Here is a 56,474-nt window from a genome sequence, read left to right as displayed (position 1 = left end):
CGTGGAAACCGATGAACAGCGTCCAGAAGGTGATCTTGCCGAGCCGCTCGTCGAGCATCTTCCCGGTGAACTTCGGCCACCAGAAGTGGAAGCCGGCGAACATCGCGAAGACGACCGTGCCGAAGACCACGTAGTGGAAGTGCGCCACCACGAAGTAGCTGTCGGAGACGTGGAAGTCCAGCGGCGGAGAGGCCAGGATGACGCCGGTCAGACCGCCGAAGAGGAAGGTGATCAGGAAGCCGACCGTCCACAGCATCGGCGTCTCGAAGCTCAGCGAGCCCTTCCACATCGTGCCCAGCCAGTTGAAGAACTTCACGCCGGTGGGCACCGCGATCAGGAACGTCATGAAGGCGAAGAACGGCAGCAGCACACCGCCGGTGACGTACATGTGGTGCGCCCACACGGTGATCGACAGACCCGCGATCGCGATCGTCGCGGCCACCAGGCCGATGTAGCCGAAGATCGGCTTGCGGCTGAAGACCGGGATGATCTCGGAGACGATGCCGAAGAACGGCAGCGCGATGATGTAGACCTCGGGGTGGCCGAAGAACCAGAACAGGTGCTGCCACAGCAGCGCCCCGCCGTTGGACGGGTCGAAGATGTGCGAGCCGAACTTGCGGTCGGCCTCCAGCGCGAAGAGCGCGGCGGCCAGCACCGGGAAGGCGAGCAGGACCAGGACACCGGTCAGCAGCACGTTCCAGGTGAAGATCGGCATCCGGAACATCGTCATGCCCGGGGCGCGCATGCAGATGATCGTGGTGATGAAGTTGACCGCGCCCAGGATCGTGCCGAAGCCGGAGAGGGTCAGACCCATGATCCACATGTCGCCGCCGACACCGGGGCTGTGGACGGCGTTGCTCAGCGGGGTGTAGGCGAACCAGCCGAAGCTGGCGGCACCGTTCGGGGTGAGGAAGCCGCCGACCGCGATGAGCGAGCCGAAGGAGTACAGCCAGTAGGCGAACATGTTCAGCCGCGGGAACGCCACGTCGGGCGCGCCGATCTGCAGCGGCATGATCCAGTTCGCGAAGCCGGCGAACAGCGGGGTGGCGAACATCAGCAGCATGATCGTGCCATGCATGGTGAACGCCTGGTTGAACTGCTCGTTCGACATGACCTGCAGGCCCGGACGGGCCAGCTCGGCACGCATCACCAGCGCCAGCACGCCGCCGACGCAGAAGAAGAAGAACGAGGTGACCAGATAGAGCGTGCCGATCGTCTTGTGGTCGGTGGTGGTCAGCCACTGGATCACACGGTTGCCGCGCCGGCTGCGGCGCAGGGGCGCGGGGGTCGCCGCCGGCTGATCCGACGTTGCGGCGGCACCCTGGGATTCGTTGAGGATGCTCACGGGTTACTGGCCTTCTCGTTCTTGGCGGGCTCCGCCCGCCGGGATGTAGCCGGTCTGGCCCTTCTCCGCCAGTTCCTCCAGGTGCTGCTGGTAGCGCTCCGGGGAGACGACCTTCACGTTGAACAGCATCCGGGCGTGGTCGACGCCGCACAGTTCGGCGCACTTGCCCAGGAAGGTGCCCTCCTTCTCGGGGGTCACCTCGAACTGGTTGGTGTGACCGGGGATGACGTCCTGCTTGAACAGGAACGGCACGACCCAGAAGGAGTGGATGACGTCGCGCGAGGTCAGGATGAACCGGACCTTCTCGCCCTTGGGCAGCCACAGCGTCGGGCCGGGGTTGCCGGTCTGCGGGTTCCGGTCGCCCGGCGTGCCCACCGTGTAGACGCCCTCGGCGCCCTCCGGGACGGCCTTGAGCATGTCGGCGGGGATGCCGGCGAGCTCGTCGGCGTCCGTGTTGGACGTGGAGGTGTCGCCGTCCACGTCCTCCAGGTAGTTGAAGCCCCAGCTCCACTGGTAGCCGACCACGTTGATCACGTGGTCCGGCTTCTCGGAAAGCTCCAGGAGCTTGGTCTCGTCACGGGCCGTGAAGTAGAAGAGCACCGAGATGATGATGAGCGGAACCACCGTGTACAACGCCTCGATGGGCATGTTGTACCGGGTCTGCGGAGGTACCTCGACCTTGGTCCTGGTGCGCCGGTAGACGATGACGCACCACAGGATCAGGCCCCACACCAGGACGCCCACCGCGAGCGCTGCCGCCCACGAGCCCTGCCACAGGGAGAGGATCCGCGGCGCCTCCTCCGTGACCGGGGTGGGCATACCGAGGCGGGGGAAGTCCTTGTATGTGCAACCGGTGGCGGTCGCCAGGACCAGGCCCGCAGCAAGCGCCTGCGGCAGCTTCCGCCGCACCGGGCGCCGCGCCATGGGGGTACCGCCCACGCCCGCAGGGCGGTGGGGGAGGTCGGAGCCGTTGGGACTCACGTAGCGCCTTCCCGAGAGTCTCGCCCGCTCGGCCCGGGCTCGGCCGTGTGTGGTCGGGCGCCGGCCCTGGCGCGGGCAGGGGTTTGGATGTTTATGCGGACCAAACCCTACTGGACGCTATTTGGGGTCGCGCGGGGAGGGTGCCCAACGCGCCGCGCGGCCCTCCGATGGGGTGGAATCGGGGCCGGGACCGGGCCGGGACAGCGGCCGGTGCCGGGACGGGGCGGAGCAGGAAGCAGAGAGGGACGGAGGAAGGACAGGGGGCGGAACGACCGCCTCCGCGGCCCGTGCTGCCCCGGGGGCACTCGGTGCGGCGGTCGCGCTAGCGTGCCGGTGTGCCCTACTTCGACGCAGCCTCCTCACTCCCCCTCCACCCCGTCGCCCGCCAGGCGCTGCTCGCCGCGCTCGACGAGGGCTGGGCCGATCCCGCCCGGCTGCACCGGGAGGGCCGGCGGGCCCGGCTGCTGCTGGACGCGGCGCGCGAGGCGGCGGCCGAGGCGGTGGGATGCCGCCCGGACGAACTGGTCTTCACCCCGTCGGGCACCCGCTCCCTGCACATCGGCGTCGCGGGCGTGCTCGCCGGGAGGCGGCGGGCCGGCCGTGCCCTGGTGGTCTCCGCGGTGGAGCACTCGGCCGTGCTCCACGCCGCCGAGGCCCATGAGGCGGGCGGCGGGACGGTGGTGCGGGTGCCGGTGGACCGCACGGGGCGGGCGGACGCGGCGGTCTTCGGCGCGGCGCTGCGGGCGAGCGGCTCCCCGGAGGGAGGGACCGCACTGGCCTGCCTGCAGTCCGCCAACCACGAAGTGGGCACCGAGCAGCCGGTGGAGGAGGTGGCCGAAGCCTGCGCCGGGGCCGGGGTGCCGCTGCTGGTGGACGCCGCCCAGTCTCTGGCGTGGGGCCCGGTGCCCGGGCGGTGGTCCCTGCTGGCGGCCAGCGCGCACAAGTGGGGCGGCCCGGGCGGAGTCGGTCTGCTGGCGGTGCGCAAGGGGGTGCGGTTCGCCCCGCCGGCCCCGGCGGACGAGCGGGAGTCGGGCCGCTCCCCCGGCTTCGCCGACCTTCCCGCGATCGTCGCGGCGGCGGCCTCGCTGCGGGCGGTGCGGGCGGAGGCGGACGCCGAGGCGGCGCGGCTGCGCGCCCTGGTGGACCGCGTACGCGCCGAGGTGCCCGCGCTGGTGCCGGACGTGGAGGTGGTGGGCGATCCGGTGCGCCGGCTGCCGCACGTGGTGACGTTCTCCTGCCTGTACGTGGACGGCGAGGCGCTGCTCCACGCCCTGGACCGGGCGGGGTTCTCGGTCTCCTCCGGCTCCTCGTGCACCTCCAGCACGCTGACGCCCAGTCATGTGCTGCGCGCGATGGGGGTGCTCTCGGAGGGGAACGTCCGGGTGTCGCTGCCGCCGGGCACGGCCGGGGCGGACGTCGACGCCTTCCTGGCGGTGCTGCCGGAGGCGGTACGGGAGGTGCGCGACCGGCTCCGGGTGCCGTCCGCCGCCGTGTCCGCCGCCCCGCACGCCGGGGAGGGCGGGGAGACCGGCGGACTCGGGGAGGCGGACTCCGGCCGGGATGCGGACCTCACCGTCGACTCCCGGGGCAAGCGGTGCCCGATCCCGGTGATCGAGCTGGCGAAGGTGATCGGCCGGGTGCCGGTGGGCGGCACGGTCCTGCTGCTGGCCGACGACGAGGCGGCCCGGCTGGACGTCCCGGCCTGGTGCGAGATGCGCGGTCACGAGTACCTGGGCGTCAGCGGCCACGCCCACCGGGTGCGCCGCACCGCCTGAGCGCCCGCCCCCGCCGCCGGGGGCGGGCCCGCACCGGGACGCGTGCGGGCGCGGGCTCAGGACAGGCAGGCCCGCACCTCGGCCGTGGCGTCCTCGCCGTAGGCCTTGGTGAAGCGCTCCAGGAAGTGGGAGCGCTTCAGCTCGTACTCCTGGGTGCCCAGCGTCTCGATCACCAGCGTGGCGAGCATGCAGCCCAGCTGTGCGGCGCGCTCCAGTCCGAGGTCCCAGGCCAGGCCCGACAGGAAACCGGCGCGGAAGGCGTCTCCGACGCCCGTCGGGTCGACCTTGGCCTCCTCCTCGGGGCAGGGGACGGTGAGGGTCTCGTGGCCCGCCCGCTCGATGCGGACCCCCTTGGAGCCCAGCGTGGTGACACGGGCGCCGACCCGGTCGAGGATGTCCTGCGCGCTCCAGCCGGTCTTGGACTCCACCAGGCCGGCCTCGTACTCGTTGGTGAACAGGTAGGCCGCGCCCTCGGTGAGTCCGCGGATCTCCTCCCCCTCCATCCGGGCGAGCTGCTGGGAGTAGTCGGCGGAGAAGGGGATGGAGCGGGTACGGCACTCCTCCGTGTGGCGCATCATCGCCTCGGGGTCGTCCGCCCCGATGTGGACCAGGTCCAGCCCGCCGACCCGGTCGGCGACCGTCTTGAGCTCGATCAGCCGGGCCTCGCTCATGGCGCCGGTGTAGAAGGTGCCGATCTGGTTGTGGTCGGTGTCGGTGGTGCACACGAAGCGCGCGGTGTGCAGGATCTCGGAGATGCGCACCGACGCGGTGTCCACGCCGTGCCGCTCCAGCCAGGCGCGGTACTCCTCGAAGTCGGCGCCCGCCGCCCCCACCAGGACCGGGCGCACCCCGAGCTGGCCCATGCCGAAGCAGATGTTCGCACCGACGCCGCCGCGCCGGATGTTGAGGGCGTCGGCCAGGAAGGACAGCGACACCGTGTGGAGCCGGTCGCCGACGAGCTGGTCGGCGAAGCGGCCGGGGAAGGTCATCAGATGGTCGGTGGCGATGGAGCCGGTGACAGCGATACGCACGGCGGGCTGCTCCTGGGGAGGCGGGACTGCGGACACACCACGCTACTTCCTCGCCTCCTCCCTCCCGCCCGGAGCCCGCTGCTCCCGCTGCGTACGCGCACCGGTGGAACCGTCCGCGGCCCGCTCCCGTCCCATCGGCGCACGGCTGGGAAGACAGGCACCGAGGACGCGCGACACGCGGACGCGCGGTGCACGGAACCGAAGGAGCGATGCGGTGAGCGCCGACCACACCCCGGAACCCACCCGAACCCGGCGACGCGGGCTGACGACCGTCTCGGTGGCCCTCGCCGTCCTGCTGGCCGGAGGCGGCGGCGCGTACTGGGCCTCGACCGCCGGGAGCGGCGGGGCCTCGGACGCGGCCGGGCAGGGCGGCCGGGACAGGCCCGCGCCGCTGGTCCTGGACGGCTACGGGCAGGCCCGCGCCGCCTCGCCGGAGCGCGGCGTCGCGCCCGGCGAGCCGGCCCCGGGCGGCCCGGTCTACAAGGCGTCCGGCCCGCTGCCCGACGGCCCGGCCTCGGCCCCGGTGTACCGGCCCGCCGGGAAGGTCGGCGAGGAGGAGGTGGCCGAGCTGGCGAAGGCCCTGGAGGTGCCCGGCGAGGTCCGCGGGAAGGACGGATCCTGGACGGTCGGCGGCGAGGACAGGAGCCTCACCGTGGACGCCGCCTCGGGCGCCTGGTCGTTCACCGGCGCGGTGCCGCTGAAGGCCGGGGAGATCTCCGAGAAGGAGGCGAAGGAGGCGGCCCGGCCCGTCGTGGAGGCCCTCGGGCTGGAGGGCGCCGAGGTGGACGCCGGGCAGGAGCGGGGCGGGCTGCGGATCGTCCGCGTCGAGCCCCGGCAGGACGGGCTGCCCGTCCACGGCTGGACGACCGAGATCGGTGTCGCCCACGGGGGCGCGCCGGCGAGCGGGAACGGACGGGCGGTCGGGCTGGAGAAGGCCGGCGGGGGCGCCGAGTACCCGGTCATGGACGCCGGGGAGGCCCTGGCCGCGCTCAACGAGCGTGGCGGCCGGGTGGATCTGGGTCTGAAGTGCTCCGGGCCGCCGCGGAAGGACGTGCCGGAGCCGGAGCCGGGGAAGGCCGGTCCGGGGGCCGGGGAGCCGGGAGACGTCCCGCCCGCCGACGGCGATCCGGAGCGGCCGGGGGGCGCGGGCGGTCCCGAGCCCTGCGGCCCGGCCGTGGACGGTGAACCGGTGAAGGTGACGGGGGCGGAGTTCGGGCTGGCGCCGTACTCCTCGCGGGGCCGCGAACTGCTCGTTCCCTCATGGCTGTTCGAGGTGGCTCCGGAGGGCGGGGGGACGCACACGGTGACCCACCCGGCGGTGGAGCCGGAGTTCCTGGCGCCGCCCTCCGCCGGGGACGGGGACGAGTCCACGTCCGCGCCGGGCGCTCCGGGCCCGCGTCCCGGGGAGCGGGTCGAGACCGCCACCTACGTCGAGGAGTACGGGCCCGGGGACCGCAGGCTCACGGTCCACTTCTGGGGCGGGGTGTGCGACGAGTACCGCGCGAGCGCCGAGGAGAGCGCCGGGAAGGTGACGGTGCGGATCACCGGCGAGCCCCGGGAGCCGGGCAGGGCCTGTGTGATGGTCGCCAAGGACATGACCGTGGAGGTGGAGCTCGACGAGCCGGTCGGCGACCGCGACATCGTGGACGGAAAGGGCGAGCGGCTGCCCGAGGGCGCTCCGGAGGAGTGAGGGGGCGCGGGCCGGGTCCGCGCCCTCCCACTCCCCGGTGCGGCGTGTGAGGCGCGGTGCGCGGCGTGCCGCGGCGGCATGCCGAAGGCGGCGGCCCCGGTCGGGGCCGCCGCCTTCGGTGTGTCGTGCGCGCCGGTACCGGGCGGGCTGCCCGGACCGGCTGGAGCGGCTCGGCCGAAGCGGCTCAGCTGAAGGAGTCGCCGCAGGCGCAGGAGCCCGTGGCGTTCGGGTTGTCGATGGTGAAGCCCTGCTTCTCGATGGTGTCGACGAAGTCGATGGAGGCGCCGCCCAGGTACGGGGCGCTCATCCGGTCGGTCACGACGCGGACACCGTCGAACTCCTTGACGACGTCGCCGTCCAGCGACCGCTCGTCGAAGAAGAGCTGGTACCGCAGGCCGGAGCAGCCGCCGGGCTGAACGGCGACGCGCAGGGCCAGGTCCTCGCGGCCCTCCTGTTCGAGCAGGCTCTTGACCTTCGCCGCGGCGGCGTCGGACAGGATGATTCCGTCAGTCGTCACAGCGGTCTCGTCCGATACGGACATCTGCTTCTCTCCCGGGTTGTACGGACTGCTCTGCCGCCTGCTCAACAGGCGGCTTCCCGGTTTCATTCCAGGCCGGGCGCGTCTTGCGTCTTTCATGCTCGCACACCCGGCGCCCGGCGGTCACTCCCGCGCGTGCGGGCGGGGATTGCGTCACACTGACGCGATCAGCATCGTCAATATGACGTGAAGAGGTTATGATAGATAACGTCAATCCGACGAAAAGACCCGCTGAGCCGATGAAAGGGTGCGTGCCGTGAACACCGCCCCGCCTTCCGCCCCCGCCACCCCCGGGGGCGCCCTGGACGTCCAGCCGACCCCGCTGGCCCTGCTCCTCCTCGGCCGCGACGCCGACCCGAGGAGCGAGCGCGGAGTGGAGTGCCCCGGCGACCTGCCCTCCCCGTCGGACCCCGGCCTGATCGAGCGCGCCCGCGCGGCGAAGGAGCGGCTGGGCGAGAGGGTCTTCGTGCTCGGCCACCACTACCAGCGCGACGAGGTCATCCAGTTCGCCGACGTCACCGGCGACTCCTTCAAGCTCGCCCGGGACGCAGCCGCCCGACCGGAAGCGGAGTACATCGTCTTCTGCGGCGTGCACTTCATGGCCGAGTCCGCCGACATCCTCACCTCCGACCGGCAGCAGGTCGTCCTGCCCGACCTGGCCGCGGGGTGCTCGATGGCGGACATGGCCACCGCCGAGCAGGTCGCCGAGTGCTGGGACGTGCTGACCGAGGCGGGCGTCGCCGGCACCACCGTTCCGGTCTCGTACATGAACTCCTCGGCCGACATCAAGGCCTTCACCGGACGGCACGGCGGCACCATCTGCACCTCCTCCAACGCCAGGCGGGCACTGGACTGGGCCTTCGGGCAGGGGGAGAAGGTGCTGTTCCTGCCCGACCAGCACCTGGGCCGCAACACCGCCGTGCGGGACATGGGGATGTCCCTGGAGGACTGCGTCGTCTACAACCCGCACAAGCCGGGCGGCGGCCTGACCGCCGAGGAGCTGCGGGCGGCGAAGATGATCCTGTGGCGCGGCCACTGCTCGGTGCACGGGCGCTTCACGCTGGAATCGGTGAACGACGTGCGCGAGCGCGTCCCCGGCATCAATGTCCTGGTGCACCCCGAGTGCCGTCACGAGGTCGTCGCGGCGGCCGATCACGTGGGCTCCACCGAGTACATCATCAAGACCCTGGAAGCGGCCCCGGCCGGCTCCAAGTGGGCGATCGGCACCGAGCTGAACCTGGTGCGCCGGCTGGCGAACCGCTTCGCCCCCGAGGGCAAGGAGGTCGTCTTCCTGGACCGGACGGTCTGCTTCTGCTCGACCATGAACCGGATCGACCTGCCTCATCTGGTGTGGGCCCTGGAGTCGCTGGCCGACGGCAAGGTCGTCAACCGCATCCAGGTCGACCCGGAGACCGAGAAGTTCGCCAAGCTGGCCCTGGAGCGGATGCTCGCCCTGCCGTGAGCCCCGCCCCGGACCCCGCCCCGAGCCCCGGCAAGCCCGTGCGAGGCGCGTGAGACGTGCGAGGCGCGTGACCGGGCGCGGCGCGGTCGGCCAGGATGGCCGTCATGCTGCTGCGCCCGGTACGCGACCGTGAGGACGACGCCCGGGCCGTGCGGTTCGTCGCGGACGCCGCCCTCCTGGCCCCGCCGTCCCCCCGCGACCCGCCGCCCGGCCGCGCGCCGCTGCCCGCGGCGGCCGTCCGCCGCCCGTACCACGCCCGCCATCTGGCCCGCACCGACCCCGGCGGCTGCTGGCTGGCGGAGGACGCCGCCGGACGCCCCGTCGGGGTCGTGCTGTCCGCCCGCCGGGAGGGCACCTGGGGGCTGTCGCTGCTCGCGGTGCTGCCCGAGGCGCGGGGCCGGGGCGTGGGCGGGGCCCTGATGGGGCGTGCGCTGGAGTACGGCCGCGGCTGCCTGCGCGGGATCGCCCTGGTGCCGCCGCACCCGGTCGCGGCCCGCGTCTGCCGCCGGGCGGGTCTGGAACTGCACCCGGCCACCCGGCTGACGGGGACGGTCTCGACCGCCTCGCTCCCCGCTCCCGACGGCGCGGTGGCCGCGGGCGGCCCCAAGGACCGCGACCTGATGGACTCGGTGGACCGCCGGCTGCGCGGCGGCGCCCGCGGGCCGGACCACGAGGAGCTGCCGCGCCATGCCGGGCTGCTGGTCACCGACGACTTCGCCGGCAGCGGCTACTGCTACCTCTCCGGCGCCCCCGGGGGTCCCGGGGGCGCCGGCTCCGAGATCCGGGTGGAGCTGCTGGGCGCGACCTCGCGGCGGCTGGCCACCCGGCTGCTGACCGCCGCCCTGGGGGCTGCGGGCGAGGGCGGCCGGGTGCGGATCGAGGGTCTGACCGCCGAGCAGCAGTGGGCGCTGGACGTCGGACTGGCCGCCGGGCTGGAGCCGGACACCGCGGGCTGGGTGGGGCTGCGCGGGATGCGGCCGCCGTCGCCGTACATCCCCTCCGCCGCCTTCCCGTGACGCCCGCCCGCCGGTGCGGGCGGCTCCCGGCTCCTCAGGCGGGTGCGTCGGCGGGGAACAGCCCGTTCTCGCCCAGCATGGCGCGCACCTCTTCCAGCGTGGCGCCGGGCTGGGGCAGGATCAGGTCCGAGGGCTCCAGGGCATCGTCCGGCAGGGGCGCGCCCAGCGAGCGAACGGCGTCCAGCAGGGCGTTGAGGGTGCGGCGGAAGCCCGCCTCGTCACCGTGCTCCATCTCGTGGAGCAGCTCGTCGTCCAGTGCGTTCAGGCCGGGCAGATGGCTGTCGTCCAGCCTGACCTGCCCCTCCCCCATGATCCGTACGATCACGGCGATCTCCTTCCGGGCTTCCCGGAGGACGGGTGCCCGGCGCGCCGGGGGTGATGCCTCCCCGGCGCGCCGCTGCTGCTACTGCTTGTCGAAGCGGGGGGCGTCCTGGGACCGCGGCGCCTGCTGGGACTGCTGCTGCGCGGCCTGGTCCTGCCCGCCCTCGATGGCCTGCCGGTCGCCGCCGGTGCCGCCGGCCAGCTCGGCCTTCATGCGCTGGAGCTCCAGCTCCACGTCGGAGCCGCCGGAGATGCGGTCCAGCTCGGCCGCGATGTCGTCCTTGGCCAGCCCGCTGGAGTCGTCCAGGGCACCGGAGGCGAGCAGCTCGTCGATGGCCCCGGCCCGGGCCTGGAGCTGCGCGGTCTTGTCCTCGGCCCGCTGCACCGCCAGGCCGACGTCGCCCATCTCCTCGGAGATGCCGGAGAAGGCCTCGCCGATGCGGGTCTGGGCCTGGGCGGCGGTGTAGGTGGCCTTGATGGTCTCCTTCTTGGTGCGGAAGGCGTCCACCTTGGCCTGGAGGCGCTGGGCGGCGAGGGTGAGCTTCTCCTCCTCGCCCTGGAGCGTCTGGTGCTGCTGCTCCAGATCGGTCACCTGCTGCTGGAGGGCGGCGCGGCGGGAGAGCGCCTCGCGCGCCAGGTCCTCGCGGCCGAGGGCGAGTGCCTTGCGGCCCTGGTCCTCCAGCTTGGAGGACTGGCCCTGGAGCTGATTGAGCTGGAGTTCCAGCCGCTTGCGGGAGGTCGCCACGTCGGCGACCCCGCGGCGCACCTTCTGCAGCAGTTCGAGCTGCTTCTGGTACGAGTAGTCGAGCGTCTCGCGCGGATCCTCGGCCCGGTCCAGGGCCTTGTTGGCCTTCGCGCGGAAGATCATCCCCATACGCTTCATGACACCGCTCATGGGCTTCGCGCGCCCCCTTCGAAGACGGACTGAACCTCGCACACCGACAGGTCCCACCCTACGGGCCCTGCTTCCATTACCGCACTGTTCGGACCCGGAAGTGCTCCTCCTCCAGGACGATCGGCGAACGGTGTCTCTCCCGCCCAGGAAGTAGCAGGGGGTACGGCGACCCGCCGTTGCCGGATCGTTCCCCGTGGGGGTGGGGGTCACACCTGGTCGCCCCGTACTCTTGGCACTGTGTTCCGAAGCCGTTCTCGTGATGAGCAGACCGCGTCCCCCCGGGAGAGCGCGGAGCTGACCAAGCAGCGCCGTGACCCGCAGGCCCCCAAGGGCCGCCCCACGCCCAAGCGCAGCGAGGCCGAGGCGCTGCGCCGTGCCGTGGCCAAGCCGCCGGCCGACCGCAAGGAGGCCGCCCGCCGCGCCCGCGAGGCCCGCCGCGCCGAGCTGGCGCGGCAGCGCGAGGCCCTGGCCGGCGGCGACGAGCGCTATCTGCCGGCCCGCGACCGCGGCCCGGTGCGGCGCTACGCCCGCGACTTCGTCGACGCCAAGTGGCACGTCGCGGAGTTCTTCCTGCCGCTGGCCGTGGTCATCCTGATCCTGAGCATGGTGCCGTCGATGCAGGTGAAGAACGCCTCCCTGCTGCTGTGGCTGGGCGTCATCGTGATGATCGTCGTCGACTCCTTCCTCACCGGCTTCCGGCTGAAGAAGGCCCTGGCCGAGCGCTTCCCCGACGAGAACCGGCGGGGTGCGGTGGCCTACGCGCTGATGCGCACCCTCCAGATGCGCCGTATGCGGCTGCCCAAGCCGCAGATCGCCCGCGGCGAGGCCCCGCGCCGCTGACGGTGCGCGAAGTGGAGCCCCTGTCCCGGCGGAGCAGCGACGGACCAACGGCGGACCCATCGATGGACACGGCCGTACGACACGACGAGGACCACGCGGACGCACCGCGCGACGCTCTGCCCCACGACGACGCCGTGGGGCAGGCGCTGGTCGCCCGGCAGCTGGAGGAGCAGATCACCTCGCGCTTCCCAGTGGGGCGGCGGCTGCGCGTCCTGGACGTGGCGCTGCGCCACGGGCTGCAGGCCCTGGCGCTGGCCCGCGCCGGGCACGAGGTGACCGGGCTGGAGTCCGACCCCGCCCTGGCGGACGCCGTGCGCCGGAGCCTCGAAGGGGAGCCGGCGGGCATACGGGAGCGGATGCGCGTCGTCCCGGGCGACAGCCGCAGCACCGGCGCGCACTTCCTGCCCGGCTCCTTCGACGTGGTGCTCTGCCACGGGGTGCTGGCCCCCGGCGACGAGGCGGGCCCGCTGCTGGCCGGGCTGGGCCGGGTGCTGGCCCCCGGCGGGCTGCTGTCGCTGCTGGTGCCCAACACCGAGGCGGCGGCCATGCGGCCGGGGCTGGCCGGCGACTGGGCCGGCGCCCTGGCCCGCCTCGTCCCGCCCGGCCCGGCCGAGCGCGCACTGCGCCGCGAGGCGCTGACCGCCACCCTGGCCGGGATGAGCACCCCGGTGCACCGGTGGTACGGGGTGCGGGTCTTCACCGGTGAGGACCGCCCCCTGCCCGGCGGCGAGGCCGGTGAGCGGCTGCTGGCCGCCGAGGAGCGGGCCGGGCGCACCGATCCGTACCGCGCGGTGGCGGCACTGCTGCACCTGTGCGCCGCACGCGGCTGAGCGTCCCGGCCCCGCGCGGCCGGCGGTCCCCGCACGCGCCGCGTTTCCGGCCGCTCCCCCGTGGGGACCCGGGCACCCCGCGGTCCGGTCGTGCCGGCCGCGCGGACCAGTGGAGGACCCGCGGAAGACCAGCAAGGGGGCGTTCGTTCCCATGACCCGTTCCCCATCGCGCGGCGGGCGCCGCGCGGGCGCCGCCGCCCTGTGCACGGCCGCCGTGCTGTTCGCCGGCTGCACCGGCTCGGACTCCTCCGGCACCCCCGGCGCCTCGCCCTCCCCCAGCGCCACCGTCCCCGTGCCGACCGCGGCGGGCGACCTGCAGGAGTCCTTCCAGGAGGTGGTGGACCAGGTCCTGCCGTCCGTCGTCCAGATCACCACCGGGGAGGGGCTGGGCTCGGGCGTGGTCTACGACGGCGAGGGCCACATCGTCACCAACGCCCATGTGGTGGGGGACGCCGAACGTTTCCGGATCACCATGGCCACCGGGCGGGACGAGCTGGACGCGGAGCTGGTCGCCAGCTATCCGGAGGAGGACCTGGCGGTGGTGAGGCTCACCGATCCGCCCCGCAACCTGCGTCCGGCGACCTTCGGGGAGTCCGGTGAGGTGGACGTCGGCCAGATCGTGCTGGCCATGGGCAACCCGCTGGGGCTCTCCTCCAGCGTCACCGAGGGGATCGTCTCGGCCACCGGCCGCGCCGTCGGCGACGGCGCCGAGGTCACCATCGGCGACCTGATCCAGACCTCGGCCCCCATCAACCCGGGCAACAGCGGCGGTGCGCTGGTCGACCTCTCCGGCCGCGTCATCGGCGTGCCCACCCTGGCCGCCCGCGCCCCGGACGGGGACGGCGGCGCGGCGCCGGGCCTGGGTTTCGCCATCCCCTCCGACACCGTCCGGCACCTGGCCGACCAGATGATCGAGCACGGCGAGGTGGTCGACTCCGACGAGGCGGCGATCGAGGCGACGGTGCGCACCGTCCTGGGCGAGGACTACCGGCCCGCCGGGGTCGCGATCGTGGAGACCGAGGAGGGCGGCGCGGCGGACGAGGCCGGGCTCCGGGCGGGCGACGTGATCACCGGGCTCGGCGGCGAGGAGATCCCGGACACCACCGCGCTGGCGGAGGCGCTGGCCTCCCGTGAGCCGGGCGACAGGGTCGAGGTCGTCCACCGGCGCGACGGCGGGGAGCGGACCGTCACGGTCACCCTGGGCGAGCGCTGACGGTAAGGGCGGCCCCGGGCGCCGGGACCACGGGCCCCGAACGCACACGCCCGGGCCGGCGGGGGCCGGCCGCGCAAGGGCCGGCCCCCGCCGGCTCCGCCGCTCCCGGGCCCTCAGGCCTCCTCGGCCGCGCTCAGGCTCATGGGCCCGTAGATCTCGGTGCCGTCCTCCAGCAGCCTCACCTGCTCGACGCCGCCCTCCAGCAGTTCCCTCCAGGTCTCGCCGATCCAGCTCTCCGCGTCCCCCTGGGTGGAGAACTCCTCCGGCCGGACGGCCGGCTCCGTCTCCGTGCCGTCGGCCTTCTCGAACCGCCACGTCCACGCCATGTGCGCCTCCCCTGTCCCTTGTCCGTACCCTGTCCGCGGCCCGTCCCCGTGCCGTACCGCGCCGGCTGCCGCCGTACGCCGCGTTCACGGATCCTGTCCCGCTGTCCGCAGATTAGGCCCTGCCCGGCCGATCCGCGCGGACCGGCCCCGCCCCCCTCGCGCGGCGGCCCGGCGGGCGCGAGACGATCGTGCCGTGGAACTGACTCTGCTCGGTACCGGCGCCCCCGCCGGCCTCCCCAGGCCCGGCTGCCCCTGCGCGGCCTGCGCCACCGCCGCCCGTGCCCAGGCGCGGGCGGCGACCGCGCTGCTCGTGGACGGCGTCCTGCTGCTCGACCTGACCCCCGGCCCCGCCCTGGCGGCCGCCCGCGCGGGCAGTTCGCTGCACGGTGTGCGGCAGGTGCTGCTGTCCCACTCCCCCGAAGGGCCCCGCCAGGGGCCGGCCCCGGAGGTCCCCGCCGGGCTGCCCGCGCCGGTGCGGGTGCCCGACGGACGGGGGCTGACGCTGATCAGCGGCCACCGGGTGCGGGCGGTGGCGCCGGACGCGCCGGGGACCGGGTACGAGATCGGCGGGCCCGACGGCGAGCGTCTGCTGTACCTGCCGCCGGGAGCCGGCCTCGCGGACCCGCCGTCCGACGGCTCCCGTGCGCCGTACGCCCTGGTGCTGATGGACGTCCTGGGCCGTCCCGACGCGCTCGCCCGGCTGCGGGCGGCCGGGGCCGTGGGGCCGACCACGGACGTGCTGGCCGTCCACATCGACCACGACGTGCCGCCCGGACCGGAGCTGCACCGGCGGCTGGCCGCCGCGGGGGCCCGTACCGAGCCGGACGGCGCCACGGTGGTGGTCGGCGACTACCGGGCGGTCCCCGATCTGCCCCGGCGCACGCTGGTCCTGGGCGGCGCGCGCTCGGGCAAGTCCGCCGAGGCCGAGCGGCGGCTGGCGGCCTTCCCGGATGTGCTGTACGTCGCCACGGGCGGCACCCGGGACGGCGACCGGGAGTGGGCGGACCGGGTGGCCGCCCACCGGGAGCGCCGCCCGCCCTCCTGGCGCACGGCCGAGACCTGCGATCTGGTGCCGCTGCTCACCGCCGAGGGCGCCCCGCCGATGCTGGTCGACTGCCTGGCCCTGTGGCTGACCGACGCGATGGACCGCGCCGGCGCCTGGGACGACGACCGCTGGAGAAGCGGCGAGGCCCCCCGCGCGCTGGCCGGGCGGACCGGCGCCCTGGTCGCGGCCTTCCGCGCCGCCTCCCGCACGGTGGTGGCGGTCAGCAACGAGGTCGGCTCGGGCGTGGTGCCCGCCACCGCCGCCGGCCGCCGCTTCCGCGACGAGCTGGGCCGGCTGAACGCGGCGGTGGCGGCCGAGTGCGAACACGTCCTGCTGGTCACGGCGGGCACCGCCCTGCCGCTGCGTGGCTGAGCGCCGGCCGGGGGCCGTGCGGGGAGCGGTAGTGTCGCCCCCATGAGCGACGGCAGTCTGAATCTCGACGACTTCGGCGACCTCATCGAGCGTCCCGACAGCGGTGTCCGCCGGGACGCCGAGGAGCGGCGCGCCCGGACCGGTCTGCCGGCCGGGGCGCTGGGGCGGCTGGACGAGCTGGGCGAGTGGCTGGCGGCGGCGCAGGGCCGCGTCCCCGTGGAGCCCGTCTCGCGGCCGAAGGCCGTGCTGTTCGCCGGGGACCACGGGGTGGCCCGGCTGGGCGTCTCCGCCCGGCCCGCCGGGGGCGCGCACGCCCTGGTGCGCGCCGCCCTGGACGGCACGAGCCCGGCGGCGGTGCTGGCGCGCCGCCTCGACGTGCCGCTGCGGATCGTCGACATGTCGCTGGACTGCGACCCGGGCGAGCTGCCCGCGGAGGTCACCCGCCACCGGGTGCGGCGCTCCGGCGGGCGGCTGGACACCGAGGACGCCCTGACCGCCGAGGAGGCCGAGCGCGCCTTCCGGGCCGGGATGGCCGTCGCCGACGAGGAGGCCGACGCCGGGACCGATCTGGTGGTCCTGGGCGACATCTCCGTCGGCGGCACCACGGCGGCCGGGGTGCTGGTCGCCGCCCTGTGCGGCACCGACGCCTCCGTTGTCACCGGCCGCGGCGGCGGGCGCATCGACGACCTGGCCTGGATGCGCAAGTGCGCGGCGATCCGCGACGGGCTGCGCCGCGCCCGGCCCGTCCTGGGGGACCAGCTGAGGCTGCTGGCGGCCGTCGGCGGGGCGGACCTGACCGCCATCACCGGCTTCCTGCTCCAGTCGGCCGTGCGCCGCACCCCCGTGATCCTCGACGGCGTGGTCTCCGCCGCGTGCGCGCTGGTCGCCCAGCGCGTGGCGTTCCGGGCGCCGGACTGGTGGCTGGCCGGGTCGGCGAGCGGGGAGCCCGCACAGGCCAAGGCGCTGGACCGGATGGCGCTCGACCCGCTGCTGGACCACGGCGTCACCGCGGGCGAGGGCGCCGGCGCACTGCTCGCCCTCCCCCTGGTCCGGGCCGCGGCCGCGCTGGCGGCGGAGCTGCCGGTGCGCCAGGAGCCTCAGGGGCGGGAGGGCGCCGCGCCGGCGGAGCCGGACGCGGACCGGGCCGGCTCCGTACGGACTCTCGACGCCACCTGAGCCGGTCCGCCACCTGAGCCCGTACGCCGGCCGAGCCCGGCCGGCCTCTCGCAGGCAGAACGCAGGAGAGCCCGTGGACACCGCCCCGCAGCCGCCGCAGGACCCGCCGCCGCGGCATCCGCCGCCCGCCCCGCCGCCCGCCGGCGTGCGGGACGGAGTGCGCTTCGCCTTCGGCACGCTCACCGTGCTGCCGGTCTCCGGTGCCCGCTGGGACCGGGCCGCGGCCCGCGCGGGCATGGTCTGCGCCCCGCTGGTGGGTCTGGTGGCCGGGCTGTGCGCGGCCGCCGCCGGGGGTGTCGCGCTGCTGCTGGGCGCCTCACCGCTGCTCGCGGCGGTCGCCACCGTCGCGGTGCCCGCCGTGCTGACGCGCGGTCTGCACCTGGACGGGCTCGCGGACGTCGCCGACGGCCTGGGCAGCGGCCGCCCCGCCGAGGGCGCGCTGGAGGTGATGAAGCGCTCCGACATCGGCCCCTTCGGGGTGGTCACCCTGCTGCTGGTGCTGCTCGCCCAGGTCGCGGCGGTGGCCGGGGCGTACACCGCCGGCTGGGCCTGGGGCGCGGTCGCGGTGACCGTCTCCGCGGTGGCCGCGCGCGCCGCGCTGACGCTCACCGCCCGCGAGGGCGTTCCCGCGGCCCGCCCCGGCGGGCTGGGCGCGGCGGTCGCCGGTGCGGTGCCGCCGCGGGCCGCCGTCCTGACCTGTGTGGCGGTGGTCTCGGCGGCGGCGGGCGCGGGGGCGCTGTGGGGGCCGTTCGGGGCCCTGCGGTGCGCCGCGGCGGTCGTGGTGGCGCTGGGCGCGGCGCATCTGCTGCTGGCCCGCTGCCGTCGCCGGCTGGGCGGGGTGACCGGCGACGTCTTCGGCGCGGTGGGCGAAACCGCGCTGACCGCCTGCCTGGTGGTGCTTGCGCTGGGTTGACCCCCCTCGGAGAATTCCGCGGGACGGTCCGTGCTTCCGTCACACCCCGCCGCCTGTTCCGGGCGGTGCACGGAAACCACCGCCCGGAGCCGACGGCGGGACGTTCCGGACCGCGACGTAGGCTCGGCCCGTGCCCGAAGCCGTGCACATCCACTCGGCTTGCCCATCGGAAGAGGGATTCCCACCACTGTGTCTGCTCTCACTCTCAGTTCCTCGTCCGCCGCGACGCTGCGCGCGGACGCCGTCGTCGTCGGTGTGGCCAAGGGCCCGGACGGGCCCGTGGTCGCTCCGGGCGGCGAGAACCTGGACCAGGCGTTCGGCGGCTCCCTGGCCGGCGTCCTGGAGACCCTCGGCGCGTCGGGCGGCGAGGGGGAGGTCACCAAGCTGCCCGCCCCGGACGGGGTGAAGGCCGACCTGGTGCTGGCGGTCGGGCTCGGTGACGCCCCGGAGGGGGACGGACCGTACGAGCCGGAGACGCTGCGCCGCGCGGCCGGTGCGGCCGCCCGCGCGCTGGCCGGCCGGAAGAAGGCCGGCTTCGCCCTGCCGGCCGGGGACGAGGCGTCCCTGGCCGCCGTCTGCGAGGGCGCGCTGCTGGGCGCCTACTCCTTCACCGAGTACCGCGGCAAGGAGGACAAGAACGCCAAGGGCGGCAAGGGCGCCGCCAAGGGGAAGAAGGGCAAGGACGGCAAGGGCGGGGACGGCGACAGGAGCGCCCCGCTCGCCGAGGTCACCGTGCTCGGCGCCAGGTCCCGCGACAAGGCGCACAAGGCCGCCGCCGAGCGGGCCGAGGTGCTGGCCGCGGAGGTCAACCGCGCCCGCGACCTGATCAACACCCCCTCCAACGACCTGTTCCCGAAGTCCTTCGCCGCCGCCGTGCAGAGCGCGGCCAAGGAGCACGGGCTGACGGTGGAGGTGCTGGACGAGAAGGCGCTGGCCAAGGGCGGTTACGGCGGCATCCTGGGCGTCGGGCAGGGCTCGGCGAACCCGCCGCGCCTGGTGCGCCTGTCCTACACCCACTCCAAGGCGAAGAAGACCCTGGCCCTGGTCGGCAAGGGCATCACCTACGACTCGGGCGGCATCTCGCTCAAGCCGGCCGGCCACAACGAGACCATGAAGTGCGACATGAGCGGCGCCGCCGCCGTCTTCGCCGCCGTGGTCGCCGCCGCCCGCCTGGGCCTGCGGGTGAACGTCACCGGCTGGCTGGCGCTGGCGGAGAACATGCCCTCGGGCACCGCGACCCGGCCGGGCGACGTGCTGACCATGTACAGCGGCAAGACGGTCGAGGTGCTCAACACCGACGCCGAGGGCCGCCTGGTGCTGGCCGACGCCCTGACCCGGGCCTGCGAGGAGAAGCCGGACGCGGTGGTGGACGTGGCGACCCTGACCGGCGCGATGATGCTGGCGCTGGGCAGCCGCACGTTCGGCGTGATGGCCAACGACGACGCCTTCCGCACGGCCGTCCACGACAGCGCGACCGAGGCGGGCGAGCCCTCGTGGCCGATGCCGCTGCCCGGTCATCTGCGCAAGGGCATGGACTCGCCGATCGCCGACATCGCCAACATGGGCGAGCGGATGGGCGGCGGCCTGGTGGCCGGCCTGTTCCTGAAGGAGTTCGTCGCCGAGGGCACCGCCTGGGCGCACCTGGACATCGCCGGTCCGGCCTTCAACGACGCCGGCCCCTTCGGCTACACCCCCAAGGGCGGCACCGGATGCGCGGTGCGCACCCTGGTCCGCCTCGCCGAGCGCGCCGCGGCGGGGGACGTTCTCTGACGGTCGTCCGGCGGCCCCTGTGAGGGCCGCACCGCCGGGGCCCCGGGGGGCTTTCCGCCTCCGGGGCCCCGGCGCGCGTCGCGTCCGGCTCCGGCCCGCTCCCGTCCCGGCGCGTTCGCTGTGAGCGATCCCGGCCGGCCTACCGTCCGGTAGACACGCGTACCCGCTCGCAATCCTCCTGTTCATCTGGGTATGAGGGGCTGGGACACCGGCCCGGCGTCCCACTCTCCGCCGACAAGTGCAAAGATGTTGTCTCGGCAGGACAGGGCCCGCTCAACCCACAGGGCCGAGCAAGAAGCGGCCGAACATACAGCCGCCCGGTCTCCGACGGACCGGCTCCGGCGTACCCATGCATGGAGGACGTGACGTGGCGAACGACGCCAGCACCGTTTTCGACCTAGTGATCCTCGGAGGCGGTAGCGGCGGTTATGCCGCTGCCCTGCGGGCTTCGCAGCTGGGTCTGGACGTCGCCCTGATCGAGAAGGACAAGGTCGGCGGTACCTGTCTGCACTACGGCTGCATCCCGACGAAGGCCCTGCTGCACGCCGGCGAGGTGGCCGACTCCGCGCGCGAGAGCGCCGGCTTCGGCGTCAAGGCCACCTTCGAGGGCATCGACATGCCGGCCGTCCACAAGTACAAGGACGGCGTGATCTCGGGCCTGTACAAGGGCCTGCAGGGGCTGATCGCCTCCCGCAAGATCACCTACGTGGAGGGCGAGGGCCGCCTCTCCTCCCCGACCTCGGTGGACGTGAACGGGCAGCGCTACGAGGGCCGGCACGTCCTGCTGGCCACCGGCTCGGTGCCCAAGTCGATCCCGGGTCTGGAGATCGACGGCAACCGGATCATCAACTCCGACCACGCGCTGAAGCTGGACCGCGTGCCGCAGTCCGTCGTCATCCTGGGCGGCGGCGTCATCGGCTGCGAGTTCGCCTCCGCGTGGAAGTCCTTCGGCACCGACGTCACCATCGTCGAGGGCCTGCCCCATCTGGTGCCGGCCGAGGACGAGAACAGCTCCAAGCTGCTGGAGCGCGCCTTCCGCAAGCGCGGCATCAAGTTCTCGCTCGGCTCCTTCTTCGAGAAGGCGGAGTACACCGACAACGGCGTGAAGGTCTCCCTGGCCAACGGCAAGGAGTACGAGGCCGAGCTGCTGCTCGTCGCCATCGGCCGCGGTCCGGTCTCGCAGGGGCTGGGCTACGAGGAGGCCGGGGTGAACATGGACCGCGGCTACGTCCTGGTGGACGAGTACTGCCGCACCAACGTGCCCACCGTCTCGGCCGTCGGCGACCTCATCCCGACCCTCCAGCTCGCCCACGTCGGCTTCGCCGAGGGCATCCTGGTTGCCGAGCGGCTGGCCGGCATGGACGTCGTGCCGATCGACTACGACGGCGTGCCGCGCGTGACCTACAGCCACCCGGAGGTCGCCTCCGTCGGTCTGACCGAGGCCAAGGCCAAGGAGATCCACGGCGCGGACAAGGTCGTGACGCTGAAGTACAACCTCGGCGGCAACGGCAAGAGCAAGATCCTCAAGACGCAGGGCGAGATCAAGCTCGTCCAGGTCCGCGACGGTGCCGTGGTCGGCGTCCACATGGTCGGTGACCGGATGGGCGAGCAGGTCGGCGAGGCCCAGCTCATCTACAACTGGGAGGCTCTGCCCGCCGAGGTCGCGCAGCTCGTCCACGCGCACCCGACGCAGAACGAGGCCCTCGGCGAGGCCCACCTGGCCCTGGCCGGCAAGCCGCTGCACTCCCACGACTGATCCTCCCGGGCGCGAGAGCACCACGCCATTCGCACTTTTCGTTAGGAGCAACCGAAACCATGGCGGTTTCCGTAACCCTGCCGGCGCTCGGCGAGAGCGTCACCGAGGGCACCGTCACCCGCTGGCTGAAGGCCGAGGGTGAACACGTCGAGGCCGACGAACCCCTGCTGGAGGTGTCGACCGACAAGGTCGACACCGAGATCCCCTCCCCCGCCTCCGGCACCCTGTCCTCCATCAGGGTCGCCGAGGACGAGACGGTCGAGGTCGGCGCCGAGCTGGCCGTGATCGACGACGGCAGCGGCGCTCCGGCCGAGGCCCCCGCCCAGGCCGAGGCCCCGGCTCCCGAGCCGAAGCCCGAGCCGCAGGCCGCACCCGCGCAGCCGCAGGCCCGGCCCGAGCCCCAGGCGGAGCCCGAGCCCGCCCAGGCCCAGGCTCCGCAGCAGGCGGCCCCGTCCGGCGGTGCGGCGGAGGGCACCGATGTGGTGCTGCCGGCGCTCGGCGAGTCCGTCACCGAGGGCACCGTCACCCGCTGGCTGAAGTCGGTCGGCGAGGAGGTCGAGGCCGACGAGCCGCTGCTGGAGGTGTCGACCGACAAGGTCGACACCGAGATCCCGGCCCCCGCCTCCGGCACCCTGCTGGAGATCGTGGTGGGCGAGGACGAGACGGCGGAGGTCGGCGCGAAGCTGGCCGTGATCGGCGCCGCCGGTGCCGCTCCGGCCCAGGCCCCCGCCCCGGCGCAGCCGGAGCCGCAGGCCCAGCCCGAGCCGAAGCCCGAGCCGCAGGCCGAGGCCCCGGCTCCGGCGCCCGCCCCGGCTCCCGAGCCGAAGCCCGAGCCGCAGGCCGCACCCGCGCAGCCGCAGGCCCGGCCCGAGCCCGCTCCGGCGCAGCCCGCTCCCGCGCCCGCCCAGGCACCGGCGCCGGCGGCCCCGGCCGGTGGCGAGGGCGCCTATGTGACCCCGCTGGTGCGCAAGCTCGCCGCCGAGAACGGCGTCGACCTGTCCACCGTCAAGGGCACCGGCGTCGGCGGCCGTATCCGCAAGCAGGACGTCGTGGCCGCGGCCGAGGCGGCCAGGGCACAGGCCGCCCAGGCGCCGGCCGCCGCACCGGCGGGCCGCGGCCCGGCCAAGGCCGAGCCTTCGCCGCTGCGCGGTCAGACGGTGCCGATGACCCGCATCCGCAAGGTCATCGCCGAGAACATGATGAAGGCGCTGCACAACCAGGCGCAGCTGTCCACCGTGGTCGAGGTGGACGTCACGCGGATCATGCGGCTGCGGGCCCGGGCCAAGGAGGACTTCCTGGCCCGCGAGGGCGTCAAGCTCTCCCCGATGCCGTTCTTCGTCAAGGCCGCCGCCGAGGCCCTGAAGGCCCACCCGTCGATCAACGCCAAGATCAACGACGACGGGACCGTGACCTACCACGACGTCGAGAACATCGGCATCGCGGTGGACTCGGAGAAGGGCCTGATGGTCCCGGTCATCAAGGGCGCGGGCGACCTGAGCCTGGCCGGCATCGCCAAGAAGACCGCGGAGCTGGCGGGCAGGGTCCGCACCGGCAAGCTCAGCCCGGACGACATGTCCGGCGGCACGTTCACGATCAGCAACACCGGCTCGCGCGGTGCGCTGTTCGACACGATCATCGTGAACTACCCGCAGGTGGCCGAGCTGGGCATCGGCGCCACCGTGCGCCGCCCGGTCGTGGTGGACCACCCGGAGCTGGGCGAGACCATCGCCGTCCGGGACATGGTCTACCTGACCCTGTCCTACGACCACCAGCTGGTCGACGGCGCGGACGCCGCCCGCTACCTGACGGACGTCAAGGCCCGTCTGGAGGCCGGCGAGTTCGAGGGCGAGCTGGGTCTCTGACCGCTCCCGGGCATCGGCGCCCCCGCACCGGATCCGTTCCGGTGCGGGGGCGCCGCCGTGCGGGCGGGGCCGTATCGTCGTTGTCCTCCCCCTCGAAGAAGGCAGACAAGGAGCGCCCATGGCCCCGCCCGTCGTCCACTCCCTGCGCGAGCAGATCCGCGAGCACATCGTGGAGGGCATCGTCCGCGGGCGCTGGAAGCCGGGCGAGCGCATCGTGGAGCGGCGGATCGCCGTGGAGCTGGAGGTCAGCCAGACGCCCGTGCGCGAGGCGCTGCGCGAGCTGGAGGCGCTGCGGCTGATCGAGTCGGCGCCGAACAAGGGCGTGCGGGTGCGGAACCTGACGGCGGCCGATCTGGAGGAGATCTACCCGGTGCGGGCCGGGCTGGAGCAGATCGCCGCCGAGCTGGCCGCCGACCGCCTGGCGGGGGACACCTCGGCGCTGGAGGAGCATGTGGCGCGGCTGTACGAGGCCGACCGGGCCGGGGACGGCGAGGCGCAGGTGCGGCACACGGTCGCCTTCCACCGCGAGCTGGTGCGCGCGTCCGGGAACAGCGTGCTGCTGCACACCTGGGAGTCGCTGGGCATCGGGGTGTGGACCACGCTCGCCATCCGCTGGCTGGGCACCCGGCAGCAGTCCTACGCCGAGGAACACGAGGCGGTCGTGGAGGCGTTCCGCAGGCGGGATCCGCGCATCGGCGAGCTGGTCAAGGAGCACGTCCTGGGGTGTGCACCCCGTGCCTGATTCGCGGCACTGAATGCCAATTTCGTTCTCCCGGCGCTTTTTCGGCTCCAACCCTTTGATCGATCATCGATCGTGGGCGTACAGTCCGGCAGTGGGTGTGACACCCCCCACCCCATGTCCCGTCCTGTCCGGAAGGCGGCCACACCATGACCGACGCCGAACGCACCCCCAGCGAGCTCGACCAGCTCGTCGACCGCGACCCCGAGGAGACCGCCGAGTGGGCCGCGTCCCTGGACGCCGTCGCCCGCGAGGCCGGTCCGCACCGGGCGGCGTACCTGATGCGGCGCACCCTGGAGCACGCCGGCCGCACCGGACTCGGCCTCCCCGCGCTGCCGGAGACGGACTACGTCAACACCGTCCCCACCGCCGCCGAGCCCGCCTTCCCCGGCGACGAGGACATGGAGCGGCGGATCGCCGCCTGGAACCGCTGGAACGCCGCCGCCATGGTCACCCGCGGCTCCCGCTTCGGCGTCGGCGGCCACATAGCCACCTTCGCCTCCGCCGCCTGGCTCTACGAGACCGGCTTCAACCACTTCTTCCGCGGCAAGGACTCCCCCGAGGCGCCCGGCTCCGGCGACCAGCTCTACATCCAGGGCCACGCCTCCCCCGGCATCTACGCCCGCGCCTTCCTCGACGGACGGCTGACCGAGGCGCAGCTGGACAACTTCCGCCGGGAGGCCGGCGGCGGCGGGCTGCCCTCCTACCCGCACCCGCGCCGGCTGCCCTGGCTGTGGGAGTTCCCGACCGTCTCCATGGGCCTGGGCCCGCTCTCGGCGATCTACCAGGCACGCTTCAACCGCTATCTGGCCGGCCGCGGCATCAAGGACACCTCCGGCAGCCGTGTGTGGGCCTTCCTCGGCGACGGCGAGATGGACGAGCCGGAGTCGACCGCCGCCCTCGCCCTCGCCGCGCGCGAGGGGCTGGACAACCTCACCTTCGTGGTGAACTGCAACCTCCAGCGCCTGGACGGCCCGGTCCGCGCCAATTTCAAGATCGTGCAGGAGCTGGAGGCCCAGTTCCGCGCCGCCGGCTGGCACGTCGTCAAGTCGCTGTGGGGGTCGGCCTGGGACGACCTGCTCGCCCTGGACACCACCGGCGCCCTGGTCAGGCGGCTGCGCGAGGTGCCCGACGCCCAGTTCCAGACCTACGCCACCCGCGACGCCGCCTACATCCGCGAGCACTTCTTCGGCGCCGACCCTGCGCTGGCCGAGATGGCGAAGGTGCTGACCGACGCGAGGATCACCGAGTGCTTCCACACCTCGCGCGGCGGCCACGAGCCCCGCAAGGTGTACGCCGCCTACCGGGCCGCGCTCGCCCACGAGGGCGCGCCGACGGTGATCCTGGCGCAGACCGTCAAGGGCCACACCCTCGGCCGGGGCTTCGCGTCCAAGAACGCCAACCACCAGATGAAGAAGCTGACGGCCGACGAGTTCAGGGACATGCGCGACCTGCTCGGCCTGCCCATCCCCGACAGCGCGCTCGGCGAGGGCCCGGTGCCCTACGGCCACCCCGGCCCCGACTCCCCCGAGGTGCGCTACCTCGCCGAGCGCCGCGCCGCCCTCGGCGGTCCCGCCCCGGCCCGCCGCACCCACCCGGTGCCCGCCCTGCCCGAGCCCGGCGACCGGGCCTTCCAGGCCCTGCGGAAAGGGTCCGGCAAGCAGGAGATGGCCACCACCATGGCGTTCGTACGCCTGGTCAAGGACCTGATGCGGGACAAGGAGACCGGCAGGCGCTGGGTGCCGATCGTCCCCGACGAGGCCCGCACCTTCGGCATGGAGTCGCTGTTCCCCTCGGCCGGCATCTACTCGCCCAAGGGGCAGACGTACGAGCCGGTCGACCGCGACCAGCTGATGTACTACAAGGAGGCGGCCGACGGGCAGATCCTCAACGAGGGGATCACCGAGGCCGGCGCCATGGCCGACTTCATCGCCGCCGCCACCTCGTACGCCACGCACGGCGAGCCGATGATCCCGTTCTACATCTTCTACTCGATGTTCGGCTGGCAGCGCACCGGCGACCAGTTCTGGCAGCTCGCCGACCAGCTCGGCCGCGGCTTCGTCGTCGGCGCCACCGCCGGCCGCACCACGCTCACCGGCGAGGGCCTGCAGCACGCCGACGGCCACTCCCACCTGATCGCGGCCACCAACCCGGCCTCGCTCAACTACGACCCGGCGTTCGCCTACGAGATCGCGGTGATCGTGCGCGACGGCCTGCGCCGGATGTACGGGCCGAAGCCGGAGGACGTCTTCTACTACCTGACCGTCTACAACGAGCCGAAGGTCCAGCCGCCCATGCCCGAGGGCGTGGAGGAGGGCATCCTCAAGGGGCTGTACCGCTTCCGCGAGGGTGCCCCCTCCTCCCCCGGCGCGCCCCGGATCCAGCTGCTGGCCTCGGGAACCGCCATCCACTGGGCGCTGGACGCCCAGCGCCTCCTCGCCGACGACTGGGGCGTGACCGCCGACGTGTGGTCCGCCACCTCCTGGAGCGAGCTGCGCCGCGATGCCCTGTCCTGCGACGCGGCGCAGCTCAACGGCGAGGACCGCGTCCCGTACGTCACCCGCGCGCTGTGCGGCGCGCCCGGCCCGGTCCTCGCGGTCAGCGACTGGATGCGGGCGGTGCCGGACCAGATCGCCCCGTGGGTGGAGCAGGACTGGTCCTCGCTGGGCACCGACGGCTTCGGCCTGTCGGACACCCGCGAGGCGGCCCGCCGCCACTTCGGGGTGGACGCCGAGTCGGTCGCGGTGGCGGCCCTGGACCGGCTGGCCCGGCGCGGCGAGGTCAAGCGGGAGACGGTGCGCGAGGCGGCCGGGCGCTACGGCCTGGCCTGACGCCGTCCGGCCGCCGCGGCCGCCCGGCGCCCCTCCCCGCGCCGCCGGGCGGATCCGGCCGGCCGGGCGCGTCTCCTCCCACCTGCCGGGAGGCGCGCCCGGTCCCTCTCCGGGCCGGGGCTCCGGCCGCCCGGGGGCGTCAGTACTCCTCGGTGTGGCCGCGGAGCTTGAGAATGGCCGCGAGCAGCCCTCCCCACATCACGACCATGGCGACGATCATCATCACGACGGCGCCCGCCGACATCAGTGCCTCCCTTCCCCGGGCGTGCCCGGTCGCGTCTCCTCGGGGCCGGCCGACCCCGAGGGCTCCGTACCCGCCGGCTCCGTGCCGCGCGGCCAGGGGAGCAAAGAGGCCAGGACGCCGAAGGCCAGCGCGCCCAGGGCGACCGCCCACCCGGACCAGAACAGGAAGCCGGAGGGGTACCCCCCGTAGTTCTCGTCGAACTCCGCGCGCAGGCTGTCCACCATCATCCAGCCCAGCACCAGCGGGGTGACGACCCCCAGCGCCAGCCGCCACCACACGCCCAGCCGGATGGCCGAGGTGGCGTCCGCGTCCCGCTGGAGCACCGGCAGCCTGCGCAGCACCCAGGCGATGACGATCACCGCGACCAGGGAGGCCAGGGCGATGCCGTAGCGGTTGACGAAGTGGTCGGCGGAGTCCAGCAGGTACAGCCCGCTGTCGGTGGGGAAGAGCAGGACGGACACCAGGGCCGTCAGGCCGCCGGCGCCGAGCACGGCCGGGACGCGCCCGATGCCGGTCTTGTCCTGCACCGAGGCGACCACCACCTCCACGATGGAGAGCAGCGAGGTGAAGCCGGCGATCGCCAGGGAGCCGAAGAACAGCAGGCCGAACAGGGTGCCCAGCGGCATGTTGGAGATGATCGTCGGGAAGGCGATGAACGCCAGGCCGATGCCGTCGGTGACGGTCTCCCCCACCGGTGTGCCGCTGGCGGCGGAGAGAAAGCCGAGAGTGGCGAACACCCCGATGCCCGCCAGGAGTTCGAAGGAGCTGTTGGCGAACCCGGCGACCAGCGCGGAGCCGGTGAGGTCGGCGCGGCGGCGCAGGTAGGAGGCGTAGGTGATCATGATGCCGAAGCCGACCGAGAGGGAGAAGAAGATCTGCCCGTAGGCGGCGACCCAGACACCGCCCTCGGCCAGCGCGCCCCAGTCGGGCGAGAACAGCGCGTCCAGGCCCGTCCCGGCTCCGTCCAGGGTGACCGCGCGGATCACCAGGACGACGAAGAAGACCACCAGCAGCGGGATGAAGATCCGGTTGGCCATCTCGATACCGCGCCGCACCCCCAGGGCCAGGACGGCCAGGACCGCGATCCAGATGACCAGCAGCGGCCAGAACACGCCGCCGACGTAGGAGGAGATCCAGCCGGGCTGCTCGGCGGTGCGCAGGAAGTCGCCGAAGAAGTACGCGTTCGGGTCGTCGCCCCACTGCTCGCCCACCGAGAAGCCCACGTACCGCACGGCCCAGGCCAGGATCACGGCGTAGTAGGCGGCGATGACGAAGGAGACCGCCACCTGCCACCAGCCGATCGCCTGCGCCGGGCCGGACATCCTGCGGAACGCGCCCGGCGGGGACTTCCGGTAGCGGCGGCCGAGCGTGTACTCCAGGATCAGCAGCGGCAGGCCCGCCGTCAGCAGGGCGATCAGGTAGGGCAGCAGGAACGCCCCGCCGCCGTTCTTGTACGCCTCGGAGGGGAAGCGCCAGATGTTGCCGAGCCCGATTGCCGAGCCGATCGCCGCCAGCAGGAAGCCCGTGCGGGTCCCCCACTGGGCGCGGGGCGGCGGGGTCGTCGGAGTGCTGCTGGATTCGGTGGCCATATGCGACGTTCCTCGGCTTTTGTCCCTATGGGTTGACAGCACGTTAACAGCGCCCGCCGCGCCGCGCGCCCCGGCGTGGATGATGGGCGCATGCGTGCTGCCAGGCTGATCGAGATGGTGCTGCTGCTCCAGACGCGGCGGTCGATGACCGCCGCCGAACTGGCCGAGCGGCTGGAGGTCTCCGAGCGGACCGTCGCCCGCGACGCGCTGGCCCTGTCGGAGGCGGGGATCCCCGTCTACGCCGACCGGGGGCGGACCGGCGGCTACCGGCTGGTCGGCGGCTACCGCACCCGGCTGACGGGCCTGGGGCGCGACGAGGCGGAGGCCCTGTTCCTGTCCGGGGTGCCCTCCGCACTGCGGGAGATGGGCCTGGCGGACGCGGCCTCGGCCGCCCGGCTGAAGGTGGCCGCGGCCCTCACCCCCGAGCTGGCGGACGCCCCGCGCAGCGCGGCGCAGCGGTTCCACCTGGACGCCCCGGGATGGTGGCAGCCGACCGAGACGCCGAAAGCGCTGCCGGCGCTGGCCGAGGCCGTGTGGGACGACCGGCCGGTCGCCGCGCGCTACCGCCGCCGGGACGGCTCCCCGGCGCGGCGGACGCTGGAGCCGTACGGCCTGGTGCTCAAGGCCGGCGTGTGGTACCTCGTCGCCCGCGCCGACGGGGATCCGCGCGTCTACCGGGTGGACCGCTTCGACTCCGTCACCCCCCTCGACGGCCGGTTCGGGCGGGAGGCGGACTTCGACCTGGCCGGTTTCTGGGAGGAACGGGCCGCGGCCTTCGCCCGCTCGATTCTGCGCGAGACCGTCGTGGTGCGGCTGACGGAAGCCGGGAGGCGTGTGCTGCGGCACGCCGCCGACCGGGCGGCTGCCGAGGACGCGCTGGCGCGGGGGGAGACCGACGGGGAGGGGCTGACCACTATCACCCTGCCCGTGGAGTCCCTGGACGTCGCCTACGAACAGCTGCTCGTCCTCGGCCCCGAGTGCGAGGTGCTCGGCCCGCCCGCGCTGCGCGAGCGCATGGCACGGGCGGCCGAGCACATGGCCGGGCTCTACCGGTAGTCCTCGGGGCTCGCCTCCTTCCCGCCGTGGACGACCTCGATGAAGTACCGCCAGCCGTCCGGCCGCGAGCCGTCGGTGTCGGTGAAGCCGTACTCGATGGCGAGCTGCCCGCTGGACAGGGACTGCCCGTTCCAGCGGGCCGCGTCCGGGTCGCACGCCAGGGCCGCCACCGCCCGGCCGACGTAGGCGGGCGACTCGGCGATGGCGAAGTGCGGTTCCCGGACGAGAGCGTCGCGCCAGTTCTCCTCGCTCACCCCGAAGATGTCGAGCATCTCCTCCGAGCGCAGGAAGCCCGGGGAGAGGCAGACCGCCGTGCAGCCGTACTCCCTCAGCTCCTCGGCCAGGCCGAAGGCCGCCCGGATGGGTGCGTTCTTCGCCAGGTCGAAGAAGAGGTTGCCGCGGTACCTGGGGCCGTTGTACTCGGCGGTGCCGTCGGTGACCTCCACCACCAGCCCGCCCGGCCGCCGGGTCAGCAGGGGCAGGGCGAAGTGGCTGGTGACCAGGTGGGTCTCCACTCCCAGCCGCAGCATCCGCAGCCCCTTGTCCAGCTCGACCTCCCACACCTTCGTGTCGAAGTCGAGCAGGTGGTTGCCGCCCCAGACGTCGTTGACCAGGACGTCCAGGCGCCCGTGCTCGCGGTCGATCCGCTCCACCAGGGCGCGGACCTCCTCCGGATCCAGGTGATCGACCACCGCCGCGATGCCGGTGCCCCCGGCCGCCGTGACCAGTTCGGCGGTCTCCTCGATCGTCTCGGTGGGGCGGCCCACCTCGCTGACGTGCCCGCGTGTGGTGCGGCCGGTGGCGTACACCGTCGCGCCCGCCCGGCCCAGCTCCACGGCCATGGCCCGGCCCGCGCCCCTGGTGGCCCCCGCCACCAGGGCTACCTTGCCCTCCAGGCTCTTCCCCGACGCCGCTGACACCGCTGCCGTTTTCACGTGTTCGTCCTTCCGTGTGTCCTCAGGCGCCGCCCGGCCGTCATCTGTACCCGTACCTGCCCGGCGCCTTGTGCGCACCGGGCACGCTGCCACCGATACCGGACATCTCCTGTCGGGTTTTCCCGCCCGGCCCGGGCCGGGCGGCGCGCCGGCGGGCGGCCCCGCGTGCGGGCGGCGCCGGCAGGGCGGATCCTTGTCCCGTGACGATGCACGAGACGGAGTTCTGGGAGCTGGTCGACGACACCCGCGAGGCCGCCGGGGGCGACCCGGCCGACCACGCCGAACTGCTGGTGGACCGGCTGACGCGGCTCGACCCGGACACCGTCGTGGACTTCGCCCGCCACTTCGAGGCCCGGGTGAACCGGGCCTGGCGCCGGGACCTGTGGGGAGCGGCCCGGGTGCTGCTGGGCGGAGCGGACGAGGACGCCTTCGACTCCTTCCGCTGCTGGCTGGTCGGCCGGGGCAGGAAGGTGTTCGAGGGCGCGCTGCACGACCCGGACTCACTCGCCGGCCTGCTGGAGGACTTCGACCCGGAGGTGGACGGCGAGGGCGAGGACATCGGCGCCGCCGCGGACGAGGCCTACGAGCGGCTCACCGGTCTGGAGCTGCCCGATCTCGGCCTGTCCGACCCGCCCCCGGAGCCGGAGGGCCCACCGCCCGGTTCAGGGGACGACCGGGCGCTGGCCGCGGCCTTCCCCCGGCTGTGGGAGCGGTTCGGGCCGCCTGAGGGGTGACCCGGGCCGGCGGGCGGCCCGGGGTCGCGGGCCCGGCGGATCGGGAGGATCAGCCGGAGGCCAGCGAGCGCCCCATCAGCACGTCGTCCGCGTACCCGCTCTCCAGCAGGAACTCCCCCGGCAGCACGCCCTCCACCGCGAAGCCCTCCGAGGCGTACAGCGCCCGCGCGGGCGCGTTGTGGCCCAGCACCCGCAGGGTGATCCGCGAGGCGCCCTGCCGCCTCGCCTCGGCCATCGCCGCGCGCAGCAACGCCCTGCCCACACCCCGGCCGCGCGCCGCGCCGTCCACCGCCAGCCCCTGGATCTGACGGACGTGGCCGTTGCTCTCGAGCGGGGTGGGCCGCGCCAGCTTGACGTAGCCCACCGGCCTGCCCTCCAGTTCGGCGACGAGGAACTGGAGGGGCCTGTTGCCGTCGTGGAAGAACGGGCCGTACGGCGGCCGCGGCCTCGGGGTGACCGCGTGCGCCGGCGACCAGGTGCGCCGGTCCAGCTCTCCGAGGGCCTCGCCGTCCCCCTCGGCGGCGGGACGTACCAGGAGGCGCGGGGAGGCCGGGGACGCGGAAGGGACCGGGGACGCCGGGGACGCGGACATGCCGGTCACTGTGCCTCGCCATCGGACCGGCTGTCCATCAGGATTGCCCCCATGCGTATCGCGGTCACCGGCTCCTCCGGCCTCATCGGCCGGGCTCTTGTGGACTCCCTGCACGCCGACGGGCACGAGGTGCTGCGCCTGGTGCGGCGTCCGGCACGGACGGGCGAGGAGGTGGAGTGGGATCCCGGGCGGCAGTACGTGGACGCTGCCGGGCTGGTGGGCTGCGAGGCGGTGGTGCATCTGGCCGGCGCCGGCGTCGGCGACCACCGCTGGACCGAGGCGTACAAGCGGGAGATCCGCGACAGCCGGGTCCTGGGGACGGCCGCCGTCGCCGAGGCCGTGGCCTCGCTCGACACCCCGCCGCGCACCCTGGTGGTCGGCACCGCCGTCGGCTACTACGGCGACACCGGCGACCGCGCCGTGGACGAGGACGCGCCACCCGGTCACGGCTTCCTCGCCGAGGTCTGCCAGGAGTGGGAGGAGGCCGCCGCGCCGGCCGAGGAGGCGGGGATCCGCACCGTGTACGCCCGTACCGGGCTGGTGGTCTCCCGCACCGGAGGGGCGTGGGGGCGGCTGTTCCCGGTCTTCAGGGCAGGGCTGGGCGGTCCGCTGGGCAGCGGCCGGCAGTACTGGAGCCACATCGCGCTGCACGACCACATCGCCGCGCTGCGGCATCTGCTGGATACCGGGGAGCTGTCCGGGCCGGTGAACCTGACCGCGCCCGAACCGGTCACCCAGCGGGAGGTGGCCGCCGCGATGGGCCGGGTGCTGCACCGCCCGGCCGTACTGCCGGTGCCCGCGTTCGCGCTCCGCGCGGTGCTGGGCGAGTTCTCCACGGATGTGCTCGGCAGCCAGCGGGTGCTGCCCCGGCGGCTGCTGGAGTCCGGCTTCGTCTTCGCCTTCCCCGGTATCGAGGACGCCGTCCGGGCGGCGCTGCGCTGATCTCGCGCCCGCGCCTGCGTCCACGGGACGCTTCCGCCGGGCCGTACGGGCGGTCGGCGGCGGGCGAGTGCGGCACGAGCCGGGCCCGAGCGGTGTGCGACCGCCGTACACCCGTGCGCGACCGGTGTGCGACCGTGCCCGGTGCGTGCGCGACTGTCCGTGATCGCGCGCTTCCCTAGGGTCGGCTTGAAAGCGTGCGTCGAACGCGCCTTCGGAGGGCAGGAACCACCCGGACGTCCGTTCGCGCCGCAGCGTCGACCACGGGAGGGCCCATGCCCGGCAGCGCACTCCGTCCCAGCCCCGGCCGAGGCCGGGAGACCACCGACGTCGTCGTCGTCGGCGCGGGCCTGGCCGGCCTGGCCGCCGCGCACCATCTGACCGGCGCCGGGCTGCACGTCACCGTGCTGGAGGCCACGGGCGCCGTCGGAGGCCGGATGGCCACCGAGGAGATCGACGGCTACCGGCTGGACCGCGGCGGCCGGCCGCTGTCGTCCGGCTGGTCGGAACTGCGCCGCTGCCCCGGTCTGGCCGGGCTCGACCTGCGCCCCTTCGCCTCCGGGGTGCTGATCCGCAGCGGCGGCCGCGCACTGCGCGTCGGCGCGCCCCGCGCCACCAGGGCGGCCCGCGGCCCCCGCACCGCCCACATTCCCCGGCAGCCCCGCGGCTCGCGGGGCGCACGCGCCGCGGTGAGTGCCCTGGCCGCCGCCCGGCGCCCCCCGGGCGGCGCCCTCGGCACCACCCTGGGCACCACCCTGGACCAGGCCCGGCTGCGCGCACAGCTCGCCCGGTTCGCCTCGACCTCCGCCGAGCGCCTGACCGCCCGCCCGGAGCTGTCCGCCGCCCAGGCCCTGGCCGTCCGCGCCCTGCCGCCCCGGGCGGCCGACGGCCTGCTGCGCCCCCTGCTCGGCGCGCTGCTGTGCGACCCGGAGCTGACGACCTCCAGCCGGATCGGCGATCTGGCGCTGCGCGACTTCGCCCGCGGCGGGCTGTGCCTGCCCGCGGGCGGCGCGGCCTCGGTGCCCCGGGCCCTGGCGGACGGGCTGCCGCCGGGCACCGTCCGCACCGGGGTGCGTGTGCTGTCCGTGGCCGCCAACGCCGTGGTCACGCGCGACCACGGCACGATCCGCTGCCGCGCGGTGCTCATCGCCACCGGGGCCCGCGACGCGGCCGAGCTGCTGCCGGGCCTGCGGGTGCCGGACTTCCGCCCGGTGACCGTGCTGCACCACGCGGTGGACGGCCCTGCGCCGACGGACGAGCCGCTGCTCGTCCTCGACGCCGACCGGCGCGGCCCGGTGGCGTACACCGCCGTCGCCAGCGCCGTGGACCCCTCGCGCGCCCGGCCGGGGCGCGCGCTGGTCACCTCCGTGGTGCTGGGCCCCGCCGCGTCCGAGCCGGCCGCCGCGCTGGACCGGGCCGCGCGCGCCCAGCTCGCCGGACTGTACGGCGTCCCGACCGGCCGCTGGGAGCTGCTGGCCGTGCACCACGACCCGCTGGCCGTGCCCGCCACCCCCGCGCCGCACGACCCGCGGCGCCCGGTCCGGGTGCTGTACGGCCTGTACGTCTGCGGCGACCACCGCGACACCGCCGACGCCCAGGGCGCGCTGCGCTCGGCACGCCGCGCCGCGGACGCCGTCCGCCGTGACTTCGGCATCCGGCCGCGTGAGCTGGGCCCACTCCTGCCCGCCGCGGCCTGAGGGGACCGGGGACGGCGGGGGCAGGAGCCGGGTCCGGACTTGACCGTGCCGCCGCGTGGCGGCGCGGCGGCACGGTCGGCCTGCGGGCGGCGGAGGGCTCCAGGAGTCAGACCAGGGCGGCGACCCGCTCGCGGTAGGTGCGCACCGGTGTGGCGTCCCGGTACGGCTCCAGGCGGCGCTCGAAGTCCTTGACGTACTCGTGCGCCCGCACCGACCGCATCTCCACCGCCTGCTGCGCCGACTCCGCGGCCAGGGCGCACGCCTGCTCCACGTCGCCCAGCCCCAGCCGGGCCGTGGCCAGCACCATCCGGCAGAACAGCCGGCTGCGCACAAAACCCGGGCCCCGCAGCTGCAGGGAGCGCTCGGCGTGCTGGGCCGCCGCCCGGTACTGCTGGAGGTCCCGGTGGCAGTGCCCGAACTCGTCGGCGAGCTGCGCCTCGTCGAAGAACCGCGCCCAGTGCGGCACCTCGTCGCCCGCCCGCGCCTGCTCCAGCGCCCGCTCGGCGCGGGCCAGCGACGCCGTGCACGCCCGTACCTCCCCCAGCACCCCGTGCCCGCGCGCCTCCACGGCGTGCAGCAGCGCCTGGACGACCGGCGGCACCGAGGAGCCGACGCCCTGCTGGGCGACCCGCGCGAGCTGCACCGCCTCGCGGCCGTGCCCGAGGTACACCGCCTGCCTGCTCATCGTCACCAGCACATAGCTGCCGTACGCCCGGTCCCCGGCGGCCTGGGCCAGCCGCAGTGCCTGGACGAAGTAGCGCTGCGCCAGCCCGTGCGCGGCGATGTCGTACGCCGTCCAGCCCGCCAGGCGGGTCAGGTCGGCCACCGCGGCGAACAGCCGGCGCCCGGTCTGCTCCCCGTAGGAGCCGCGCAGCATCGGCTCGGCCTCGTGCTCCAGGTAGCGCACCAGCGCCTGCCGGGCGTGGCCGCCGCCGTAGGCGTGGTCGAGGGCGCGGAACAGCTCGCCGACCGAGCGCAGGGCGGCGACGTCCCCGGCGGTGACCCGCTGCCCCGGGCCCCGCTCCACCCGTTCGATCCGGGCCGCCTGCCCCACCCGGGGCGGCGGTACGGCCGCCGGCGACAGGGGCCCGCGGCCCTGGGCGGGCACCCGCGCGCCCTCCGGCGCGGGCTCGCCGCGCGCCACGCGCTCGTCGGGGCGGCCGATCAGCCAGTCCCGGCTGGGCACCACCAGCCCGGCCGGGGTGAAGGCGATCTTGCGCAGCTCGGCGTGGTTGCCGGTGTCCTTGCGCCACAGGCCGCCGACGATGTCCACCGCCTCGCCCGGTGTGGCCGCGAACTCCAGCCCGGCGTAGACCGGGGCGCACGCGTCCAGTCCCAGGTCCTGGGCGGTGAGCCTGCGGCCCAGGCGGCGGGTGAAGACCTCGGCGATCAGCGCCGGCGTCGTGCCGCGCGGCTGCTGTCCGCGCAGCCAGCGCGTCACCGAGGTCTTGTCGTACCGGAGGTCCAGTCCGTGCTCCAGCCCGAGCTGGTCGACCCGCCGGGCGAGCCCGGCGTTGGAGAACCCGGCCTCGGCGATGAGCGCGGCGAGCTGGCGGTTGGGGGTGCGCTGGGAGGATTTCCCAGGTCGTTCCGTCGACATCGGCTTTGCGGTCTCCTGCCTCACGGCTTGGGGTACGACAGACGCCGGGGCGCCCTGCTGGAACGGCGCGAATGTAGCCTTCCCCTCCGCCCCTCCGGGGGTCTGAGCGCGGGTTTCATCCATACGTGTGAGTGGGTGCGGGAGGCGGAACCGTTCGGCGACCCTGCGTCGCGTCCCCTTCACCGGTCCGTCACCGGGCGGCCGCCGGCCGCCACCGGCCCGCCGCCGCCCGGCCCCGGAGCCGTACAGTTGGCTGCCGGGACGCGCGACGAGGTGTGCCGCGACCCTGGGACGACCGGAGGAGGAGCCGCCGTGAGCGAGCTGCGCTTTGTCCATCTGGGCTTCGGCGAGGACGCCGTGGAGTATCTGGAGGCGTGGCGCAGGCAGCGCGAGGTCCACTCGGCCCGCTTCGCCGACGAGATCCCCGACACCTGCCTGCTGCTGGAGCACCGGCCGGTGTACACGGCCGGCCGGCGCACCGAGGACAGCGAGCGCCCCCTGGACGGCACCCCCGTGGTGGACGTGGACCGCGGCGGCAAGATCACCTGGCACGGCCCGGGCCAGCTCGTCGGCTACCCGATCCTGAAGCTGCCCCGCCCGGTGGACGTCGTCGCCCATGTGCGGCGGCTGGAGGAGGCGCTGATCCGCACCTGCGCGGAGTTCGGCCTGGCCACCACCCGGGTCGAGGGACGCAGCGGGGTGTGGGTGCTGGGCGAGGCCGGGAAGCGGTCGGAGGGGACCGCGCCGGGCGGTCTGGAGCTGGACTTCGATCCCGGTCTCCACGACGACGAGTACGACCCGAGGCTGCGCGGGCCCGAGTACGCGCCCTCCAACGCCGGCCAGCGCGGCGACGACCGCAAGCTCGCCGCCATCGGGATCCGGGTGGCCAAGGGCGTGACCATGCACGGCTTCGCGCTGAACTGCGACTCGGACAACACCGGGTACGACCGCATCGTGCCGTGCGGCATCCGGGACGCCGGGGTCACCTCGCTCACCCAGGAGCTGGGCAGACCGGTGACCGTCGCCGAGGTGCTGCCCGTGGTGGAGAAGCATCTGCGCGCGGTGCTGGAGTCCACGGAACCGCTGCCCCGCGCCGTCTGACCCGAACAAGCCAAGGCGTACCCTGGTGTGCGCCGAAGATTCAAAGGCCACCAACACAAAGGGGAGTGCCGGACGTGTCCGCTGTCGCACCCGACGGTAGGAAGCTGCTGCGCCTGGAGGTCCGGAACAGCCAGACCCCCATCGAGCGCAAGCCCGAGTGGATCAAGACCCGGGCGAAGATGGGCCCCGAGTACAACGCACTGCAGTCCCTGGTCAAGCGCGAGGGCCTGCACACGGTGTGCCAGGAGGCCGGCTGTCCCAACATCTTCGAGTGCTGGGAGGACCGCGAGGCCACCTTCCTCATCGGAGGCGAGCAGTGCACCCGGCGCTGCGACTTCTGCCAGATCGACACCGGCAAGCCCGCCGAGTTCGACCGCGACGAGCCGCGCCGGGTGGCCGAGTCCGTCCAGCAGATGGAGCTGCGCTACGCCACGATCACCGGCGTCGCGCGCGACGACCTGCCCGACGGCGGCGCCTGGCTGTACGCCGAGACCGTCCGCCAGATCCACGCCCTGATGCCGGACACCGGCGTCGAGCTGCTGATCCCGGACTTCAACGCGGTGCCCGAGCAGCTCGCCGAGGTCTTCTCCTCGCGCCCGGAGGTACTGGCGCACAACGTCGAGACGGTCCCGCGGATCTTCAAGCGCATCCGTCCCGCCTTCCGTTACGAGCGGTCGCTGGAGGTGATCACCCGGGCCCGCGCGGAGGGGCTGGTCACCAAGTCCAACCTGATCCTGGGGATGGGCGAGACCCGCGAGGAGGTCAGCCAGGCCCTGCGCGACCTGCACGAGGCCGGCTGCGAGCTGATCACCATCACCCAGTACCTGCGCCCCTCGCCGCGGCACCACCCGGTGGAGCGCTGGGTCAAGCCCCAGGAGTTCGTGGAGCTGAAGGACGAGGCGGACGAGATCGGCTTCGCCGGTGTCATGTCCGGCCCGCTGGTCCGCTCCTCCTACCGTGCCGGGCGCCTGTACCGGCAGGCGGTCGAGCGCCGGGGCGCCACCGCGGCCTGACGACCGCCGCCCGGTGCCAGGCCGGCCGCCGGTGCGGCACCGGCGGCCGGCCTGGCACCGGGCGGCGGTCCTTAGGGGGCCGCCGCCGGGCGCGGGCGGGAGGGCCGCGGCGGTCCCGGAGGCCGCGGCGCCCCGGCGCGGGCGGGCGACGTAGACTTCGCTGTATGGCGAGGAAGGAAACATCCGAGAATCCGGGGCGGCTCAAGCAGATCGCCCTGACGTACAAGATGACGCGGCGCGTCGACAAGTCGATCGGCTTCGTCCTCGCGGGCGTGGGGCTCGTCACCTTCGGTGTTCTCCTCGCGATCGGCTTCTGGGTCGGCCACCCCGTCTACCTGGGCATCCTGGGCTTCCTGCTGGCCTTCCTCGCGATGGCGATCATCTTCGGCCGCCGGGCCGAGCGGGCGGCGTTCAGCCAGATGGAGGGCCAGCCGGGCGCGGCGGCCGCCGTCCTGGACAACATCGGCCGCGGCTGGACGGTCACCCCGGCCGTCGCCATGAACCGGCAGCAGGACGTCGTCCACCGGGCCGTGGGCAAGGCGGGCATCGTGCTCGTCGGCGAGGGGAACCCGAACCGGGTGCGCTCCCTGATCGCCTCCGAGAAGAAGCGCATGGCGCGCATCGTCAGCGGCGTCCCGGTCCATGACGTGATCGTGGGCACCGGCGAGGGCCAGACGGAGCTGAAGAAGCTCCGCACCAAGCTGCTGAAGTTCCCCCGGGTGCTCCAGGGTCCGCAGGTGACGGAGACCAACGACCGGCTGCGGGCCATGGGCGACCTGATGAACAACCTGCCGATGCCCAAGGGGCCGATGCCCCGCGGCATGCGGATGCCGAAGGGCCCGACCCGCCGCTGAGGCGCGTGTGCCCGGTACGCCGGGCGGAACGGATGTGGGCGGGGCCCGGAACTCCTCGGAGTTCCGGGCCCCGCCCACATCCGTTCGGCGTCCGTCGCGGAGCTTCGGCTCCTGGCTCAGACACGCACCTGCACGGCGCCGGAGAGCCGGTCGTGCAGGCCGCGCGAGTCGCGGTCCCACACCAGCGCCGGCACGGCGAGCACCAGCAGCGCCGTGCGCACCACCGCGCGGGGCAGTGTCAGCCGCCCGCCGCGCGCGGAGACCACCCGCAGGCCCAGCAGCCGCTTGCCCGGGGTGAAGCCGACCGTGCCGACGGTGAGGACGCCGAGCACCGCGAAGACCAGCAGGGCCCAGTTCCCCGCCGAGCCGAGGTCGCCGCCCGTGAGCAGACCGTATGCGATCAGCACGCACAGGCCCCAGTCGATGAAGATCGCGCCGAACCGGCGGCCCAGCGGGGCGATCGACCCCGGACCGTCCTGGGGCAGCCCCAGCCTCTCGCCCCGGTAGCCGAAGTCCGCGCCCATCTGCTCGGCCGCGGCCCTGGGGCCGGAGAGCCAGGATCCGATTGCTTGCCTGTTGTCCACCCGTCAACGGTAGCGCGCGGCCTTCCCGGGTACCCGGCCGGGCCGCGGGGGCCGCATACGGCCGCGAGGGCGGCGCCGGGGACGGCGGCGGAGGGCACGGAGCGGCACCGGGAGGGCACCGGGAGCGACCGTCCGCACACTCGTCCGGTTAACATCACCGAAACAAATGGGTCATGCTTGAGAAATCCCGCAAATCTAAGGTCGGGCGACAGCAGGACATCGCACTGGACTGCCACTCGAGCTGCCACCCCGTCCCCTCGCGGCGGGACTAGGAGGACTTGGATGTTCCAGAACGCCGACGAGGCAAAGAAGTACATCGCGGACAACGACGTGAAGTTCGTCGACGTCCGCTTCTGCGACCTGCCGGGCATCATGCAGCACTTCACGATCCCGGCCTCGACGTTCGACCCGTCCGAGATGCAGGCCTTCGACGGGTCCTCGATCCGCGGCTTCCAGGCGATCCACGAGTCCGACATGGCGCTGCTGCCGGACCTGTCCACCGCCCGCCTGGACCCGTTCCGCCGCGACAAGACGCTCAACATCAACTTCTTCATCCACGACCCGATCACCGGCGAGCAGTACAGCCGGGACCCGCGCAACGTGGCGAAGAAGGCCGAGGCGTACCTCGCCTCCTCCGGCATCGCGGACACCGCCTACTTCGGGCCCGAGGCCGAGTTCTACGTCTTCGACAGCGTCCGCTTCCAGACCAGTGCGAACGAGTCCTTCTACCACATCGACTCCGAGGCCGGCGCCTGGAACACCGGTGCGCTGGAGGACAACCGCGGCTACAAGGTCCGCTACAAGGGCGGCTACTTCCCGACCCCGCCGGTCGACCACTTCGCCGACCTGCGCGCCGAGATGTCGCTGGAGCTGGACCGGGTGGGCCTGAAGGTCGAGCGCCAGCACCACGAGGTCGGCACCGCCGGCCAGGCGGAGATCAACTACAGGTTCAACACGCTGCTGGCGGCCGCCGACGACCTGATGCTGTTCAAGTACATCATCAAGAACGTCGCCTGGCGCAACGGCAAGACCGCCACCTTCATGCCCAAGCCGATCTTCGGCGACAACGGCTCGGGCATGCACGTCCACCAGTCGCTGTGGTCCGGCGGCGAGCCGCTGTTCTACGACGAGCAGGGCTACGCGGGCCTGTCGGACACCGCCCGCTACTACATCGGCGGCATCCTCAGGCACGCCCCGTCGCTGCTGGCCTTCACCAACCCGACGGTGAACTCCTACCACCGCCTGGTGCCCGGCTTCGAGGCCCCGGTGAACCTGGTGTACTCGCAGCGCAACCGCTCCGCCGCGATGCGCATCCCGATCACCGGCTCCAACCCCAAGGCCAAGCGCGTGGAGTTCCGCGCCCCGGACCCGTCCTCCAACCCGTACCTGGCCTTCTCGGCCCTGCTGCTGGCCGGTCTGGACGGCGTCAAGAACAAGATCGAGCCGGCCGAGCCGATCGACAAGGACCTCTACGAGCTGGCTCCGGAGGAGCACGCGAACGTCCCGCAGGTGCCGACCTCCCTGCCGGCCGTCCTGGAGGCCCTGGAGGCGGACAACGAGTACCTGCAGGCCGGCGGCGTCTTCACCGCCGACCTGATCGAGACCTGGATCGACTACAAGCGCACCAACGAGATCGCCCCGATCCAGCTCCGCCCGCACCCGCACGAGTTCGAGATGTACTTCGACCTCTGAGAACTCTGGCCGGCGCCGGGGAACGCCGCTCCCCGGCGCTCCCCGGCGCTTCGGACGGCCGACGGGCCGCGGACCGCACGACCACACGGCGTGCGGTCCGCGGCCCGTCCGCGTCCCCGGGAGCCGCTCTCGCGCGCCGGCGCGGGGCCTGGTAGACCGGTGGAGTGAGCGCTGGTCCCGAACCCGAGTCCGTACCCGGCCCCGGAGCCGAACCGCTTCCCGGCAGCCCGGAGCCGCCCGGGGAGGGCGGCCGGCCGCGCGTGACGTGCCGGATGTGCGGGCGGCCGCTGCGCGACCGGCAGGCGCGGCTGTGGGGCCTGGGCGTGGAGTGCCGGGAGAAGCTGGCGGTGCGCACCGCTCCTGTGCCCGGCCGCTGGGAGGTCGCGCAGGAGGCGCTGCCGGGGTTGTGAGGCACGCCGGGCGCGGGCCCCCGGACATGGCGCGGCGCCCGTGCTCCCCTCCGGCACGGGCGCCGCGCGGTACGGGGCGCCGCGGGGCGCGGTCAGCGCAGCAGGCGGAGGGGGACGGCGTTCGCCATCGCCTCCGCCCCGGCGTCGCTGGGGTGGAGGTGGTCGCCGCTGTCGTAGCGCGGCAGCAGGCGCTCGGGGTCGGCGGGGTCGCGCAGGGCCCGGTCGAAGTCGATCACCCCGTCGTACTCGCCGCTGGTGCGGATCCAGTGGTTGACGGCCTGGCGGGCGGCCTCGGTCTCGGCGCTGTGGAAGCCGAAGGCGTCGCCCTTGAACGGCAGGATGGTGCCGCCGTGGATCTTCAGCCCCCGCTGGTGGGCGCGGGCGATGAGCTGGCGGTGGCCGTCGATGACGTCCCGGGCGGTGACCTTCTCCGAGGGCGGGGCGGTGCCGGCGGCCGGGTGGCCGAGGTCGTTGACGCCCAGCAGGACGACGACGTGCTCGGCGCCGGGCTGGGCGGCCACGTCGCGGTCGAAGCGGCGCAGGGCGCTCTGGCCGAAGTAGGCCGCGTAGCCCTCGGCGCCGGATCCGGCCGGGGGGTTGGGGTCGTGCAGCAGGCGGTTGCCGCTGACGCCCTGGTTGAGCACGCCCTGCGGGAGGGGTCCGCGGGCCTCGGCCAGGCGCCGGGCGAGGAAGTCGGGCCAGCGGTGGTTGGCGTTCGCCTCGGTGTCGGAGCCGTCGGTGATGGAGTCGCCGAGGGCGACGACGGCCGAGGCCCTCCCCGCTCCCCCGGAGCGGTCGGCGCTCACGCTCACGCCGGTCAGGAAGTACCAGCGGTCGATGGTGGCGGTCGGTGTGATGTCCGCGTGCCCGGTGACGTTGCCGGAGGCGACGTGGTTGTGCTGGAAGGCGAACGCGTGGACCGTCGAGCCCGGGGTGCGCTCGGGCAGGTGGATGCTCACCACCAGGTCGGAGCCCGCCGGCACCCGCAGGGAGACCGGGTCGCTGAGCACGGGCGCGCCGGCGGGGACGGTCACCGAGGCGCGCCCGCCGAAGGTGAGCGCGCGGTCGGTGCGCCTGTCGACGGCGGTGGAGCCGCCGCCCCCCGCGCGGTGGGCGATGCGGGCCTCGCCGATGACCAGGGGCCGGTCGCCGAACTCGTTGGACAGCCGGACGCGCACCCTGTCGCCGCCGATGCTGGTGCGAACACTCTGGCGGATGGTCTGGTCCTCGAACACGGTGGTGTCCGAGGCGGGGACGGCCGTGGGGGTGGTGGACCAGGTGCCCACCCAGGCGCGGCCGGCGTGCTTGCCGGGCGCCGGGGAGGCGCCCGGCGCGGCGGGCGTGGCCGGCGCCGTGCCCAGGAGCAGGGCTCCGGCGAGCAGGGCGACGACGTAGCCGCCCGCCCGTCCCGCGCGGTTGCGGAGGAAGGCGAACCGCGCCTTGTTCGGTCTCATGCGGGTCTCCCGGTGGTGGCTTCGGAGGCGGGTCGGGCCGGGTCGGCCGGCCGGGCTGGACGGGCCGGTCGGGCTGATCGGGCCGGTCATGGGCGGTCTCAGCCGCGGCGGGCGGGCCTGTCGAAGCGCCAGCCCTCGGCCCTGAGCCGGGGGATGGCCCGGTCCACGGCCTCGACGGTCGCGCCGCGGTCGCCGCCGCCGTCGTGCAGCAGTACCACGGCCCCGGGCGTGACGCCCTCGGTGATGCGGCGGGCGAACTCGTCGGCGCTGTGCGGCTCCCAGTCTCCGATCACCAGCCGCCAGCCCAGCGGCTGCATCCCCATCGAGGCCGCCACCTGCGGCGTCTGACCCCAACTGCCGTACGGGGCACGGAAGTAGGGGATCCGTGCGCCCGGAGCGGCGCGGCGGATCGCGGCGTTGGTCCGTGCCAGGTCCGCCCGGATGTCCTCGGGGGACCAGGTGGCCATGTCGTCGTGGTGCATGGTGTGGTTGCACAGCGTGTGGCCGCCGGCGACGATCTTCCGGACCAGTTCGGGGTGCTTGTCGACGTGGTCGCCCCACAGGCAGAAGACCGCCTTGACGTGGTGCTTGCGCAGCACCTCCAGCAGGCGCGGGGTGTCGGCGGGATTGGGGCCGTCGTCGAAGGTGAGGGCGAGGGTCCGGCCGCCGTGGCGGGTGGTCTCGACGACGGTGTCGTTCGCCTGGCGGGCCTGGGCGGGGCCCGCCGCGGCCAGGACGCCCAGGCACATGCCGCAGGAGAGCAGCAGGGGCATCGCCAGACGGCGCAGCCCGCGGGCGCGCCGGGGGCGCGCCGCTTCGCCGGTCGGTTCCGGGGAGGGTGTGGCGGTCGTGGTCAAGGCTGGTCCCTTTCTGGCGCTTCCGCCCGTCCCCGGGCCTCCGCCCGCGGCCGGGCGACGGGCCCGTGCGGTGCGGTTCCGTGATTTCCGCGATTCCGCGATTCCGCGAATCGCGGATTCCGGAAAATTACCGGTCGAGCGGGGAGACCATAGGGAGACCCCGCGCCGGCGTCAAGCACGGCCCGGCTCCCGTGACGAGGAGGTGTTCTCGCTGGTCGGAACGGGTTCCGGCGCCCTCGCCGGACCGATCCGCCGCCCGGCGGCCGGAAGAACGCGGGGCGGATCGGGGGAGAAACGCACGGGTGTCGGGCCAGGGCGGCCGTACTCCCGACACCTGTCTGATGACCTGGGAGGAAGCCCGTGACACCGTCTCATCACGACACCGGCGCACGCCCCACCGTGCCCGGGCCGGCGATCGGAGGACGCAGATGAGCCCGCGCCACCGGTTCGACCCCGAGCTGGCCGCGGCGCTCCCGCTGATCCCCGAGGTGGAGCTGCTCGACCTCGACGCGGCCCGGGCCTCGCAGGCCGCGCAGGTGGCCGCGGCGGTGGCGGCGGCCGACACCTCCGGAGTGGACGTCGGGGAGACACACGTGCCCGGACCGGCCGGTGCGCCCGGGGTGCGGCTGCGGCTGTACCGGCCGCACGGCGCCCGCGGCCCGCTGCCCGCGGTGTACGCCGTCCACGGCGGCGGCTTCATGCTGGGCTCGCCGGAGGTCGACCACGACTGGAACCTGCTGCTGTGCCGGCGGCTCGGAGCCCTGGTGGCCTCGGTCGACTACCGGCTGGCGCCCGAGCACCCCTTCCCCGCGCCCCTGGAGGACTGCTACGCCGGGCTGTGCGGGCTGGTGGGGCGCGCCGGGGAGCTGGGGGTGGCGCCCGAGCGGATCGCTCTGTGGGGCGACAGCGCCGGGGCGGGGCTCGCCGCCGGGCTGGCCCTGCTCGCCCGCGACCGGGGCGGTCCGGCCGTCCGCTTCCAGCACCTGTGCTCCCCCGCGCTCGACGACCGGCTCTCCACCCCCAGCGCGCGGCGGTTCACCGACACGCCCGTGTGGAACCGGCGCAACGCCGCGATCAGCTGGGACGCGTACCTGGGGCACGGGGTGCGGGGCACCGCCGGCGTCTCCCCCTACGCCGCCCCCGCCCGCGCCGGGGTGATAGGGCTGGCGGGCCTGCCTCCCGCGTACGTGTCGGTGATGGAGTTCGACCCGCTGCGGGACGAGGGCATCGACTACGCCCGCGCCCTGCTGGCCGCCGGGGTGCCCGCCGAACTGCACCTGATCCCCGGCACCTTCCACGGCGCGTGGGCGGTGGAGCACGCCGCCGTCATCCGCCGGGCGACGGCCGAGGCCGTCGAGGTGCTGCGCGGGGCGCTGGGCGGCCCCGGGCCGGTGGAGCCGGTCGGGCCGGTGAGGGAGTGAGCGCTCAGCCGTCCCCGTTACCGGCCAGCCGCAGGGCGTACAGCGCGAGCTGGGCGCGGAAGCGGTCCTGCGGATCGCGCAGCCGCCAGCCCGTCTCCTTCTCCACATGGGCCAGGCGCGCGGCCACCGAGCTGTGGTGCAGGTGCAGTTCGGCGGCGGCCTGCCGCAGTGATCCGGTGCTGCAGAACGCGGCCAGGGCCGCCAGCAGTTCACCGCCCGGCCGGACCTGCCCGGTGGCGGAGCCGCCGTGCTCGCCGTGCGCCGGGTCCCCCAGCCGCCCCAGCCGCCGTACGTCCGCCTGGGCGCGCAGCCGCTCCACCGGGATGTCGGCCAGCAGTGCGAGGGGGCCGAGTTCGTCGTGGTCGGCCACCGCCTCCCGCGGGGCGCCCGCCACCGCGAACCGCAGGGCCGCCCGGGCCTGTGCCCAGGAGGTGTGGGCGTCCAGCGGGTCGGCGCCGGACCCGATCCCGACGCGCGTGCCCGGGGCCGGCCCGCGGGCCGTGCTCCGGTCGCGGGCGCGTTCGCGCATCGCCGCCCGCAGCTCGGCGGCCGGCGATGCGGCGCCGGTGCCGTCCGGGGCGGATCCGGGGACCCCTCGCCCGCCGAACGTGCCCTCCCCGCCGAAGGCTTCCTCCCCGCCGAAGGCGTCCTCCCCGCCGAGCGCACCGCCCCGGCGCTGCACCAGCACCGCTCCCAGCGAGCCGACCCGCGCCACCCGTACGGTGCCCCGCAGCGCGCCGCGCCCCAGCAGCGCGACGGCCTCGACCCCGGCGTCCGTCCCCGCGCCCGCTCCCGTATCCGCTCCCCTGTCCACCGCCACCGCGATCACCCGCAGCGGCGTCCCCGGCTCCAGGCCCAGCAGCCGCAGGGCGCGGGCGCGGTCCTCGACGGCCTCCCGGCCGGACAGCACCAGTTCGACCAGCGCCGGGTCGGCGGCCCGGGGGGTGCGGGCCGGGCGGGGACGGCCGGCCAGCACGCGGGCGGCGATGGCCATCCACTCCAGCACCAGTTCGTCGAACGGCCCCGGCACGCCGGGACGTTCCAGCCACACGCGGCCGGCCGGCTCCAGGTCCACCCGGCCGGAGACGCGTCCGGGCGCACCCGTCAGGGCGGCGCCGTCCGGGGCGAACCGCACCGTGCGGCCGTCGGGCAGTTCCAGCCCCGCGGCGCACCCGGCCAGCCCCGCCGTGGACCGCGTCAGGGTCACCGGGTCCAGCGCACCGCCGAGCAGCGCCTCGAAGTGGGCGATCACGCGTACGGCGGTGGCGGCGTCCGCGTCCAGCGCGGACAGCCGCAGCAGCAGTCCCTTCACGTTCCGCAGTCTAGGAAGGAGACGGAGATGACCGACAGATCCGTGCGCACGGCGGCGCGGAGATCCGGAGGGCGCCCGGCCGGATCGCGCCTGACGGCGCTGCTGGGAGGTGTGCTGCCCATGTTGACGGCCCTCCTCCTGACCCTCGCCGCACCCCCGGCCTCCGCCGCCTCGCTGACCGAGGTGACGAACTTCGGCGGCAACCCCAGCAACCTGCGCATGCACCTGTACGTGCCCGACACCGTCCAGGAGCGTCCGCCGGTGCTGGTGGCGGTGCACTACTGCACCGGCTCCGGCCCGGCGTTCCACTCCGGCACCGAGTTCGCCTCGCTGGCCGACCGGTACGGGTTCGTCGTGGTCTACCCGTCGGCGACCCGCAGCGGCAACTGCTTCGACGTCTCCTCCCCGCAGGCGCTGCGGCGCGACGGGGGCAGCGACCCGGTGGGCATCCGCTCGATGGTGGGCTACGTACAGCAGCGTCTGAACGCCGACCCGGACCGGATCTACGTCACCGGCGCCTCCTCGGGGGCGATGATGACCAACGTCCTGGTGGGCAACTACCCGGACGTGTTCAAGGCGGGCGCGGCCTTCGCGGGCGTGCCGCACTCCTGCTTCGCCACCACCGACGGCTCGGGCTGGAACAGCGCCTGCGCGAACGGCACCGTGGACAGGACGCCGCGGCAGTGGGGGGACCTGGCGCGCGGCGCGTACCCCGGCTACAGCGGGCCGCGGCCCCGGATGCAGATCTGGCACGGCACCGAGGACAGCACCCTGCGCTACCCCAACTTCAACGAGCAGATCGAGCAGTGGACGGACGTCCACGGGGTGAGCCCGACGCCCGCGTACACCGACCGGCCGCAGCCGGACTGGGTCCGCACCCGCTACGGCGGCACCGGTGACCAGGCCCCGGTGGAGGCCATCAGCGTCCAGGGGATCGGGCACTCCCTGCCCGCCGGCGGCATGGCGGCCCGGGCCATCGCGTTCTTCGGCCTGGACGGCACCGGCTCCGGCCCGGACCCCGACCCGGAGCCTGAGCCGGAGCCGGGGGCCTGCCGGGTCGCCTACACCACCAACGCCTGGAACACCGGGCTGACCGCGTCCGTCACCGTCACCAACACCGGCAGCACGCCGCTGAACGGCTGGTCGCTCTCCTTCCGCCTGCCCGCGGGCCAGACCATCGTCGCCGGCTGGGGCGCGAGCTACAGCCCGGACAGCGGTGCGGTGACCGCCAGGCCCGCCTCGTACAACTCCACCCTGGCGGCCGGGGCCAGCGTGCAGATCGGCTTCCAGGCGAGCCACACCGGCGACACCGGCGAGCCCGCCTCCTTCACACTGGACGGCGCGGCCTGCACCGTCGTCTGACACACGGCACGACGGCACCGGCCCCGGCGGGAACTCCCGCCGGGGCCGGTGCGTCCGGGTGCGCGCGAGTGCGTCCGGGTGCGCGCGGACGTGTGCCGCCAGGGGTCAGCGGACGGCCGGCTGGTCGAACGTGTAGCCCTGTGCCTTCAGCTGCGGAATGGTCTGGTCGACGGCCGAGACGGTCTGGCCGCGGTCGCCGCCGCCGTCGTGCATCAGCATCACCGCCCCGGGCGTGACGCGCTGCATGATCCGGTTGACCAGTTCGCCCGTGCCCGGCGGCTGCCAGTCGCCGATGTCCGCCCGCCAGCCCAGCGGCTGCATCCCCATCGAGGCCGCCACCTGCGGGGACTGCCCCCAACTGCCGTACGGGGCACGGAAGTAGGTGATCTGCGCGCCGGGAGCGGCCTGGCGGATCACGTTGTTGACCTGTTCCAGGTTCTGGCGTATCTGCTGCTGGGACCAGCCGCCCATGTCCTGGTGGGCCATGGAGTGGTTGCACAGCCGGTGGCCGTCGGCCGCGATCCGGCTCACCAGGTACGGGTACTGCCGCACGTGGTCGCCCCACAGGCAGAAGGTCGCCTTGACGTTGTGCTTGCGCAGCACCTCCAGCAGGCGGGGGGTGTGGGTGGGGTCGGGGCCGTCGTCGAAGGTGAACGAGACGGTCCGGCCGCCGCTCTGGGTGTAGGTGATGACGGTACTGTCCACGGCCTGGACCGGCCCCGCCGTGGCCAGGGAGCTCATGCAGAGACCGGCCGCGAGCAGCAGGGGCGCCGCGAGGCGGCGCAGACGGCCCGGGCGGCGCGTGCGGTGCGCGGCGGCCTCCGTGGTGGCGCTCGTTGTCCTGGTCAACTCAGGTTCCTTCCTGGTGCGCGGCCGGGCCCGGCTCTCCTCGTCCGGGAGCGCTCGGGCCCGGCTCGCGGTGGGGGGTGGGAAACACGGGGGAGAGAAACCTTCCGGAATCTTTCCGGTAGAACGAGGAGAACATAGGAAACCCCCAACCGGCCGTCAAGCACCCGGAGTTACCCGGCTCCGAGCACGTTCCCGCAGGTCGGCGCAGGAAGAAGCCGCCCCTCCCGGCAGACGGGCGGCCCGAGAAACGGACGGCCGTCTGACCGGAGCCGTCCTCCCTCCGCCACTTGTCTGACGCCGCCTCCACCAACCGACAAGTTGCAGAATTATGCAATTCCATAGATGCTTCACAGTGCAAGTCCTCTGCCCGAGGACCCGAGGACACCCGTCGCGGCCCACCGGGCCGGGGCGAACGCCGAGGAGACCGAGGTTCCCGTGCCGGTTCCGCTGTACCAGGCCAAGGCCGAGTTCTTCCGGATGCTGGGGCATCCGGTCCGCATCCGCGTCCTGGAGCTGCTCCAGGACGGCCCGAAGCCGGTACGCGACCTGCTGGCCGCCATCGAGGTCGAGCCGCCCAACCTCTCGCAGCAGCTCGCGGTACTGCGCCGCTCGGGCATAGTCACCGCCACCCGCGAGGGCTCCACCGTGGTCTACGAGCTGGCCGGCGGGGATGTCGCGGAGCTGATGCGGGCCGCGCGCCGGATCCTGACCGAGATGCTCGCCGGGCAGAACGAACTCCTGGCGGAACTGCGGGACCCGCCCCGGGCCCCCTCCCCGGCCGTCCCCCCGGCCGCCTCGCCGACCGCCTCCGAAGCCGCCGGGGACGGCGCCGAGTGAGCACCGTCTCCGGCCAGGCCCGGCCGGCCCTGGCCGCATGCCGCTCCCTGCTGCCCACCCGCTCCGACCTCGCCGCCATGCGCGCCCATCCCCGGCAGGACCTCCTGGCGGGGCTGACGGTGGCCATCGTGGCGCTGCCGCTGGCCCTGGGCTTCGGCGTCTCCTCCGGACTCGGCGCCGAGGCCGGGCTGGCCACCGCCGTGGTCGCCGGCGCCCTGGCGGCCCTCTTCGGCGGCTCCAACCTCCAGGTCTCCGGGCCCACCGGCGCCATGACGGTCGTCCTCGTCCCGATCACCGCCGCGCACGGCCCCTCGGGCGTGCTGACCGTCGGCCTGCTGGCCGGACTGATGCTGGTGGCGCTCGCCCTGGCCCGCGCAGGCCGCTGGATGCGGTACGTGCCGGCGCCGGTCGTGGAGGGCTTCACCCTCGGCATCGCCTGTGTGATCGCCCTCCAGCAGGTGCCCGGCGCCCTGGGCGTGCCCGTTCCCGAGGGCGACCGGGTGGCGGCCGTCGCCTGGCGGGCGGCCGTGGAGTTCGCCCGGCAGCCGAACTGGACGGCCGTCGCGCTCTCACTGTCCGTGGCCGCCGTGATGCTGGCCGGCGCCCGGTGGCGGCCCACCGTCCCGTTCTCCGTCGTCGCGGTGGCCGCCGCGACCGCCGTGACCGAGGTGCTCCGCCTCGACGGCGCCGAGCCGATCGGCGATCTGCCGCCCGGCCTGCCCGCGCCCTCGCTGTCCTTCCTCGACCCGTCGGCGCTGTCCTCGCTGCTCGCCCCGGCGGTGGCCGTCGCCGCGCTGGCCGCCCTGGAGTCCCTGCTGTCCGCCTCCGTGGCCGACGGCATGACGGTGGGGCAGCGGCACGACCCGGACCGGGAGCTGTTCGGGCAGGGCCTGGCCAACATCGCCTCCCCGCTGTTCGGCGGGGTGCCCGCCACCGGCGCCATAGCCCGCACCGCCGTCAACGTACGCGGCGGCGCCCGCTCGCGGCTGGCGGCGCTGACGCACGCCGGTGCGCTCGCCGCCGTCGTCCTGGCCGCCGCCCCGCTGGTCTCGCGCATCCCGCTGGCCGCACTGGCCGGTGTGCTGCTGGCCACCGCCGTGCGCATGGTGGAGGTCGGATCGCTGCGGGCGATCACCCGCGCCACCCGCTCCGACGCGGCTGTCCTGATCCTGACCGCCGTGACGACCCTGGTGCTGGACCTGGTGTACGCGGTGATCGCCGGCCTGCTCGTCGCGGGCACCCTCGCCCTGCGGGCGGTGGCCCGGCAGGCCCGCCTGGACCAGGTGGACGTCACCGGCGACATCCCCGGCGGGCACGGCGACGAGGAACGCGCCCTGCTGGCCGAGCACATCGTCGCCTACCGCCTGGACGGTCCGCTGTTCTTCGCCGCCGCCCACCGCTTCCTGCTGGAGCTGTCGGAGGTGGCCGACGTGCGCGTGGTGATCCTGCGCATGTCGCGGGTGACGACGGTGGACGCCACCGGAGCCCTCGTGCTGAAGGACGCGATCGACAGACTGCACCGGCGCGGCATCACCGTGCTGGTCTCCGGGGTCCGCCCCGAGCAGCGCCGCGCCCTGGAGTCCGTCGGCGCGCTGGACGCCGTCGGCCCCGGGGACCGGGACTGGTCCAGCACCCCCGAGGCGATCCGCGGCGCCCGCGAGCACCTGTACGGGGCCGGGGTCCTGCCCGCCGCTCCCCCGCCTCCCACCGCGCCCGCGCGGGAGCCCTCGCGGTGAACGCCGCCGGCCGCCCGTGCCCCCCACCGCCCGCCGTACGGCCGCTACCGTGAGGCGCATGGAGATCTGGATCAATCCCGCCTGCTCGAAGTGCCGCAGCGCGGTGAGGCTGCTGGACGCCGAGGGCGCCGAGTACACCGTCCGCCGCTATCTGGAGGACCCGCCGACCGAGGACGAGCTGCGCGCCGTGCTGGGGCGGCTCGGCCTGGAGCCCTGGGACATCACGCGCACGCAGGAGGCCGAGGCCAAGGAGCTCGGCCTGAGGTCCTGGCCGAAGGAGCCCGCCGAGCGGGACCGCTGGATCGCCGCGCTGGCCGGGCACCCGCGGCTGATCCAGCGTCCGATCATCACCGCCGACGACGGCTCGGCGGTCGTGGGGCGCAGCGAGGAGGCCGTGCGCGACGCGCTCTCCCGTTAGCGCCCCCTGCCCGCCGAGTCGAGCCGAGCCGGGACCGGGCCGGGACCGCACCGGCCGGCCGGTCACCCCGGCCGGACGCGTCCCCGCAGGCGCCGCCACAGGCCGGCCGGCCCACGGCCCGGTTCCGTACGCGCCGCACCGGCCGGGGCCTCGGAGCGCGCGGCCGCGCCCGTTGCCGGCCGGCGCCCGCCGGCCGGGGTGCGGACGAACGGGTTGCGGTCGTGGCGCGGGGTGAACCGCACCGGCAGCGCGTCCAGACGGCGCGACCAGGACGAGGAGGTCCAGGTCAGCTCCTCCTCGGGGACGGCCAGCCGCAGATCCGGCAGCCTGGCGATCAGGGTGTCGATCCCGGAGCCGGTGACGGCCCGCCCGATGTCCTGGCCCGGGCACTCGTGCGGCCCGCTGTTGAACGACAGGTGCGAGCGGTTGCCGTGCATCTCCTGGCCCGTGGTGCGCCCGGTGGCCGGGTCGGCGTTCCCGGCCGCCAGTCCGAGCAGCAGCAGGTCGCCCTCGCGGACCTCGCGCCCGGCGATCTCCATGTCGTACCTGGGGAACCGCGCGGGCAGCACCGTCAGCGGCGGCTCGTCCCACAGGATCTGCTCCACGGCCGCCGGGAGGGTCATCTGGCCGCCGTTGAGGGTGCCCCGGAAACGCGGGTCGGTCAGCACCATCCGCAGTGTGTTGACCATCAGGTTGGTGGTGGCCTCGTGGGCCAGGACGAGGACGAGCCGCAGGTGCTGGCGGACCTCCTCGTCGCTGAGCGCGGCCTCGTGCTCGATCAGCCAGGAGGCCAGGTCGGGGCCGGGCGCCAGGTGCTTGGCTGCGACCAGCCGGCCCAGGATCTCGTGGATGTGCCGGTCGGCCTCCAGCGCCTTCCGTGTGCCGCCGACGAGCTGCCGGCTGGCCGTGACCAGCCGCGCCCCCTCCTCCTCCGGCAGCCCGTAGAGGTCGGTCAGCACCATCATGGGCAGCGACAGGGCGAACTGGCCGACCAGTTCGGCCCGCCCCGCGCCGGCGAAGGCGTCGACGAGCTGGTGGGCGCGCCGGTGGACGGCGCGGCGGATGGCCCGCCGGTCGAAGCGCTCCAGGCTGTCCTTGACCGCGCCGCGCAGCCGCCGGTGCTCCCGGCCGTCCTGGGAGATGCAGTCGGGGCGCCAGGCCAGCACCGGCGCCAGCGGCGAGTCCTCGGGGATCCGCCCCTCCCTCCAGTCGCGCCACAGCCGGGTGTCGCGGGCGAAGCGGCGCGGGTTGCGGGCGACCTGGAGGATCTCGTCGTGGCCCAGCAGCAGCCAGGCGGGCACCCCGCCCTCCAGCAGGACGGGCGCGATGGCGCCGTGCTCGGCCCGCAGCCGCTCGTACAGGCCCATGGGATCCGCCGACGCCTCGGGCCCGTACAGGGGTGCGGCGCCCGCCGCGTGGGCCGGGCAGCCGGGCGGGGGCGCCGCCCCGGCGGCCGGGGCCCCGCCGTGCGCGGCGGCGGACGGTCCGGGGCGGGGGCCCGCTGACGGCAGGTCCGGTCCGGGGAAGGGCGGCGTGCTCACAGGACCTCCCGGGTCGCGGTGGCGGAGTCGTAGAGGTGGTGCATCAGCGTCAGCAGGACGTCGCGGCTGGAGTCGGGCCTGCGGGCGTCGCAGCCGACCACGGGAACGTGCTCGGGCAGGTCGAGCGCGGACCGCAGCTCGCCGGCGGGGTGGACGGGGGCGCCGGGGAAGTTGTTGACCGCGACGACGAAGGGGACGCCGCCCTGCTCCAGGCGGTCCATGGCGGGGAAGCTCTCCTCCAGCCGGCGGGTGTCCACCAGCACCACCGCGCCCAGCGCGCCCGCGATCACGCCGTTCCACAGGAACCAGAAGCGCTGCTGGCCGGGTGTGCCGAACAGGTAGAGGACGAGCCGTTCGTCGAGGGTGATCCGGCCGAAGTCCATGGCCACGGTCGTCTCGGTCTTGCGCTCCACGCCGGAGAGGTCGTCCACGCCGACCCCGGCCTGCGTCATCGTCTCCTCGGTGGTCAGGGGGCGGATCTCGCTGACGGAGCCCACCATGGTCGTCTTGCCGACGCCGAAGCCCCCGGCGACGACCACCTTGACCGACCTCTCCGCGGAGGCCGGCAGCAGGTCCTCGCACCGCGGGCCGGGCGGCGGTTCAAAGTCGTTGCAGCCCACCGATCAGCGCTTTCAGGATCTCGACGTCGGGGTCCGCGGCCGCCGTGTGCGCCGCGCGGGTCTGCCGCGCCTCCACCAGGGACTCGGCGATCAGGTCCGCCAGCAGCACCTGGACGGCGCTGAACGGCAGGTCCAGGTACGCGGACAGTTCGGCCACGGAGAGCGGGCCGGCGCACATGCGCAGGATGGAGACGTGCTCGGGGCGCATCCCCGGCTGCGACTCGGAGCGGGCCACGATCAGCGTGACCAGGTCGAGCACCCGCTCCTCCCCGGCCTCGGTGCGCCCGCCGGTGACGATGTACAGGGGGACGGGCGTGCCCTCCTCCCAGTCCCTCTCCCCCGCCCCCCGGCCGTCCCCGTTCACGGGGCCTGCTCCGGGGCCCGGGGCGGACTGGCGAGGTGGTCGCCGATCCTGATGACCAGGTCCCTCATCCGCTGGCTCATCAGTCCGGCGTCCACCCCCTCGTCGGCGGTCACCGCCAGGTAGGAGTTGGCGGCGGCCGCCATGAGGTAGAAGAAGCCGCCGTCCACCTCCAGTACGACCATGCGCACCCCGCCGTCGCTGTGCGGGAACTCCGCGGCCACCGACTGCGCCAGGCTCTTGAGGCCGGAGGAGGCCGCGGCCAGCCGGTCGGCCGCGTCCTTGCCGGCGCCCCACTGGGCCATGCACAGGCCGTCGGCGGAGAGCAGGACGATGTGCCGGGTGCGGGGGACGGTGGCGGCCAGGTCCTTGAGCAACCAGTCCATGTTCTTGAGCCGCTGCTGCGTCGTCACGTGCGGATCACCTGATTCCATTGCCGGTTTCACGACTCGTCGCCGGTCTCGGACCGGTCCGGTGCCTGCCGGGGCACCGGGGGCACCGGGGTCGTCGGGTGCGGAACCGGGGCCGTGTCCCCGCCGGCTTCGGCGCCGCCGAGGTTGTCACCGCCGGCCCCGGCGAAGAACGCGCCCATCCACAGCCCCGTGTCGGGGTGGGTCTCCAGGGGCGACCTCCCGGCCGCCTCCGCGCCCGGCGCCCCGGACACCCCGTACCTGCCGCCCAGGGTCCCCGTGCCACCCGCCCCCGCCGGGGGGACGGCGGTGCGCCGGCGGTGGCGCTGCGGCAGCCCGTTGGCGTTCCGCTCGACGGCGGCCGGTCCGCCGTCCGCGTCCGCCCCGGCGGCGGACCGGGCCGCGGGCGGACGCGCCGCCGGATGCGCGGGCGCGGGCGGCCCGGCCATGGCCCGCCGCCGGGTCACCGGTCCGGGGGGACGGCCGCCGACCCGGGCGTAGGCCTCCATGGGCAGCGCGGTGAGCAGGTCGTGCGGGACGAAGACGACCGCGCGCACCCCGTCGCAGGTCGAGGGCCGCAGGGAGATCCGCAGCCCGAGACGGCCCGCCAGGACGCCCGCCACGCGCAGGCCCATGCGGGCCGTCTCGCCGAGGTCCTCCAGGTCCAGCCCGTTCTGCGCCTGGGTGAGCAGGAACTCGGCGTGCCGGCGGGTCTCCTCGGTCAGGCCCACCCCCTTGTCCTCGATGGAGACCTCGATTCCCGAGGCCACCTCCTCGGTGTTGACGACCACCTTGGTGCTGGGCGGCGAGTAGCGGGCGGCGTTGTCCATCAGCTCGCTGAAGACCAGGCTCAGCGGCTCGACCGCCGGGCCGAGCACCGCGATCTCGGCGATCCGGTGCAGTTCGATGCGCAGGTACTCGGCGATGGGGGCGCTGCCCGCTCGCAGCACGTCGTAGAGGGAGACGGGCTTCTGCCACTGGCGCGCCGGGCTGCCGCCGCCGAGGACGGCCAGACTGGTGGCCACGCGGCCGGCGACGTTGACGCCGTGCTCCAGGTGCATCAGGTCGCCCAGGATCTCCGGGGCCGGGTGCTTGAACTGCATCCTGCGCAGGTCGGCCTGGAGGCGGTGGATCTCGGCCTGGAGGCGGCAGGCGATGTTGACGATCGCGCGGCGGGCGGAGTCGCGCTGGAACTCGCGGTCCTGGACCGCCCTCACCACGGTGTTGGTCAGCTTCTCGTGGGCGGCCACCAGCCGCGGGTCGGAGTCGGCGGGGTGCAGCGAGGGGGGCAGTACGTCGCCGGGCACCTCGCCGCGCTGCACGGCCTCGACGACGGGCGGCATGACCTCCAGGCAGTAGTGCTCCAGGTCGGCGAGCTGGCGTTCCGCGCGCCGGTGGGCGGCGGTGATCTCGCGGCCCCGGCGGACCACCTCGCGGGCGGCCGCGGCCACCGCGAGCGTCGCCGCGGCTCCGCACCAGGCGACCGCGGCACGGGCCGGGGCGGTGACGAAGAACGCGGCCAGGGCCGC

The 56,474-nt window shown here is 74.5% G+C and carries 51 protein-coding genes (2 of these 51 only partly in view); 29 read left to right on the top strand and 22 right to left on the bottom strand.

Features of this window, described 5'->3' with window-relative positions; all coding sequences use genetic code 11:
* Together ctaD and ctaC are read right to left on the bottom strand one after the other, a co-directional pair.
* A protein-coding gene (ctaD, locus tag ACW69E_RS11750) for an aa3-type cytochrome oxidase subunit I (RefSeq protein ID WP_457498118.1) crosses the window boundary here: on the bottom strand, positions 1–1,345 show its 5' portion. Its footprint begins 398 nt before the window's first position; only the first 1,345 of its 1,743 coding nucleotides appear in the window; the start codon lies at positions 1,343–1,345; the stop codon falls past the left edge of the window.
* A gap of 3 nt (positions 1,346–1,348) precedes the next feature.
* On the bottom strand, positions 1,349–2,326 hold the full coding sequence (ctaC, locus tag ACW69E_RS11745) for an aa3-type cytochrome oxidase subunit II (protein ID WP_457498117.1): 978 nt from the start codon (positions 2,324–2,326) through the stop codon (positions 1,349–1,351).
* A gap of 335 nt (positions 2,327–2,661) precedes the next feature.
* Between ctaC and ACW69E_RS11740 the strand changes: the two genes are divergently transcribed.
* Entirely contained in the window at positions 2,662–4,101 is a 1,440-nt protein-coding gene (locus ACW69E_RS11740) for an aminotransferase class V-fold PLP-dependent enzyme (RefSeq protein ID WP_457498116.1), read from the top strand.
* Between the two features lie 56 nt (positions 4,102–4,157).
* Here the strand turns inward: ACW69E_RS11740 and ACW69E_RS11735 are convergent, their stop codons facing one another.
* Positions 4,158–5,132: a carbohydrate kinase family protein gene (locus ACW69E_RS11735; RefSeq protein ID WP_457498115.1), complete on the bottom strand. Its 975-nt coding sequence runs from the start codon at positions 5,130–5,132 to the stop codon at positions 4,158–4,160.
* A gap of 214 nt (positions 5,133–5,346) precedes the next feature.
* Here ACW69E_RS11735 and ACW69E_RS11730 point away from each other — a divergent pair, with 214 nt between their 5' ends.
* A complete protein-coding gene (locus ACW69E_RS11730; RefSeq protein ID WP_457498114.1) occupies positions 5,347–6,822 on the top strand; it encodes a hypothetical protein in 1,476 nt (491 codons plus the stop codon).
* A gap of 184 nt (positions 6,823–7,006) precedes the next feature.
* Here the strand turns inward: ACW69E_RS11730 and erpA are convergent, their stop codons facing one another.
* Positions 7,007–7,363 carry an iron-sulfur cluster insertion protein ErpA gene (erpA, locus tag ACW69E_RS11725; protein ID WP_093655108.1) on the bottom strand — a complete coding sequence of 119 codons (357 nt, stop codon included), beginning with the start codon at positions 7,361–7,363 and terminating at the stop codon, positions 7,007–7,009.
* Between the two features lie 244 nt (positions 7,364–7,607).
* Here erpA and nadA point away from each other — a divergent pair, with 244 nt between their 5' ends.
* Both nadA and ACW69E_RS11715 read left to right on the top strand, forming a co-directional pair.
* On the top strand, positions 7,608–8,822 hold the full coding sequence (gene nadA, locus ACW69E_RS11720) for a quinolinate synthase NadA (protein ID WP_457498113.1): 1,215 nt from the start codon (positions 7,608–7,610) through the stop codon (positions 8,820–8,822).
* 104 nt (positions 8,823–8,926) lie between these two features.
* Positions 8,927–9,838, top strand: a complete 912-nt coding sequence (locus ACW69E_RS11715; RefSeq protein ID WP_457498112.1) for a GNAT family N-acetyltransferase — start codon at positions 8,927–8,929, stop codon at positions 9,836–9,838.
* A 34-nt stretch (positions 9,839–9,872) separates the two neighbouring features.
* Here the strand turns inward: ACW69E_RS11715 and pspAA are convergent, their stop codons facing one another.
* The gene (pspAA, locus tag ACW69E_RS11710; protein WP_457498111.1) at positions 9,873–10,163 is read right to left on the bottom strand and encodes a PspA-associated protein PspAA; all 291 of its coding nucleotides are present in this window, start codon (positions 10,161–10,163) and stop codon (positions 9,873–9,875) included.
* Between the two features lie 78 nt (positions 10,164–10,241).
* Entirely contained in the window at positions 10,242–11,054 is an 813-nt protein-coding gene (locus ACW69E_RS11705; RefSeq protein ID WP_457498110.1) for a PspA/IM30 family protein, read from the bottom strand.
* 237 nt (positions 11,055–11,291) lie between these two features.
* On the opposite strand from ACW69E_RS11705, the gene ACW69E_RS11700 reads away from it, so the two are divergent.
* The 3 genes from ACW69E_RS11700 to ACW69E_RS11690 all read left to right on the top strand — a co-directional run bounded on the left by ACW69E_RS11700 (position 11,292) and on the right by ACW69E_RS11690 (position 13,937).
* A complete protein-coding gene (locus ACW69E_RS11700) occupies positions 11,292–11,894 on the top strand; it encodes a DUF3043 domain-containing protein (protein WP_457498109.1) in 603 nt (200 codons plus the stop codon).
* Between the two features lie 62 nt (positions 11,895–11,956).
* Entirely contained in the window at positions 11,957–12,724 is a 768-nt protein-coding gene (locus tag ACW69E_RS11695; RefSeq protein ID WP_457498108.1) for a class I SAM-dependent methyltransferase, read from the top strand.
* Between the two features lie 151 nt (positions 12,725–12,875).
* Positions 12,876–13,937, top strand: coding sequence for a S1C family serine protease (locus tag ACW69E_RS11690; protein WP_457498107.1), 1,062 nt, complete (start codon positions 12,876–12,878; stop codon positions 13,935–13,937).
* Positions 13,938–14,050: 113 nt separating this feature from the next.
* On the opposite strand, the gene ACW69E_RS11685 is transcribed toward ACW69E_RS11690, so the two are convergent.
* The gene (locus ACW69E_RS11685) at positions 14,051–14,263 is read right to left on the bottom strand and encodes a hypothetical protein (RefSeq protein ID WP_093848475.1); all 213 of its coding nucleotides are present in this window, start codon (positions 14,261–14,263) and stop codon (positions 14,051–14,053) included.
* Between the two features lie 193 nt (positions 14,264–14,456).
* Between ACW69E_RS11685 and ACW69E_RS11680 the strand changes: the two genes are divergently transcribed.
* From ACW69E_RS11680 to aceE, 8 genes are all read left to right on the top strand, one after another.
* Positions 14,457–15,680, top strand: a complete 1,224-nt coding sequence (locus ACW69E_RS11680; protein ID WP_457498106.1) for a bifunctional adenosylcobinamide kinase/adenosylcobinamide-phosphate guanylyltransferase — start codon at positions 14,457–14,459, stop codon at positions 15,678–15,680.
* 42 nt (positions 15,681–15,722) lie between these two features.
* Positions 15,723–16,856 (top strand): nicotinate-nucleotide--dimethylbenzimidazole phosphoribosyltransferase, encoded by a 1,134-nt coding sequence (locus ACW69E_RS11675; protein ID WP_457498105.1) that lies wholly within the window; start codon positions 15,723–15,725, stop codon positions 16,854–16,856.
* Between the two features lie 73 nt (positions 16,857–16,929).
* Positions 16,930–17,769 (top strand): adenosylcobinamide-GDP ribazoletransferase, encoded by an 840-nt coding sequence (locus ACW69E_RS11670; RefSeq protein ID WP_457498104.1) that lies wholly within the window; start codon positions 16,930–16,932, stop codon positions 17,767–17,769.
* A gap of 189 nt (positions 17,770–17,958) precedes the next feature.
* On the top strand, positions 17,959–19,539 hold the full coding sequence (locus ACW69E_RS11665; protein WP_457498103.1) for a leucyl aminopeptidase: 1,581 nt from the start codon (positions 17,959–17,961) through the stop codon (positions 19,537–19,539).
* 367 nt (positions 19,540–19,906) lie between these two features.
* Positions 19,907–21,295 carry a dihydrolipoyl dehydrogenase gene (lpdA, locus tag ACW69E_RS11660; protein WP_457498102.1) on the top strand — a complete coding sequence of 463 codons (1,389 nt, stop codon included), beginning with the start codon at positions 19,907–19,909 and terminating at the stop codon, positions 21,293–21,295.
* A gap of 59 nt (positions 21,296–21,354) precedes the next feature.
* Positions 21,355–23,157, top strand: a complete 1,803-nt coding sequence (gene sucB, locus ACW69E_RS11655) for a 2-oxoglutarate dehydrogenase, E2 component, dihydrolipoamide succinyltransferase (RefSeq protein ID WP_457498101.1) — start codon at positions 21,355–21,357, stop codon at positions 23,155–23,157.
* 118 nt (positions 23,158–23,275) lie between these two features.
* The gene (locus tag ACW69E_RS11650) at positions 23,276–23,899 is read left to right on the top strand and encodes a GntR family transcriptional regulator (RefSeq protein ID WP_457498100.1); all 624 of its coding nucleotides are present in this window, start codon (positions 23,276–23,278) and stop codon (positions 23,897–23,899) included.
* A gap of 146 nt (positions 23,900–24,045) precedes the next feature.
* The gene (gene aceE / locus ACW69E_RS11645) at positions 24,046–26,727 is read left to right on the top strand and encodes a pyruvate dehydrogenase (acetyl-transferring), homodimeric type (protein WP_457498099.1); all 2,682 of its coding nucleotides are present in this window, start codon (positions 24,046–24,048) and stop codon (positions 26,725–26,727) included.
* A gap of 139 nt (positions 26,728–26,866) precedes the next feature.
* Here aceE and ACW69E_RS11640 read toward each other — a convergent pair whose 3' ends face one another.
* Together ACW69E_RS11640 and ACW69E_RS11635 are read right to left on the bottom strand one after the other, a co-directional pair.
* The gene (locus tag ACW69E_RS11640) at positions 26,867–26,971 is read right to left on the bottom strand and encodes a methionine/alanine import family NSS transporter small subunit (protein WP_457498098.1); all 105 of its coding nucleotides are present in this window, start codon (positions 26,969–26,971) and stop codon (positions 26,867–26,869) included.
* Positions 26,971–28,560 (bottom strand): sodium-dependent transporter, encoded by a 1,590-nt coding sequence (locus ACW69E_RS11635; RefSeq protein WP_457498097.1) that lies wholly within the window; start codon positions 28,558–28,560, stop codon positions 26,971–26,973. The genes ACW69E_RS11640 and ACW69E_RS11635 overlap by 1 nt, the downstream gene beginning before the upstream one ends.
* 90 nt (positions 28,561–28,650) lie before the next feature.
* On the opposite strand from ACW69E_RS11635, the gene ACW69E_RS11630 reads away from it, so the two are divergent.
* On the top strand, positions 28,651–29,616 hold the full coding sequence (locus ACW69E_RS11630) for a helix-turn-helix transcriptional regulator (RefSeq protein ID WP_457498096.1): 966 nt from the start codon (positions 28,651–28,653) through the stop codon (positions 29,614–29,616).
* Here ACW69E_RS11630 and ACW69E_RS11625 read toward each other — a convergent pair.
* Positions 29,607–30,551, bottom strand: coding sequence for an SDR family oxidoreductase (locus ACW69E_RS11625; protein WP_457498095.1), 945 nt, complete (start codon positions 30,549–30,551; stop codon positions 29,607–29,609). The two genes, ACW69E_RS11630 and ACW69E_RS11625, sit on opposite strands and share 10 nt — an antisense overlap.
* 206 nt (positions 30,552–30,757) lie before the next feature.
* On the opposite strand from ACW69E_RS11625, the gene ACW69E_RS11620 reads away from it, so the two are divergent.
* Positions 30,758–31,285, top strand: a complete 528-nt coding sequence (locus ACW69E_RS11620) for a DUF4240 domain-containing protein (RefSeq protein WP_457498150.1) — start codon at positions 30,758–30,760, stop codon at positions 31,283–31,285.
* 49 nt (positions 31,286–31,334) lie between these two features.
* Here ACW69E_RS11620 and ACW69E_RS11615 read toward each other — a convergent pair whose 3' ends face one another.
* On the bottom strand, positions 31,335–31,877 hold the full coding sequence (locus ACW69E_RS11615) for an N-acetyltransferase family protein (RefSeq protein ID WP_457498094.1): 543 nt from the start codon (positions 31,875–31,877) through the stop codon (positions 31,335–31,337).
* Positions 31,878–31,919: 42 nt separating this feature from the next.
* Here ACW69E_RS11615 and ACW69E_RS11610 point away from each other — a divergent pair, with 42 nt between their 5' ends.
* Together ACW69E_RS11610 and ACW69E_RS11605 are read left to right on the top strand one after the other, a co-directional pair.
* Positions 31,920–32,819 (top strand): TIGR01777 family oxidoreductase, encoded by a 900-nt coding sequence (locus ACW69E_RS11610; protein WP_457498149.1) that lies wholly within the window; start codon positions 31,920–31,922, stop codon positions 32,817–32,819.
* Positions 32,820–33,091: 272 nt separating this feature from the next.
* Positions 33,092–34,513 (top strand): FAD-dependent oxidoreductase, encoded by a 1,422-nt coding sequence (locus ACW69E_RS11605; protein ID WP_457498093.1) that lies wholly within the window; start codon positions 33,092–33,094, stop codon positions 34,511–34,513.
* Positions 34,514–34,619: 106 nt separating this feature from the next.
* Here ACW69E_RS11605 and ACW69E_RS11600 read toward each other — a convergent pair whose 3' ends face one another.
* Positions 34,620–36,113 carry a regulator gene (locus ACW69E_RS11600; protein WP_457498092.1) on the bottom strand — a complete coding sequence of 498 codons (1,494 nt, stop codon included), beginning with the start codon at positions 36,111–36,113 and terminating at the stop codon, positions 34,620–34,622.
* Positions 36,114–36,425: 312 nt separating this feature from the next.
* On the opposite strand from ACW69E_RS11600, the gene lipB reads away from it, so the two are divergent.
* The 3 genes from lipB (at position 36,426) to ACW69E_RS11585 (ending at position 39,081) form a co-directional block, all read left to right on the top strand.
* The gene (gene lipB / locus ACW69E_RS11595) at positions 36,426–37,214 is read left to right on the top strand and encodes a lipoyl(octanoyl) transferase LipB (RefSeq protein WP_457498091.1); all 789 of its coding nucleotides are present in this window, start codon (positions 36,426–36,428) and stop codon (positions 37,212–37,214) included.
* Between the two features lie 74 nt (positions 37,215–37,288).
* On the top strand, positions 37,289–38,227 hold the full coding sequence (gene lipA / locus ACW69E_RS11590) for a lipoyl synthase (RefSeq protein WP_279948188.1): 939 nt from the start codon (positions 37,289–37,291) through the stop codon (positions 38,225–38,227).
* Between the two features lie 164 nt (positions 38,228–38,391).
* On the top strand, positions 38,392–39,081 hold the full coding sequence (locus tag ACW69E_RS11585) for a DUF4191 domain-containing protein (RefSeq protein ID WP_457498090.1): 690 nt from the start codon (positions 38,392–38,394) through the stop codon (positions 39,079–39,081).
* A gap of 116 nt (positions 39,082–39,197) precedes the next feature.
* Here the strand turns inward: ACW69E_RS11585 and ACW69E_RS11580 are convergent, their stop codons facing one another.
* Positions 39,198–39,665, bottom strand: coding sequence for an RDD family protein (locus ACW69E_RS11580; protein WP_457498089.1), 468 nt, complete (start codon positions 39,663–39,665; stop codon positions 39,198–39,200).
* Positions 39,666–39,947: 282 nt separating this feature from the next.
* Between ACW69E_RS11580 and glnA the strand changes: the two genes are divergently transcribed.
* Both glnA and ACW69E_RS11570 read left to right on the top strand, forming a co-directional pair.
* Positions 39,948–41,357 (top strand): type I glutamate--ammonia ligase, encoded by a 1,410-nt coding sequence (glnA, locus tag ACW69E_RS11575; RefSeq protein WP_457498088.1) that lies wholly within the window; start codon positions 39,948–39,950, stop codon positions 41,355–41,357.
* A 164-nt stretch (positions 41,358–41,521) separates the two neighbouring features.
* Complete coding sequence (locus ACW69E_RS11570) at positions 41,522–41,767, top strand: DUF6011 domain-containing protein (RefSeq protein ID WP_457498087.1); 246 nt, start codon at positions 41,522–41,524, stop codon at positions 41,765–41,767.
* Between the two features lie 92 nt (positions 41,768–41,859).
* Here the strand turns inward: ACW69E_RS11570 and ACW69E_RS11565 are convergent, their stop codons facing one another.
* Positions 41,860–43,221 (bottom strand): SGNH/GDSL hydrolase family protein, encoded by a 1,362-nt coding sequence (locus ACW69E_RS11565; protein ID WP_457498086.1) that lies wholly within the window; start codon positions 43,219–43,221, stop codon positions 41,860–41,862.
* 98 nt (positions 43,222–43,319) lie between these two features.
* Complete coding sequence (locus ACW69E_RS11560; RefSeq protein WP_457498085.1) at positions 43,320–44,078, bottom strand: polysaccharide deacetylase family protein; 759 nt, start codon at positions 44,076–44,078, stop codon at positions 43,320–43,322.
* Positions 44,079–44,506: 428 nt separating this feature from the next.
* On the opposite strand from ACW69E_RS11560, the gene ACW69E_RS11555 reads away from it, so the two are divergent.
* The gene (locus tag ACW69E_RS11555) at positions 44,507–45,499 is read left to right on the top strand and encodes an alpha/beta hydrolase (RefSeq protein WP_457498084.1); all 993 of its coding nucleotides are present in this window, start codon (positions 44,507–44,509) and stop codon (positions 45,497–45,499) included.
* Positions 45,500–45,503: 4 nt separating this feature from the next.
* Here ACW69E_RS11555 and ACW69E_RS11550 read toward each other — a convergent pair whose 3' ends face one another.
* Complete coding sequence (locus ACW69E_RS11550) at positions 45,504–46,811, bottom strand: PucR family transcriptional regulator (RefSeq protein WP_457498083.1); 1,308 nt, start codon at positions 46,809–46,811, stop codon at positions 45,504–45,506.
* 27 nt (positions 46,812–46,838) lie between these two features.
* Between ACW69E_RS11550 and ACW69E_RS11545 the strand changes: the two genes are divergently transcribed.
* Positions 46,839–48,173, top strand: coding sequence for an extracellular catalytic domain type 1 short-chain-length polyhydroxyalkanoate depolymerase (locus ACW69E_RS11545; RefSeq protein WP_457498082.1), 1,335 nt, complete (start codon positions 46,839–46,841; stop codon positions 48,171–48,173).
* A 105-nt stretch (positions 48,174–48,278) separates the two neighbouring features.
* Here the strand turns inward: ACW69E_RS11545 and ACW69E_RS11540 are convergent, their stop codons facing one another.
* Positions 48,279–49,022, bottom strand: coding sequence for a polysaccharide deacetylase family protein (locus ACW69E_RS11540; RefSeq protein WP_457498081.1), 744 nt, complete (start codon positions 49,020–49,022; stop codon positions 48,279–48,281).
* A gap of 435 nt (positions 49,023–49,457) precedes the next feature.
* Between ACW69E_RS11540 and ACW69E_RS11535 the strand changes: the two genes are divergently transcribed.
* The 3 genes from ACW69E_RS11535 (at position 49,458) to ACW69E_RS11525 (ending at position 52,013) form a co-directional block, all read left to right on the top strand.
* A complete protein-coding gene (locus ACW69E_RS11535; protein WP_457498148.1) occupies positions 49,458–49,859 on the top strand; it encodes an ArsR/SmtB family transcription factor in 402 nt (133 codons plus the stop codon).
* Between the two features lie 77 nt (positions 49,860–49,936).
* Entirely contained in the window at positions 49,937–51,595 is a 1,659-nt protein-coding gene (locus ACW69E_RS11530; protein WP_457498147.1) for a SulP family inorganic anion transporter, read from the top strand.
* 58 nt (positions 51,596–51,653) lie between these two features.
* Positions 51,654–52,013, top strand: a complete 360-nt coding sequence (locus tag ACW69E_RS11525; RefSeq protein WP_457498080.1) for an arsenate reductase family protein — start codon at positions 51,654–51,656, stop codon at positions 52,011–52,013.
* Between the two features lie 62 nt (positions 52,014–52,075).
* On the opposite strand, the gene ACW69E_RS11520 is transcribed toward ACW69E_RS11525, so the two are convergent.
* The 5 genes in view from ACW69E_RS11520 to ACW69E_RS11500 are tightly spaced (at most 56 nt apart) and all read right to left on the bottom strand, a layout consistent with a single transcriptional unit that may run on beyond the window.
* Positions 52,076–53,554, bottom strand: a complete 1,479-nt coding sequence (locus ACW69E_RS11520; RefSeq protein WP_457498079.1) for a cytochrome P450 — start codon at positions 53,552–53,554, stop codon at positions 52,076–52,078.
* Complete coding sequence (locus ACW69E_RS11515) at positions 53,551–54,174, bottom strand: GTP-binding protein (RefSeq protein WP_457498078.1); 624 nt, start codon at positions 54,172–54,174, stop codon at positions 53,551–53,553. The genes ACW69E_RS11520 and ACW69E_RS11515 overlap by 4 nt, the downstream gene beginning before the upstream one ends.
* On the bottom strand, positions 54,155–54,538 hold the full coding sequence (locus tag ACW69E_RS11510) for a DUF742 domain-containing protein (protein WP_457498077.1): 384 nt from the start codon (positions 54,536–54,538) through the stop codon (positions 54,155–54,157). Before ACW69E_RS11510 ends, ACW69E_RS11515 begins: the two co-directional genes overlap by 20 nt.
* Positions 54,535–54,921 carry a roadblock/LC7 domain-containing protein gene (locus ACW69E_RS11505; protein ID WP_457498146.1) on the bottom strand — a complete coding sequence of 129 codons (387 nt, stop codon included), beginning with the start codon at positions 54,919–54,921 and terminating at the stop codon, positions 54,535–54,537. Before ACW69E_RS11505 ends, ACW69E_RS11510 begins: the two co-directional genes overlap by 4 nt.
* A gap of 56 nt (positions 54,922–54,977) precedes the next feature.
* Positions 54,978–56,474, bottom strand: the 3' portion of a protein-coding gene (locus tag ACW69E_RS11500; protein WP_457498076.1) for an ATP-binding protein. It continues 87 nt past the right edge of the window; the window shows 1,497 of its 1,584 coding nt (coding positions 88–1,584); its start codon lies beyond the right edge, outside the window; its stop codon occupies positions 54,978–54,980.

It is taken from the genome of Streptomyces sp. SS8, from assembly GCF_054072955.1.
The sequence above is the reverse complement of the archived record's forward strand: the minus strand, read 5'-3'. Positions and strand labels throughout refer to the sequence as shown.

What these genes read in the sequence shown, in the direction of transcription:
- ACW69E_RS11640 (WP_457498098.1), bottom strand. Translation starts at nt 26,971, where the DNA reads ATGTCGGCGGGCGCCGTCGTGATGATGATCGTCGCCATGGTCGTGATG.
- ACW69E_RS11505 (WP_457498146.1), bottom strand. Translation starts at nt 54,921, where the DNA reads ATGGACTGGTTGCTCAAGGACCTGGCCGCCACCGTCCCCCGCACCCGG.
- ACW69E_RS11605 (WP_457498093.1), top strand. Translation starts at nt 33,092, where the DNA reads ATGCCCGGCAGCGCACTCCGTCCCAGCCCCGGCCGAGGCCGGGAGACC.
- aceE (WP_457498099.1), top strand. Translation starts at nt 24,046, where the DNA reads ATGACCGACGCCGAACGCACCCCCAGCGAGCTCGACCAGCTCGTCGAC.
- erpA (WP_093655108.1), bottom strand. Translation starts at nt 7,363, where the DNA reads ATGTCCGTATCGGACGAGACCGCTGTGACGACTGACGGAATCATCCTG.
- sucB (WP_457498101.1), top strand. Translation starts at nt 21,355, where the DNA reads ATGGCGGTTTCCGTAACCCTGCCGGCGCTCGGCGAGAGCGTCACCGAG.
- ACW69E_RS11600 (WP_457498092.1), bottom strand. Translation starts at nt 36,113, where the DNA reads ATGTCGACGGAACGACCTGGGAAATCCTCCCAGCGCACCCCCAACCGC.
- ACW69E_RS11615 (WP_457498094.1), bottom strand. Translation starts at nt 31,877, where the DNA reads ATGTCCGCGTCCCCGGCGTCCCCGGTCCCTTCCGCGTCCCCGGCCTCC.
- ACW69E_RS11620 (WP_457498150.1), top strand. Translation starts at nt 30,758, where the DNA reads ATGCACGAGACGGAGTTCTGGGAGCTGGTCGACGACACCCGCGAGGCC.
- ACW69E_RS11585 (WP_457498090.1), top strand. Translation starts at nt 38,392, where the DNA reads ATGGCGAGGAAGGAAACATCCGAGAATCCGGGGCGGCTCAAGCAGATC.
- ACW69E_RS11545 (WP_457498082.1), top strand. Translation starts at nt 46,839, where the DNA reads ATGACCGACAGATCCGTGCGCACGGCGGCGCGGAGATCCGGAGGGCGC.
- ACW69E_RS11530 (WP_457498147.1), top strand. Translation starts at nt 49,937, where the DNA reads ATGCGCGCCCATCCCCGGCAGGACCTCCTGGCGGGGCTGACGGTGGCC.
- ACW69E_RS11525 (WP_457498080.1), top strand. Translation starts at nt 51,654, where the DNA reads ATGGAGATCTGGATCAATCCCGCCTGCTCGAAGTGCCGCAGCGCGGTG.
- ACW69E_RS11565 (WP_457498086.1), bottom strand. Translation starts at nt 43,221, where the DNA reads ATGAGACCGAACAAGGCGCGGTTCGCCTTCCTCCGCAACCGCGCGGGA.
- ACW69E_RS11650 (WP_457498100.1), top strand. Translation starts at nt 23,276, where the DNA reads ATGGCCCCGCCCGTCGTCCACTCCCTGCGCGAGCAGATCCGCGAGCAC.
- glnA (WP_457498088.1), top strand. Translation starts at nt 39,948, where the DNA reads ATGTTCCAGAACGCCGACGAGGCAAAGAAGTACATCGCGGACAACGAC.
- ACW69E_RS11690 (WP_457498107.1), top strand. Translation starts at nt 12,876, where the DNA reads ATGACCCGTTCCCCATCGCGCGGCGGGCGCCGCGCGGGCGCCGCCGCC.
- ACW69E_RS11675 (WP_457498105.1), top strand. Translation starts at nt 15,723, where the DNA reads ATGAGCGACGGCAGTCTGAATCTCGACGACTTCGGCGACCTCATCGAG.
- ACW69E_RS11635 (WP_457498097.1), bottom strand. Translation starts at nt 28,560, where the DNA reads ATGGCCACCGAATCCAGCAGCACTCCGACGACCCCGCCGCCCCGCGCC.
- ACW69E_RS11685 (WP_093848475.1), bottom strand. Translation starts at nt 14,263, where the DNA reads ATGGCGTGGACGTGGCGGTTCGAGAAGGCCGACGGCACGGAGACGGAG.
- ACW69E_RS11695 (WP_457498108.1), top strand. Translation starts at nt 11,957, where the DNA reads ATGGACACGGCCGTACGACACGACGAGGACCACGCGGACGCACCGCGC.
- ACW69E_RS11705 (WP_457498110.1), bottom strand. Translation starts at nt 11,054, where the DNA reads ATGAGCGGTGTCATGAAGCGTATGGGGATGATCTTCCGCGCGAAGGCC.
- ACW69E_RS11555 (WP_457498084.1), top strand. Translation starts at nt 44,507, where the DNA reads ATGAGCCCGCGCCACCGGTTCGACCCCGAGCTGGCCGCGGCGCTCCCG.
- ACW69E_RS11715 (WP_457498112.1), top strand. Translation starts at nt 8,927, where the DNA reads ATGCTGCTGCGCCCGGTACGCGACCGTGAGGACGACGCCCGGGCCGTG.
- ACW69E_RS11630 (WP_457498096.1), top strand. Translation starts at nt 28,651, where the DNA reads ATGCGTGCTGCCAGGCTGATCGAGATGGTGCTGCTGCTCCAGACGCGG.